The 57,671-nt window shown below is 66.5% G+C and carries 49 protein-coding genes, 1 tRNA gene and 1 pseudogene (1 of these 51 running past the window's edge); 19 read left to right on the top strand and 32 right to left on the bottom strand.

Annotation, left to right across the window (positions count from 1 at the left end):
* The 4 genes in view from ACWDPV_RS14355 to ACWDPV_RS14340 are tightly spaced (at most 52 nt apart) and all read right to left on the bottom strand, a layout consistent with a single transcriptional unit that may run on beyond the window.
* Positions 1–768: the 5' portion of an NADPH:quinone oxidoreductase family protein gene (locus ACWDPV_RS14355; protein WP_449743524.1), read on the bottom strand. It extends 216 nt beyond the left edge of the window; the window shows 768 of its 984 coding nt (coding positions 1–768); the start codon lies at positions 766–768; the stop codon falls past the left edge of the window.
* 52 nt (positions 769–820) lie between these two features.
* Entirely contained in the window at positions 821–1,930 is a 1,110-nt protein-coding gene (locus ACWDPV_RS14350; RefSeq protein WP_449743523.1) for an acyl-CoA dehydrogenase family protein, read from the bottom strand.
* A complete protein-coding gene (locus ACWDPV_RS14345) occupies positions 1,927–3,162 on the bottom strand; it encodes an acyl-CoA dehydrogenase family protein (protein ID WP_449743684.1) in 1,236 nt (411 codons plus the stop codon). The genes ACWDPV_RS14350 and ACWDPV_RS14345 overlap by 4 nt, the downstream gene beginning before the upstream one ends.
* Positions 3,149–3,931 carry an SDR family oxidoreductase gene (locus tag ACWDPV_RS14340; RefSeq protein ID WP_449743522.1) on the bottom strand — a complete coding sequence of 261 codons (783 nt, stop codon included), beginning with the start codon at positions 3,929–3,931 and terminating at the stop codon, positions 3,149–3,151. Before ACWDPV_RS14340 ends, ACWDPV_RS14345 begins: the two co-directional genes overlap by 14 nt.
* Before the next feature lie 104 nt (positions 3,932–4,035).
* Here ACWDPV_RS14340 and ACWDPV_RS14335 point away from each other — a divergent pair, with 104 nt between their 5' ends.
* Entirely contained in the window at positions 4,036–4,515 is a 480-nt protein-coding gene (locus ACWDPV_RS14335; RefSeq protein ID WP_449743521.1) for a MaoC family dehydratase, read from the top strand.
* 56 nt (positions 4,516–4,571) lie between these two features.
* On the top strand, positions 4,572–6,086 hold the full coding sequence (locus ACWDPV_RS14330; RefSeq protein WP_449743520.1) for an AMP-binding protein: 1,515 nt from the start codon (positions 4,572–4,574) through the stop codon (positions 6,084–6,086).
* Positions 6,087–6,414: 328 nt separating this feature from the next.
* Here the strand turns inward: ACWDPV_RS14330 and ACWDPV_RS14325 are convergent, their stop codons facing one another.
* The 3 genes from ACWDPV_RS14325 to ACWDPV_RS14315 form a co-directional block, all read right to left on the bottom strand.
* A complete protein-coding gene (locus tag ACWDPV_RS14325; RefSeq protein ID WP_449743519.1) occupies positions 6,415–6,558 on the bottom strand; it encodes a hypothetical protein in 144 nt (47 codons plus the stop codon).
* Positions 6,559–6,644: 86 nt separating this feature from the next.
* Positions 6,645–9,896, bottom strand: a complete 3,252-nt coding sequence (locus ACWDPV_RS14320; protein WP_449743518.1) for a carboxyl transferase domain-containing protein — start codon at positions 9,894–9,896, stop codon at positions 6,645–6,647.
* A 131-nt stretch (positions 9,897–10,027) separates the two neighbouring features.
* The gene (locus ACWDPV_RS14315) at positions 10,028–11,413 is read right to left on the bottom strand and encodes an MFS transporter (protein ID WP_449743517.1); all 1,386 of its coding nucleotides are present in this window, start codon (positions 11,411–11,413) and stop codon (positions 10,028–10,030) included.
* Positions 11,414–11,639: 226 nt separating this feature from the next.
* Between ACWDPV_RS14315 and ACWDPV_RS14310 the strand changes: the two genes are divergently transcribed.
* From ACWDPV_RS14310 to ACWDPV_RS14295, 4 genes are all read left to right on the top strand, one after another.
* Positions 11,640–12,728, top strand: a complete 1,089-nt coding sequence (locus ACWDPV_RS14310) for a ferredoxin reductase (protein ID WP_449743516.1) — start codon at positions 11,640–11,642, stop codon at positions 12,726–12,728.
* A 2-nt stretch (positions 12,729–12,730) separates the two neighbouring features.
* Positions 12,731–13,945 (top strand): fatty acid desaturase family protein, encoded by a 1,215-nt coding sequence (locus tag ACWDPV_RS14305; protein WP_449743515.1) that lies wholly within the window; start codon positions 12,731–12,733, stop codon positions 13,943–13,945.
* 256 nt (positions 13,946–14,201) lie between these two features.
* On the top strand, positions 14,202–14,645 hold the full coding sequence (locus ACWDPV_RS14300) for a hypothetical protein (protein WP_449743514.1): 444 nt from the start codon (positions 14,202–14,204) through the stop codon (positions 14,643–14,645).
* Positions 14,646–14,769: 124 nt separating this feature from the next.
* On the top strand, positions 14,770–15,273 hold the full coding sequence (locus ACWDPV_RS14295; protein WP_449743513.1) for a DUF4395 domain-containing protein: 504 nt from the start codon (positions 14,770–14,772) through the stop codon (positions 15,271–15,273).
* 145 nt (positions 15,274–15,418) lie between these two features.
* On the opposite strand, the gene ACWDPV_RS14290 is transcribed toward ACWDPV_RS14295, so the two are convergent.
* From ACWDPV_RS14290 to ACWDPV_RS14270, 5 genes are all read right to left on the bottom strand, one after another.
* Entirely contained in the window at positions 15,419–16,366 is a 948-nt protein-coding gene (locus ACWDPV_RS14290; RefSeq protein WP_449743512.1) for a Ppx/GppA phosphatase family protein, read from the bottom strand.
* Positions 16,363–16,887, bottom strand: a complete 525-nt coding sequence (locus tag ACWDPV_RS14285) for a DUF501 domain-containing protein (RefSeq protein ID WP_449743511.1) — start codon at positions 16,885–16,887, stop codon at positions 16,363–16,365. The genes ACWDPV_RS14290 and ACWDPV_RS14285 overlap by 4 nt, the downstream gene beginning before the upstream one ends.
* Positions 16,888–16,922: 35 nt before the next feature.
* Positions 16,923–17,564 (bottom strand): FtsB family cell division protein, encoded by a 642-nt coding sequence (locus tag ACWDPV_RS14280; RefSeq protein ID WP_449743510.1) that lies wholly within the window; start codon positions 17,562–17,564, stop codon positions 16,923–16,925.
* Between the two features lie 13 nt (positions 17,565–17,577).
* On the bottom strand, positions 17,578–18,861 hold the full coding sequence (gene eno / locus ACWDPV_RS14275) for a phosphopyruvate hydratase (protein WP_348802865.1): 1,284 nt from the start codon (positions 18,859–18,861) through the stop codon (positions 17,578–17,580).
* A 103-nt stretch (positions 18,862–18,964) separates the two neighbouring features.
* Positions 18,965–19,726 carry a lytic transglycosylase domain-containing protein gene (locus ACWDPV_RS14270; RefSeq protein ID WP_449743509.1) on the bottom strand — a complete coding sequence of 254 codons (762 nt, stop codon included), beginning with the start codon at positions 19,724–19,726 and terminating at the stop codon, positions 18,965–18,967.
* Positions 19,727–20,085: 359 nt separating this feature from the next.
* Between ACWDPV_RS14270 and efeU the strand changes: the two genes are divergently transcribed.
* The 3 genes from efeU to efeB are packed head-to-tail and all read left to right on the top strand — an operon-like array spanning position 20,086 to position 24,229.
* On the top strand, positions 20,086–21,729 hold the full coding sequence (gene efeU, locus ACWDPV_RS14265) for an iron uptake transporter permease EfeU (protein ID WP_449743508.1): 1,644 nt from the start codon (positions 20,086–20,088) through the stop codon (positions 21,727–21,729).
* Entirely contained in the window at positions 21,726–22,913 is a 1,188-nt protein-coding gene (gene efeO, locus ACWDPV_RS14260) for an iron uptake system protein EfeO (protein WP_449743507.1), read from the top strand. Before efeU ends, efeO begins: the two co-directional genes overlap by 4 nt.
* Entirely contained in the window at positions 22,913–24,229 is a 1,317-nt protein-coding gene (efeB, locus tag ACWDPV_RS14255; RefSeq protein ID WP_449743506.1) for an iron uptake transporter deferrochelatase/peroxidase subunit, read from the top strand. Before efeO ends, efeB begins: the two co-directional genes overlap by 1 nt.
* A 118-nt stretch (positions 24,230–24,347) precedes the next feature.
* Here the strand turns inward: efeB and ACWDPV_RS14250 are convergent, their stop codons facing one another.
* From ACWDPV_RS14250 to ACWDPV_RS14215, 8 genes are all read right to left on the bottom strand, one after another.
* The gene (locus ACWDPV_RS14250) at positions 24,348–25,205 is read right to left on the bottom strand and encodes a formylglycine-generating enzyme family protein (RefSeq protein ID WP_449743683.1); all 858 of its coding nucleotides are present in this window, start codon (positions 25,203–25,205) and stop codon (positions 24,348–24,350) included.
* 53 nt (positions 25,206–25,258) lie between these two features.
* The gene (gene cysC, locus ACWDPV_RS14245; protein ID WP_449743505.1) at positions 25,259–27,163 is read right to left on the bottom strand and encodes an adenylyl-sulfate kinase; all 1,905 of its coding nucleotides are present in this window, start codon (positions 27,161–27,163) and stop codon (positions 25,259–25,261) included.
* Positions 27,163–28,128 carry a sulfate adenylyltransferase subunit CysD gene (gene cysD, locus ACWDPV_RS14240; protein ID WP_449743504.1) on the bottom strand — a complete coding sequence of 322 codons (966 nt, stop codon included), beginning with the start codon at positions 28,126–28,128 and terminating at the stop codon, positions 27,163–27,165. Before cysD ends, cysC begins: the two co-directional genes overlap by 1 nt.
* Positions 28,125–28,922 (bottom strand): trehalose 2-sulfotransferase, encoded by a 798-nt coding sequence (gene stf0, locus ACWDPV_RS14235; protein WP_449743503.1) that lies wholly within the window; start codon positions 28,920–28,922, stop codon positions 28,125–28,127. Before stf0 ends, cysD begins: the two co-directional genes overlap by 4 nt.
* Before the next feature lie 120 nt (positions 28,923–29,042).
* A complete protein-coding gene (locus ACWDPV_RS14230) occupies positions 29,043–30,515 on the bottom strand; it encodes a sulfatase family protein (protein WP_449743502.1) in 1,473 nt (490 codons plus the stop codon).
* Between the two features lie 202 nt (positions 30,516–30,717).
* Positions 30,718–31,701, bottom strand: coding sequence for a MazG family protein (locus tag ACWDPV_RS14225; protein ID WP_449743501.1), 984 nt, complete (start codon positions 31,699–31,701; stop codon positions 30,718–30,720).
* 99 nt (positions 31,702–31,800) lie between these two features.
* Positions 31,801–35,376, bottom strand: a complete 3,576-nt coding sequence (mfd, locus tag ACWDPV_RS14220; protein ID WP_449743500.1) for a transcription-repair coupling factor — start codon at positions 35,374–35,376, stop codon at positions 31,801–31,803.
* Between the two features lie 44 nt (positions 35,377–35,420).
* Positions 35,421–35,975, bottom strand: a complete 555-nt coding sequence (locus ACWDPV_RS14215; protein ID WP_449743499.1) for a CGNR zinc finger domain-containing protein — start codon at positions 35,973–35,975, stop codon at positions 35,421–35,423.
* Positions 35,976–36,014: 39 nt separating this feature from the next.
* Between ACWDPV_RS14215 and ACWDPV_RS14210 the strand changes: the two genes are divergently transcribed.
* Complete coding sequence (locus ACWDPV_RS14210; RefSeq protein WP_449743498.1) at positions 36,015–37,055, top strand: EamA family transporter; 1,041 nt, start codon at positions 36,015–36,017, stop codon at positions 37,053–37,055.
* Here the strand turns inward: ACWDPV_RS14210 and ACWDPV_RS14205 are convergent.
* Positions 36,977–37,702 carry a TetR family transcriptional regulator gene (locus tag ACWDPV_RS14205; protein ID WP_449743497.1) on the bottom strand — a complete coding sequence of 242 codons (726 nt, stop codon included), beginning with the start codon at positions 37,700–37,702 and terminating at the stop codon, positions 36,977–36,979. The genes ACWDPV_RS14210 and ACWDPV_RS14205 overlap by 79 nt on opposite strands.
* A gap of 234 nt (positions 37,703–37,936) precedes the next feature.
* Here ACWDPV_RS14205 and ACWDPV_RS14200 point away from each other — a divergent pair, with 234 nt between their 5' ends.
* The 4 genes from ACWDPV_RS14200 to ACWDPV_RS14185 are packed head-to-tail and all read left to right on the top strand — an operon-like array spanning position 37,937 to position 41,590.
* A complete protein-coding gene (locus ACWDPV_RS14200) occupies positions 37,937–38,581 on the top strand; it encodes an ABC transporter permease (protein ID WP_449743496.1) in 645 nt (214 codons plus the stop codon).
* On the top strand, positions 38,578–39,861 hold the full coding sequence (locus tag ACWDPV_RS14195; RefSeq protein WP_449743495.1) for an ATP-binding cassette domain-containing protein: 1,284 nt from the start codon (positions 38,578–38,580) through the stop codon (positions 39,859–39,861). Before ACWDPV_RS14200 ends, ACWDPV_RS14195 begins: the two co-directional genes overlap by 4 nt.
* Before the next feature lie 8 nt (positions 39,862–39,869).
* Positions 39,870–40,604 (top strand): ABC transporter permease, encoded by a 735-nt coding sequence (locus tag ACWDPV_RS14190; RefSeq protein WP_449743682.1) that lies wholly within the window; start codon positions 39,870–39,872, stop codon positions 40,602–40,604.
* Entirely contained in the window at positions 40,604–41,590 is a 987-nt protein-coding gene (locus tag ACWDPV_RS14185) for a glycine betaine ABC transporter substrate-binding protein (protein WP_449743494.1), read from the top strand. Before ACWDPV_RS14190 ends, ACWDPV_RS14185 begins: the two co-directional genes overlap by 1 nt.
* A gap of 210 nt (positions 41,591–41,800) precedes the next feature.
* Here ACWDPV_RS14185 and ACWDPV_RS14180 read toward each other — a convergent pair whose 3' ends face one another.
* Positions 41,801–42,484: a TetR/AcrR family transcriptional regulator gene (locus ACWDPV_RS14180; RefSeq protein WP_449743493.1), complete on the bottom strand. Its 684-nt coding sequence runs from the start codon at positions 42,482–42,484 to the stop codon at positions 41,801–41,803.
* Positions 42,485–42,582: 98 nt separating this feature from the next.
* Between ACWDPV_RS14180 and ACWDPV_RS14175 the strand changes: the two genes are divergently transcribed.
* Positions 42,583–44,097, top strand: a complete 1,515-nt coding sequence (locus ACWDPV_RS14175; protein ID WP_449743492.1) for a DHA2 family efflux MFS transporter permease subunit — start codon at positions 42,583–42,585, stop codon at positions 44,095–44,097.
* Positions 44,098–44,438: 341 nt separating this feature from the next.
* Entirely contained in the window at positions 44,439–45,521 is a 1,083-nt protein-coding gene (locus ACWDPV_RS14170) for a serine/threonine-protein kinase (protein ID WP_449743491.1), read from the top strand.
* Between the two features lie 130 nt (positions 45,522–45,651).
* On the opposite strand, the gene ACWDPV_RS14165 is transcribed toward ACWDPV_RS14170, so the two are convergent.
* The 6 genes from ACWDPV_RS14165 to ACWDPV_RS14140 form a co-directional block, all read right to left on the bottom strand.
* Positions 45,652–48,279 (bottom strand): dipeptide ABC transporter ATP-binding protein, encoded by a 2,628-nt coding sequence (locus tag ACWDPV_RS14165; RefSeq protein ID WP_449743490.1) that lies wholly within the window; start codon positions 48,277–48,279, stop codon positions 45,652–45,654.
* On the bottom strand, positions 48,276–49,241 hold the full coding sequence (locus ACWDPV_RS14160) for an ABC transporter permease (protein ID WP_449743489.1): 966 nt from the start codon (positions 49,239–49,241) through the stop codon (positions 48,276–48,278). Before ACWDPV_RS14160 ends, ACWDPV_RS14165 begins: the two co-directional genes overlap by 4 nt.
* Entirely contained in the window at positions 49,238–50,794 is a 1,557-nt protein-coding gene (locus ACWDPV_RS14155; protein ID WP_449743488.1) for an ABC transporter substrate-binding protein, read from the bottom strand. The genes ACWDPV_RS14160 and ACWDPV_RS14155 overlap by 4 nt, the downstream gene beginning before the upstream one ends.
* Before the next feature lie 156 nt (positions 50,795–50,950).
* Entirely contained in the window at positions 50,951–51,328 is a 378-nt protein-coding gene (locus tag ACWDPV_RS14150; protein ID WP_449743487.1) for a LysR substrate-binding domain-containing protein, read from the bottom strand.
* Positions 51,274–51,510 carry a hypothetical protein gene (locus ACWDPV_RS14145; protein WP_449743695.1) on the bottom strand — a complete coding sequence of 79 codons (237 nt, stop codon included), beginning with the start codon at positions 51,508–51,510 and terminating at the stop codon, positions 51,274–51,276. The genes ACWDPV_RS14150 and ACWDPV_RS14145 overlap by 55 nt, the downstream gene beginning before the upstream one ends.
* Positions 51,507–51,587 (bottom strand): hypothetical protein, encoded by an 81-nt coding sequence (locus tag ACWDPV_RS14140; RefSeq protein ID WP_449743681.1) that lies wholly within the window; start codon positions 51,585–51,587, stop codon positions 51,507–51,509. Before ACWDPV_RS14140 ends, ACWDPV_RS14145 begins: the two co-directional genes overlap by 4 nt.
* Positions 51,588–51,651: 64 nt before the next feature.
* Here ACWDPV_RS14140 and ACWDPV_RS14135 point away from each other — a divergent pair.
* Positions 51,652–51,822 (top strand): annotated as a pseudogene (locus ACWDPV_RS14135) (malate:quinone oxidoreductase); the annotation flags it as partial.
* Between the two features lie 242 nt (positions 51,823–52,064).
* Here ACWDPV_RS14135 and msrA read toward each other — a convergent pair.
* From msrA to ACWDPV_RS14115, 4 genes are all read right to left on the bottom strand, one after another.
* Positions 52,065–52,625 (bottom strand): peptide-methionine (S)-S-oxide reductase MsrA, encoded by a 561-nt coding sequence (gene msrA / locus ACWDPV_RS14130; RefSeq protein ID WP_449743486.1) that lies wholly within the window; start codon positions 52,623–52,625, stop codon positions 52,065–52,067.
* On the bottom strand, positions 52,622–53,110 hold the full coding sequence (gene msrB / locus ACWDPV_RS14125) for a peptide-methionine (R)-S-oxide reductase MsrB (protein ID WP_449743485.1): 489 nt from the start codon (positions 53,108–53,110) through the stop codon (positions 52,622–52,624). Before msrB ends, msrA begins: the two co-directional genes overlap by 4 nt.
* Positions 53,111–53,876: 766 nt before the next feature.
* Positions 53,877–53,948, bottom strand: a tRNA-Gln gene (locus tag ACWDPV_RS14120).
* Between the two features lie 127 nt (positions 53,949–54,075).
* Positions 54,076–54,831 (bottom strand): SDR family oxidoreductase, encoded by a 756-nt coding sequence (locus ACWDPV_RS14115; RefSeq protein WP_348802903.1) that lies wholly within the window; start codon positions 54,829–54,831, stop codon positions 54,076–54,078.
* Positions 54,832–55,029: 198 nt separating this feature from the next.
* Here ACWDPV_RS14115 and glmU point away from each other — a divergent pair, with 198 nt between their 5' ends.
* Together glmU and ACWDPV_RS14105 are read left to right on the top strand one after the other, a co-directional pair.
* On the top strand, positions 55,030–56,499 hold the full coding sequence (glmU, locus tag ACWDPV_RS14110; RefSeq protein ID WP_449743484.1) for a bifunctional UDP-N-acetylglucosamine diphosphorylase/glucosamine-1-phosphate N-acetyltransferase GlmU: 1,470 nt from the start codon (positions 55,030–55,032) through the stop codon (positions 56,497–56,499).
* Positions 56,500–56,542: 43 nt separating this feature from the next.
* Complete coding sequence (locus tag ACWDPV_RS14105; RefSeq protein WP_449743483.1) at positions 56,543–57,520, top strand: ribose-phosphate diphosphokinase; 978 nt, start codon at positions 56,543–56,545, stop codon at positions 57,518–57,520.
* The last annotated feature ends 151 nt before the right edge of the window (positions 57,521–57,671 follow it).

Below are 57,671 nucleotides of genomic sequence, written 5' to 3'. Positions count from 1 at the left end.
CAGCGCGTGATTGAGCGCCGGTTGCGGAATGGTGCCGCCGGCGAATCCGATCACGACGATCCGGCCCTCGAATGCGATGCACTTCGTCGAGCCCGCGTATGCGTCGCCGCCGACGGGGTCGAAGACGATGTCGGCGCCGTGTCCATCGGTGAATTCCTTGACCGCGGCGACGAAGTCCTCGGTACGCCGGTTGACGACGAGGTCGGCACCCAGTTCACGGACGTACTGCTCCTTCCGGTCGTCGCCCACCACTCCGACGACGCGGGCTCCGGCCGCCTTGCCGAGTTGGACGGCGGCACTGCCCACGCCACCGGCCGCGGCATGTACCAGCAGGACATCGCCGGCCGAGATCTGGGTGCGGCGGTGCAGGGCAAACCAGGCGGTCTGGTAGCCGATGGTCAGAGCTGCGGCCTCCGCGTCGTCGAGCGCACCGGGCGCGGCGAAGACCGATCTCTGCTGCATCAGCGCGTATTCGGCGAAGGCGCCGCCAGGCAAGATCGGCGTGCCGACGACGCGGTCTCCGACGACCGCGCGGGTGACGTCGTCGCCGATCTCGACGACCTCACCGCACAATTCGACACCCGGTGTGATCGGCAACGGCGGCTTGATCTGGTACTCGCCTCGACACAGCAGCACGTCGGGGAAGTTGGCCGGTGCGGCAAGGATCTTCACCTTCACCTGGCCGGGTCCGGGCGTGGGTTCATCGATCTCATCGAGACGCAGGACGTCGGCGGGTTCGCCGAGGTGGTGTACTCGCCAGCTCTTCATCAGGGTGTCTCCTCGAAAGGTGGTGCGTGGATCTGTTATTCGTGGTGCCGGGTCAGTTCGGGGGCAGGCCGACGAGTTCGGCAAGGCGGGCCCGATGCCAGTAGCCGTCGCCGAGTGCGATCTGATCGGCCTTCGCGCGCTTGAGGTACAGGTGCGCGGGGTACTCCCACGTCATGCCGATCCCGCCATGCAGTTGCACACATTCCTCGGCGGCCCTGACCGCGGTATCGCCGCAGTATGACGCCGCGACATGCGCGGCGATTCCGGCGTCGTCGTCGGCGCGGGCAATGGTGTCGGCGGCGTAGCGGGCCGCGGCACCCGCCGAGCTGACCTCCAGCCACAGATCGGCCATTCGGTGCTTGATCGCCTGGTAGGAGCCTATCTGACGGCCGAACTGCCTGCGATCCTTCACATATGCCAGCGTGGTGTCGAAGCACCACTGGGCGACCCCCAACTGTTCGGAGGCCAGCAACGCCGAGGCCGTCCGCATTGCGGTGCGGAGCGCATGATCGGGATCGCGTGTGTCGACGCGCCGGGAGGGGGCGGCGGTGAACTCCACATCCGCCAGCGGACGGGTCATGTCGAGGGCGAGGACCGGACGTACCTGCACACCGGGCGAATTCGTCTCCACCACATGCAGTTCGGTGCCGGCATCGCCGGTTGCCGGGATCACCAGGATGTCGGCCTCCGCGGCACCGGTGACGGTGTCGACGCGCCCGGACACGGTGCCGTCGTGCGTGCTCACCACCGGGTCGACGTACGCCGCCGAGAACGGCACCACGAGGGCCGCGGTGATCGCACCCTCCGCGAGTCGCGCAACGGTGTCGGTGTCACCGGCAGTGAGCAGTGCCAGTGTCGCCAGTACCGCCGACGAGAGGTAGGGCACCGGAGCGACGGCTCGGCCGATCTCCTCGCAGACGACGGCCGCCTCGCGCGCGGATGCCCCTGCGCCGCCGAGGGTTTCCGGAACGAGGATGCCGGCGAGCCCGAGGTCGACGGCGAGGGTCTTCCACACTCCGCTGACGTCGGGCGCCGGGTTGTCATAGGAGCCCATCACGACGTCGGTCGGGAGACGGTCGGCGAACAGCCGACGCACCGAATCTCGCAGCGCGACTTCGGTGTCGGAGTAGTCGAGATCGGCTGCGGCAGGCTGGGCGATCATCGCGGCAGGTCCTTCCAGGCGACGTCTTTGTCGACGCGGTGTTCGGGGGGCAGACCCAGTACGCGCTCGGCGACGACGTTGCGCAGGATCTCCGAGGTTCCGCCCTCGATCGAATTACCCTTGGCGCGCAAGTAGCGGTAACCGGCGTCACGACCGGTGAAGTCCACGCTCTCGGGTCGGCGCAGTGACCAGTCGTCGTAGCGCAGGCCGGCGGCACCGGAGATCTCGAGATCGAAGCCCGAGATCTGTTGGGCCTGACGGGCAAAGGCCAGCTTCATCGCCGATCCCTCGGGTCCGGGTTGACCCGCTGCGAGTTGACCGCGGAGTCGTTCACCGGTGAGTCGGGTGACCTCGGCATCGACCCAGAGGCGCATCAGGGTGTCGAGTTTCGACGGATCGCGGACATCGGGGTCGACACGCCAGCGGTCAGTGAGCTTGCCGATCATGCCGCCTTCGCGTGGCGCACCCGAACCGATGGCGACGCGCTCGTTGTTGAGCGTCGTGGTGGCCACCCGCCAACCGTTACCGACGTCGCTGATGCGGTTGGCGTCCGGGATGCGAACGTCGGTGAGGAACACCTCGTTGAACTCGGCTTCGCCGGTGATCTGACGCAGCGGCCGGATCTCGATACCGGGGTCGGCCATGTCGACGATGAAGTAGGTCAGCCCGGCATGTTTGGGCGCCGACGGGTCGGTGCGTGCCACCAGTATGGCGCGCTGGGCGTTGTGCGCGCCGGAAGTCCAGACCTTCTGCCCGTTGACGATCCACTCGTCTCCGTCCCGGACGGCGCGCGTGGCGACCGCGGCGAGGTCGGACCCGGCACCGGGTTCGCTGAAGAGTTGACAGTAGATGTGTTCACCGGTGTAGAGCGGACGCAGGAACCTGGCGCGTTGTTCCTCGGTGCCGAGCGCGGCGATGGTCGGCGCGGCCATTCCCAGTCCGATCCCGTTGCGCGCCTTGGCAGGTCCCGGTGCACCGGCCGCATCCACGGCGGCGTCGACCTGCGCCTGGTGGCTCTGCGCAATACCCAGACCGCCGTGCCCTTTCGGAAAGTGCACCCAGGCCAGCCCGGCGTCGAATCGCGCACCCAGGAAGTCGGCTGCCGGCGTGGTGGCCGGGTCGTGCGTGTCGAGGAGTTCCATCACCCGGGTGCGCAGTTCGGTCTCGACCGCTTCGGCAGACTGGTCCACGAGGTCTCCTGATGTCGTGCAGCGGTTGTCAGTGTGCGGCAAGGGCGTCGGATCGATACGGCGCGGCATCCCCGAGATGCTGACCCCCGTCGACGATCATGATTTCGCCGGTCATCCAGGACGCCACATCGGAGGCGAGATAGGTGATGGCGGAGGCGATGTCGTCGGGTTCACCGATGCGGCCGAGAGCAGTCGCGTCGGCCACCTGGGCCTCATGCTCCTTCCAGAGCGCCTCGGCCAGGCGGGTGCGCACAACGCCCGGTGCGACGGCGTTGACCCGGACTCGAGGTGAGAGTTCCAGTGCCAGTTGTTTGGTCGCATAGATCAGAGCGGCTTTGGTCGTGTTGTAGAGCCCGATCATCGGCTCGTGACCGAGACCGCCGATGGAGGCGGTGTTGATCACCGAGCCGCCATGCTCCCCCATCCACTTCTCGACGGCGATGGCCGTCCACATCAGTGGGCCCCAGACATTGACGTCCATGATCTTGGCGAACCGCGCGTGGTCCTGTGCGATCAGCGGCCCGTACGCGGGGTTGCTTCCCGCGTTGTTGACCAGGATGTCAACGGAGCCAAAGCACTCGATTGTCTTCTCGATACACGCGCGGGCCTGGTCCTCCTCGGCCGCGTGCGCACCGATGCCGAGCACGTCCGGTCCGATCTCCCGCGCGGCGGCCTCAGCCGCGTCGGCCTTTCGGGACGTCACCACAACATTGGCACCCGCCGCGGCCAAAGCTGTGGCGGCGGCGAATCCGATCCCGCGCGACGCGCCGGTGACCACCGCGGTCCGGCCTGTCAGATCTGCGAGCGACATGCACTTTCACCTTTCAACAGTGACCTGGGTCTCTCCATCATCTATAGTTGAAGTCGGAATCAAGTTCAACTCATGGCATCCCCACACCCACACAGGAGGCGTCCATGCCCGCACTCACACTGCCCGTCCGGCCCGCCAACGCCGCCGACCTGCGATCACTGATCGGCGTCGAACTGGGACCCACACCGTGGTACGAGGTGAGTCAGAACCGGGTGAACGCGTTTGCCGACGCCACCGATGACCATCAGTGGATTCACATCGATCCGGCCCGCGCCGCGGGGAGTCCACTCGGAACGACCATCGCCCACGGCTTGCTGTCCCTGTCGCTCGGCCCGCATCTGTCAGGGCAACTGCTGCGGTTCGACGGCTTTGCGCATTCATTGAACTACGGCTACAACAAGGTTCGCTTTCCGGCACCCGTGCCGGTGGGTTCTCGCGTACGCATGCGGGTGTCGGTTATCTCGGCCGACGAGGTTACCGGCGGGATTCAAGTGGTCACCTCGCAGATCCTCGAGTGCGAGGGATCGGACAAGCCGGTGATGGTGGCCGAGTCTCTCGGCCGGGTCGTCGCCGCCGATTCCTGATGGCCGCCAGTACGATTCACCAATTCTGATCTCGCCAATTCATCGGAGTACCGGCTATGCCTTCAGTCCTCGACCCTGTCCGCCACCACGCCGTCACCACCCCGGAAGCGGTCGCGCTCCGCGCGGAAGGGACGCGCTGGTCCTATCGCGATCTGTACGAGACGACGCTGACGTATGCGGGCGGTCTCCTCACAGCGGGAGTGCGCCCGGGTGACCGGGTACTTCTCGCCGCACCGTCGGTGCCCGAGTTCGCCGTCGCCTATCTCGGCGTGCAGGCGCTCGGCGCGACCGTCATCACGGTGAACACCATGTCGACCGCGGCGGAGATCGAGTACTTCTTGGTCAATTCCTCTGCTGCACTCGCCATTCGATGGCACGAGCTCGGCCAGGCGGTCTCCGACGCCGCCCACGCCGTTGACGTGGACGTGATCGACCTCCTGCCCGGCGCACCGTCCGGCGACCGTCGCATCGACGCTCCCGCCGACCGCGAGCCCGAGGACACCGCGGCGATCCTGTACACCTCGGGCACCACCGGGAAGCCCAAGGGCGCGGAATTGACCGTGGGCAATCTCCTTGCGGCGGGACAGATCGCGGCGTCCTTGAGTCGCGGTACCGCCGATGACCGCATCGGCACCGGCCTGCCACTGTTCCACGTGTTCGGCCAGGCCTCGGTGATGATGGCCGGCTTCACCTCGGGCGCAGCGATCTCACTCCTGCCGCGGTTCACTCCCGACGGAATGCTCGAGATGCTGCGTCGCGACCGTCTCACCATCATGTGTGGTGTACCCACCATGTGGAATGCCATGCTGCACAACGTCCCCGACGACGCCGCCGCCGACTTCGCACAGTTGCGGGTGGCGGTGTCGGGCGGCGCATCCTTGCCCGGCGACATCGCGACGGCGTTTGAGAAGCGATTCGACTGCACCCTCCTCGAGGGATACGGCTTGACCGAGACGACGGCGATGGCGACGTTCAACGACATCGATCGCGGCGCAAAGATCGGATCCACCGGAGCGGTGGCGCCACGTACCGCGATTGAAATCCGCGACAGCGATGGAAATCGCTGCGCGAACGGCATTGTCGGCGAGGTGTTCATCCAGGGCGACACGGTGATGAAGGGCTATTGGCAGATGCCCGAAGCCACCGCGGCCGTTCTGTCACCGGACGGCTGGTTCCGGACCGGCGATCTCGGCGCGTTCGACGACGACGGCGATCTCCGGATCGTCGACCGCGTCAAAGATCTCATCATCCGGGGCGGGTACAACGTGTATCCCGGCGAGGTCGAAGAAGTGCTGTACGCGCACCCGGACGTTGTGGAGGCGGCCGTCATCGGGATCGCCGACGATCACTACGGCGAGGAAGTGGCAGCAGTCGTGGCCCTTCGACCCGACGCGGCCGTCACCGGCGAAGAGATCACCGCGTGGTGCCGGGAGCGACTCTCCGCGTACAAGATTCCGCGAATCGTCGCGTTCACCGACGCCCTACCCAAGGGCTCCACCGGCAAGATCCTCAAACGACAGATCGACCGAACCACACTTCGCCGGCCGGTCGCGCACTCATCCGCCGGCTGAGTCCCGATCACTCTCCCCGCCCGCGTTCAGGCACATCCGCGCCCGTCGCGTGTCCCACCCGTCGGCCGAGACACTAGACCGCCGGTCGAGCCGGGCAGAGCGCCAACCGCCGCGTTGAGCTCCGCCGAAACGACGCCCGTAGCCGACGCCGCCGACATCGACGACTCGGCAAGTTCGGACGCTGACAGCGAGTGCGACCACGAGGGCGGGTCACCGACCGAACCGACCAGGCGTCGACGAATACGATTCAGGCGCTGCCCAATCCGATCCCGTCAAGCCTCGACCGCTCGATCAGCGGGATGGTCCCGACGCCGTGGGCGGCGAGCGCTCAGAGGTATCTGGTGTCACCGATACCGGGGAGATCGAACTGGTCGTCTTCGACGGAGACGGTGTTGCGATCACCGACGATCCCGACGACCCCGACACCACTGCCGGGCTGGATCATGCGTCGCGTACGCGGATCACCATCCACGACACGACCAACGGGACGGGCGGCTCGACCAGCAGATGGGCTGGACCAGCGACAGGATGTGCGGCCGCACCCCCGTCAACCTCAGGTCAGTGGCGGTTCCGTGATCTCGCCAGTTGTCGAATCCACTCACGTGAGGTCGCCGGATCGATGACGTCGTCGAGTTCGAAGGTGGTGGCCGACTGCAGCGCCTTACCATGTGCGTACGCCCCGGCGAGGAGCTCGTCGAAGAGCGCAGCACGCTCGCCAGGATCGGTCACCGCTTCGAGTTCCTTCCGAAATCCCAGCCGCACCGAGCCTTCCAAACCCATGGCGCCGATCTCACCCGTCGGCCACGCCACCGTGAACTCGGGTGCGTGGAACGAGCCGCCGGCCATGGCCATCGCGCCGAGACCGTAGCCCTTGCGGAGAATGATCATGCCGAACGGGACCGTCAGTCGCGCCCCGGCAATGAACATGCGCCCGAACCGGCGCACCGTGGCGTCCTTCTCGGATTCGGGACCGACCATGAAACCCGGTGTGTCGCAGAGTGTCACAACAGGAAGTCGGTGCGCCTCGCAGAGCCCGAGGAACTCGGTGGCCTTATCCGCGGCCTCGGCATCGATCGCACCACCCAGGTGCGCATTGGAGTTTGCAAGGACACCGTAGGCCACACCCTCGACCCGGATCAGTGCGGTGACCATGCCGACGCCGTAGTCACGCCGCAACTCGAGTACCGATCCGACGTCGGCCACCGCATCGATGGCGGATCGGATAGCGTAGGCGCGTAACCGATTCTCCGGGACCACATGTCGGGCCAGGCGTACATCGGGTGCCTCCCATTCGTCACGATCCCCTTGGAAATACGAGAGGTATCGTCGTGCAATGGCGACGGCGTCGGCCTCGTCGCGCGCCGCGACGTGGACCACTCCGTTTCGCGATTGCACATCGACGGGTCCGATCTCCTCGGGCCGGAACACACCGAGTCCGCCACCCTCGACCATCGCCGGCCCGCCCATGCCGATGTTGGCGTCGCGGGTGGCGATGAGAACATCACACGCACCGGCCAGAGCGGCGTTCCCGGCGAAACATCGCCCCGACACGATGGCCACGGTGGGAACGACGCCGCGCAATCCGGCCATCGAGCGGAAGGTATCGAGTTCCAGTCCCGCGGCGCCGAGCGCATCGGTATCGCCGGGACGACCGCCACCACCTTCGGCGAAAAGCACCAACGGAATCCGCTTGCGCCTGGCGATCTCGAGTAGACGGTCGGTCTTGGCGTGATTGCGCATCCCCTGGGTACCGGCGAGGACGGTGTAGTCATACGAGATCACCACCGCCTCCGCGGTCGCCGCACCCACCTGATCGGCACCTATCGTGGCCACACCGCCCACGAGGCCGTCGGCCGGTGTGTTGGCGACCAGGTCCTCTTCACTGCGACGGGTGCGCTGGGCGGCCAACGCCAACGCACCGTACTCGGTGAAACTTCCCTCGTCGACCAGATCGGAAATGTTCTCACGCGCCGTGCGACGCCCCTGGGCATGTCGCTTAGCCACCGCCTCGGGGCGAGCGTCGTCCCGGGTGACATCGTGTCGTCGAAGGATCTCGGCGAGATCCTCGCGGACCTCGTCGGGATCGATCACATCGACATCGACCGCGACGGCCCCATCAACGCCGGCCAGGATCACCAATGACTCACCAACAGGTACCGCCCGGTGAGGGACGCCCAGCACCCGTCGAATTTCAACCGAATGGGGCAGCGACACAACGTGTTCCATCTTCATCGCTTCGAGGACCACGATCGGCGCTTGCGCGGGAATGACGGTGCCGACGGTCGGCAGATCGACCACCACTCCGGCCATCGGCGCGGTCAGTACCTGCTCGTCCGCCCCGACCTGCACCTGGTCCCGACACACCGATGGACCATCGGCGAGCGACTCCTCCGGTACCAAGTCTGCGATTCGACGCTCGAGGTAGTCGGTGCCGACAGCACCCACGCCGAACTCCTTGTCTGCCAACACCGCACGCAGCACCGCAATCGTGGTCGAGACACCGTCGATGGCAAAGTCCGCCAACGCGGCGTCGACTTTGCGGACGGCTGCGGCGAAATCGTCGTGACGTACGTGGCCGATCACCTTGGCCAGCAACGAGTCGTAGCGTGGGCTGATCACCAAACCGGGACGGCCATAGGTATCGACGCGGATCCCGGGGCCGGTCGGTGGCGAGAACACCGTCAACGCACCGGAATCGGGGGTGGTGGCCGCATCGGGTCCGATGGTCTCGGTATTGATGCGAGCCTGGATCGCGATTCCGTGGCTTGATGCCACCGTCCCCGACACCTGATCGCCCACCGCGGTCACACCGGCGGGCAACCCCAATTCGTCGAGAGCACACCCCTCGGCGACCCGCAGCCCCACCTCCACGAGGTCGATTCCGGTCACCTCTTCGGTGATGGTGTGCTCCACCTGAATTCGTGGGTTGACCTCCAGGAAGACGAACGTATCACCGGTGACCAGGAATTCGACGGTGGCCAATCCGCGATACCCATTCTGAGCGCACAGGGTCACCGCCGACCGATGCAACGCGGACCGCACGTCCGCGTCAAGACCCGGTGCCGGAGCGATCTCCACGAGCTTCTGCCGGCGCCGCTGCACGCTGCAGTCGCGGTCGCCGATCGCCAGAGCGTGTGCCACCCCGGCGTCGTCGCGCGCAGCGACCACCTGCACCTCGATGTGGCGTGCTCCGCGGAGTAGTTCCTCGGCGAACAACGATCCGTCGCCGAAGCCCATCTCCGCCTCGGAAGTGCACACCCGGAATGCCTCACCGAGATCGGCGGGGTCGGTCACCGGTCGCGTTCCGCGGCCACCGCCGCCGGCGATCGCCTTGAGCATGATTCCGGCCGGATGAGCGAGCAGAAACCGTTGCGCGGTGGCCTCGTCGATTCCGCCGCCGGTGGCCTCGAGAACCGGCACGCCTGCGGCGACTGCCGCCGAGCGGGCGGCCGCCTTGTCTCCGAACAACTCGAGTATCTCGGCGTCCGGGCCGACGAAGTTCAGTCCGGCCTCGACACAGGCACGCGCGAATTCGGCGGACTCACTGAGGAATCCGTAGCCCGGGTGGATGAGTGTCGCGCCGGCGTTCACGGCCGACGCCACCATCGCCGTGATGTTCAGGTAGGCCGATGCACCGACACCGGGCAGGGCCATCGCGATCGACGCCGCGGATACGTGTGGGGCGTCGGCGTCGTCTGCTGCGTAGACGGCGACGGTGACGTATCCCAGTTCCCTGGCCGTGCGAATGATCCGCAAGGCGATCTCGCCCCGATTGGCGACGAACACCGTCGCCGGCGTCGCAACCGTCATGTCACGCTCCCTCGCTCGTGCTGTCAGATCATCCTCGCGCAGCCCGCCCGGTCGTCGACGGCGGGTTCCGCATGTGGCACACACCGCGACGTCCACCGGTCACCCGGTGGACGTCGGAGCCCGTGCGTGTCTCAGACCGCGCGCGCCAGTCCCGGGAGTGCCCGCGGGTCGCTGAGGACCGACGCCGGATTGGTTTCACGCAGACGCCATGCCGAGGCGAAGGTGATCACACCCATCAGCGCCACGAACCCGGCGACCAGCGTCGTGGTGCCGGTCTCCTCGATCAGTGCGGTCATGATGAACGGCGTGCCACCGCTGATCGTGATGGCGGCGAGCTGGTAGGCCAGCGACGCTCCCGAGTACCGAACGTTCGGGGCGAACAACTCTCCCATGAACGCGGCGATCGGTCCGTAGGTCATCGACTGGAAGATCGATCCGACGGTGACCGCCACGAAGAACGCGGCGAGGTTGGCGGTGTTGACGAGCCAGAAGTACGGGAAGGCCCAGGCGACGATGCCGACCGCGCCCACCATGATCAAGGGCCGGCGGCCGATGCGGTCCGACATCCAGCCGGACCACGCCACGACCGGCACCGAGATCAGGCAGCTGAGCATCGACATGGTGAGCAGTTGGTTGCGGTTCATGTCCAGCGCGGCAGTGGCGTAGCTCAACACACCGGCGATCGAGATGTAGAACAGGGCGTTGGTGGCGGCGAGGAGACCGCAGCCGAGCAGGATGGTGCGCCAGCTCCCCCTGATCGCCTCCAGCAGTGGCGCCTGGGGTACGACCTCTTTGCCGGCAGCGACCTGCCGCTCGAGCTCCTTGAACTCCGGTGAGTCCTCGACGCGGGTCTGGATGAAATAGACCACCGGGAACAGCACCGCCGACAGCAGGAACGGTATCCGCCAACCCCAGGACAGGAACGCCTCGTTGGACACCGCCGAGCTGGTTCCGACGAAGATCAGATTGCCCAGCAGCACACCGAAACTGACGCCCATCTGGCCGAATGTCCCGGAGAATCCACGACGTTTGGGACTCGCCGACTCGGTGAGCAACAGCACGATGCCGCCCCACTGGCCGCCGCACGCCAGTCCCTGCGCGAATCGCAACAGCACCAGCAGGATCGGGGCGGCCACGCCGATCGCCCCGGCCGTGGGCAGACAGCCGATGAGGAAGGTGCACGCCCCCATCACGAACAGGGAGACGACCACCGCCGGTTTGCGACCGTACTTGTCGCCGTAGTGACCCGCGATCAGACCGCCGATGGGCCGTGCAACGAATCCGGCCCAGAACGTGCTGAAGGACAACAGTGTTGCCACGAACGGCGACGAACCGGGAAAGAAGATGTGCGGGAACACCAACGCGGCCGCGGTGCCGTAGAGGAAGAAGTCGTACCACTCGATCGAACTGCCGACGAGCCCGGCGGTCAGGAGTTTTCGGTGGGCGCGCGTGCCATGGGAATCGGAACTCGTCGGCGCCGCCACGCGTGCTCGTTCTGCGGATCTATCTGCTGCCATACCACTCTCCTGTGATTGTGCGGGACCAGGATGAAGTTGAGCTCAAATTCAACTCACGCCACTATCGCAAGCCGCGATAGTGATGTCAATCACTCACCGCGCCGCCTGTGACCAGACGGGAGGTCAGGGTTGTCGTTTTCCCTTGACGCGCGGGGCCCGGGTCATGCCAGACTGTTCGGAGTACAGCTGTTCACTCAAACGGAGTGTGACGAACGGAGCCAGCCCCATGAGCATCCGCTTTCCCGAACTCTTCTCCTCGATCGTCGAGGCCACCATGTCGCCGCATCCGGTCGACCGCTATCTCGAACTCGTCGACCCGATGCTCACCTGGCGCGACCTGCGTGCCCGGGTGACCCGCGTCGAGCATCCCACCCCTCGCACCGTGCGGCTGACCCTCACGCCAACGCGGCAGTGGAAGGGCCACGAGGCCGGACAGTTTGTCCAGCTCAACGTGGTAGTCGATGGTGTTCGACAGACCCGCTGCTTCTCCCCCGCCAACGCATCGGCCGGGCCGGACGGCACCGTGGAACTGACCATCACCGCTCATGACGACGGCTATGTCTCGCGACACCTGCGAGCACACGCCCGCGTCGGCGATGTCTACGGACTCTCCCAGGCATCCGGCGACTTCAGGCTACCGGCCGACGGTGTCGGGGCACCGGTCTTCATCAGCGGCGGCAGCGGCATTACACCTGCACTCTCAATGCTGCGTACGCTCGTGGCCAATGGCTATCGCGACACCATCACCTTCGTGCACTACGCGCGCACCCCGGCCGACCTCGCTTACCGGGCGGAGTTGTCCGCCCTGGCCGCGGTTCACCCGAATCTCGACCTGCGGATCTTCTACACCCGCGGTGGCGATGAGGGTGCCACCGGTCATTTCACGGCCACCCATCTCGACGACATCGCGGGACACGACGGTTCTGACGTCTTCGTCTGCGGCCCGGCTGCACTGATGGACGCCGTGTTCGAGTACTACGACACCCACAACCCGACGGCACGTGTGCACAGCGAGGCGTTCACTCTCGCAGCACCCATCGCCGTCGACCCCAACGAGCCCGTGCACGGCGAACTCACCTTCGCCCGTTCGGGCACGTCGGCGACCAACGACGGTCGCCCGATCCTCGACCAGGCCGAATCTGCCGGATTGACCCCGGAGTCGGGCTGCCGCATGGGGATCTGCTTTTCCTGCACCGCAATCAAGAAGTCGGGATGCACCCGCAATGTGCTGACCGGCGAGACCGATACCGAATCCGACACCCAGATCCAGTTGTGCATCAATGCACCCGTCGGCGACGTCGAAATCGAGGTTTAGACATGGCAACCAACATCGTTCCCACCAGCCCGGAGATCGTCGAGAGCACCCCGAATCTCCCCGCCTTGCAGGTTCTTCCGCCGACCCCGTCGGAGGACCGGAACACCGTGCACCTGAGTTACGAGCAGGTCGAGCAACTCGGCCGTGAGCTCGACGAGATCCGCGCCCGGGTCGTCGCCGACCTGGGCACCAAGGATCGTGAGTACCTCTACAAGATCATCCGCACCCAGCGCGGCCTCGAATTCACCGGGCGCGCACTGTTGTTCGCGGGCTTCTTCCCGCCGGCGTGGGTCGCCGGGGTGGCCGCGTTGTCGGTGTCGAAGATTCTCGACAACATGGAAATCGGCCACAACGTGATGCACGGCCAGTACGACTGGATGCGGGAGGACACCTACAATTCGCGTGAATTCGAGTGGGACAACGTGTGTCCCGGCGATCAGTGGAAGCACAGCCACAACTACCTGCATCACACCTTCACCAACATCCTCGGCGAGGATCGTGACATCGGCTACGGCATCCTGCGGATGGCGCGAGACCAGAAGTGGAATCCGTACTATCTGGGCAATCTCGGGTACGCTACGGCACTGATGCTGCTCTTCGAGTGGGGTGTCATGCTCCACGATCTCGAGGCCGAGAACCTCGTGGCCGGCAAGCGCAAGTGGAGCGACGTCAAGGGCCTGGTGAAGGGCATGTGGCGCAAGGCAAGTCGGCAGGTCCTCAAGGACTATGTGGTCTTCCCGGCACTGTCGGGCCCGATGTTCATCCCAACCCTGCTGGGCAACGCCACCGCGAACCTGGTGCGCAATGTGTGGGCGTACTCGATCATCTTCTGCGGCCACTTCCCCACCGGGGCGCAGACGTTCACCTCCGAGGAATGCCAGAACGAGACCCGTGGCCAGTGGTACCTGCGACAGATGCTCGGCTCGGCCAACATCGAGGGTGGTGAACTGTTCCACATCATGAGCGGCAACCTGTCGCACCAGATCGAGCATCACCTGTTCCCGGACATTCCGGCCAGCCGCTACCCCGAGATGGCCGCCGAGGTCCGCGAGGTGTGCGAACGCCACGGGCTGCCGTACAACACCGGTTCGCTGCGGCGTCAGCTCGGCTCGACGTGGATGAAGATCGCCAAGCTGTCGCTGCCGAACTTCATGACCCGCGACGACAATGACCTGAACGTCGTCGTCGAGCGGGAGAAGCCGGCCGGCGCAGCCTGAGAGCCACTCACCACGTCCGCCGGAGCCTGTGCCAACCAGCCAACGCCCGGCGGGCGCGGTGCGTCTGCACGACGAGGAGCGAGGAGCGAAGCGACGATGCGATGAGGACAATGCGATGAGGAGGAAGACGCGGTGCTGCCGGCCCGCCGGGCACGCGACGGCGGAGCCGGCGCCAACAAACACGAGTATCCTCAGCGGCGACTACCGCGTGGACGTTCGTCGTCGCGGTTTCCGGGGACAAGGAGACTGACAACTCATGGTCGATCGCATTGAACGCAATAAGGATCTGGTCCAGGAACTCGTCGAGTCGACTGCTACTCATGTGGGTCAGATCGCCACGATCATCACGTCCGCGGTGGCGGATGTCGCGCGGGAGATCGGCGAGATCATCACCGATGGGTTCGAGATGCGGGAGGCGGCGCAGAAGGCGAAGGCCGATGAGGCGCGCATCCTTGACGCCGATCTGGTGGACGACGTGGTCGATGACCTTCTGGATGCGGAACCCGCCGAGACCGACATTGGTGCGATCGAGGCCGATATCGAGGTGCCCAATCTCGAGGCGTCGATCGAGGCCCCGGTGGTGCCGCAGGATGTCGAGGATCTCGATTCCGACACCGACAGCCTGGGTTCCCCGGACGGTGGGGAGTCTGCGACTCTCGAGGGGATGATGGAGGCTCCGGTGGCCCCCACCGACGACTGAGGCACCTGTTCACCCCGTTTACCCTGCTCTTTCGGGGTTTCACGCACACTGAGTCAAAGATTTGGTGCCACTGGCGTACACACGTAGCTTGGTTCCGTTACGCAGTTTGAGCCAGGAGGTCAGTGTGTCGGCGCCGTCGGTGTTCACCTTCCCCAATCCGGTCAATGATTACGCAGCCCGTTCGACGGCGGGACTGGTGGTGGCGCTGGCCGTCGTGACGATCGTCGTCAACCACTGGGCGCTCTACGCGGTGCTGGCGGTCGGATTCCTGCTTCGGGTGCTGTCGGGACCCAAGCTGTCGCCGTTCGGCCAGCTGTCGGTACGGGTGATCGCGCCGAAGGTCTGGCGCAAGACGAAGTTGGTCCCGGGTCCACCGAAGCGGTTCGCGCAGGGCATCGGTTTGGCCGTCAGCACCACGGCGCTGGTACTCAGCCTGCTCGGGTTCGGTCTCGCCGCGCAGATCGTCGTCGGTGTCCTGATCGTCGCCGCGACACTCGAGTTCGCACTCGGATTCTGCCTGGGCTGCACCATCTTCGGTTTCCTCCAGCGTCGCGGGGTGATTCCCGAGGACGTTTGCGAGGCCTGCAACAACATCTCTTTGCGGACGCCGAGCGCTCCGGTGTCGTGAGTCGCGGCTGAGTGTCGGCGCTGCACTGGGTTGAGCGCTGCCGGTTCGACCGCGTCCGGTGAAGGATGTTGGCCCGGTAGGGTTTTCGGACCCACCAGCCGCCGCTCGACCAGCGGGCACCCGGAGCTCGACCAGCGACAGACCGTCAGTCGAGCAACCCCAAAGCGATCCCGTCGAGGATATCGTGTTCGCTGACGACGAGTTGGGTGATCCCGGCTCGCTCGGCGAGTTGCCGCGCCAACTCCATGGTCACCAGCGAACCGCCGCCGATCACGTCGACGCGACCGGGATGCATGGGCCCCAGTGCGGCGCGTTCGGCTCGTGTCATCGCCACCAGTCGACGGCAGACCGCGTCGAGGTCGTCGAGCGGCACGCTCGACAGGTGAATCACGTCGGAGTCGTATTCGGTCAAGCCGAGGTGCAGGGCCGCGAGGGTGGTCAGAGTGCCGGCGACGCCGACCCAGGTGTGGGCGCGCTCGACGGGCACCGCCGCGAATGCCGGTGCCAGCCGCTCCCGGATGAACTCCTCGGCGGCAGCGACCTCGCCGGCCGTCGGCGGGTCCGATGGCAACGCGCGTTCGGTGACGCGGACACATCCGATGTTCGCCGAGTACCCGGCGATCACCCCATGCCCGTCGCCGACGACCACCTCGGTGGAACCTCCGCCCAGATCGGTGACGACGAACGGCCCACGGGCCGAATCGAGTTCGCTCACCGCACCTCGAAACGAGAGGTGCGCCTCCTCGTCTCCGGAGATCACCTCGGCGACGGCGCCGGGCACCACGGCACCGAGCAACTGCGCCGTCATCGCGAAGAAGTCGTCGCGGTTCGACGCGTCCCGGGTGGCCGAGGTCGCCACCATCCGGACGCGTTCGACGCCGGCGGCCACCATCGCGTCGACGTAATCAGACAGAGCCGCCCGCGTCCGCTCGAGCGCCTCGTCGGCGAACATGCCGGTGGCGTCGACGCCCTGCCCGAGTCGGACGACCCGCATCTCGCGGCGGATGTCGACGAGTCGGCCGTCCTCGGTCGGACGCGCGATCAGCAGGCGGATGGAGTTGGTGCCGCAGTCGACAGCGCCGACGACGGTCATGACGGGTCACTCTCGGCCGGTGCGGTGTACGGCGGCCAGTCCGCCGGAATCACGCTACCGCGGAGACCGGAATCGGCTGCCAGCGCAACGGATTCGTCACCGAGCGGGTTGACCCCCGGCCCCTTCGCAAGGGAGTGGGCAATGAGCACGTGCAGGCACTTGACCCGGTCAGGCATCCCTCCGCCGGTGAAATCTGTTCCGAGACAGTCGATCTCGTCACGTTCGGCGAGGTAGGACTCGTGCGCTCGGCGATAGGCGGCGGCCAGCTGCGGATCCGTGGACAGCCGTGCGGTCATCTCCTTCATGACCCCGGCCGACTCCTGCCGGCTCGCTTCGGCGGTCAGCCGTGGATCGGTCAGGTAGTACAGGGTCGGAAACGGCGTGCCGTCGGGCAGACGCGGTCGCGTCTTGATGACCGCCGGCTGCCCATCGGGGGTGCGGTAGCTGACCTCGATCACTCCGCGCGGTTCACGTCCCAGCTGCGCGGTCACGATCGCCAGATCGTCGTCAGAGATGCTCACGAGTGGATAACCCTACCGGCCCGGCGAGGCGTCGCTCACCGGTCGTCGTCGGGCGGCGTCGACACCGACTCCCACAGATTGCCGTACCAGGGGTTGCGGGCGTGCTGCTCGGCGGCCTGCTGTTGCGCCTGCCGCTCCGCATCGCCGGGGTACATCATCACCAATGGGGTCTCGCCGGGGCGCACGAACTGCAGACGCGCCCTGGCCTGCGCCTCGACGTACGCCGGGTCGCCCTGCTCGTTCACCTTCTGCTGGTAGTAGGCCTCTTGTTCACGCAGTTGGGCGTTGGATTCGACGATCTGGTTGTACTCGGTGCGGCCCGCATAGTAGTTGCGCAGCGACGGAGCCAACGCCACGATCACGACACCGAGAACCAGCGCCAGAACCACCGCCCGCTTCGCATCCATCCGCCGGACCCGTCCGGCGATCGTCTGCGTGACGGGGGGCCGGCGTCGGGGAAGACGACTCGGCCGCGGCCGCTCCTCGGTGATCTCGTCGACGATCTCCACGTCATCGGAGTGGATCTCCTGCTCGCCGGTCTCGATCACCGAAACCGGACGACGCGACGTCGACGAGCGGCGGGCGCGGCGGGCTCGTTCCGTGGAACGCGAATCCCGAACGGATCCGTTCGCCCGCCGACGCCGATCGTCGCGGGAACGCCCATAGCCCTGTGCCATGGACCCTAGCTAATCACGAACCAAACGAGAACCGGGGGAAGGCGAGGTCCCCGGCGTAGCGTGCCGCGTCGCCGAGGCCTTCCTCGATGCGCAGCAGCTGGTTGTACTTGGCGACGCGCTCACTGCGGGCCGGGGCACCGGTCTTGATCTGACCGCTGGCACACGCCACGGCGAGATCGGCGATGGTGGTGTCCTCGGTCTCACCGGACCGGTGGCTCATCATCGTCTTGTAGCTGTTGTTGTGGGCCAGGGCGACCGCGTCCAGCGTCTCGGTGAGGGTGCCGATCTGGTTCACCTTCACCAGCAGCGCGTTGGCGATGCCCTTGGAGATGCCCTCCTCGAGGCGCTCCGGGTTGGTGACGAACAGGTCGTCACCGACCAGCTGCACCTTGTCGCCGATGGCCTCGGTGAGCTTGGCCCAGCCGTCCCAGTCATCCTCGGCCAGCCCGTCCTCGATCGACACGATCGGGAAGTCGGCGACCAGCTTCTCGTAGTACGGCACCATCTCGTCGGACGAGTAGTCCTTGCCCTCGAGCTTGTAGACGCCGTCGGAGAAGAACTCGGTGGCGGCCGCGTCGAGCGCGATCACGATGTCCTTACCGAAGTTGTAGCCGGCCTTGCCGACGGCCTCGCCGATCACCGAGATCGCGGCGTCGGTGTTGGCCAGGTCGGGAGCGAATCCACCCTCGTCGCCGAGCGCGGTGGCCAGTCCCTGCTTGTGCAGCACCGACTTGAGCGCGTGGTAAACCTCGGCGCCGGCCCGCAGGGCCTCCTTGAAGGTGGGTGCGCCGACCGGGCAGATCATGAATTCCTGGAAGTCGATGCCATTGTCGGCGTGCTCACCACCGTTGATGATGTTCATGCAGGGCACCGGGAGGATGTGCGCGTTGGGTCCGCCGACGTAGCGGAACAGCGGCAGGCCCGCCGATTCGGCGGCACCCTTGGCCACGGCCAGGGAGACACCGAGGATGGCGTTGGCGCCGATGCGGCTCTTGTCGGGGGTGCCGTCGCAGTCCAGGAGCGCCTGATCGACCAGACGCTGCTCCTCGGCGTCGATACCGATCACGGCCGGGGCCAGCTCACCGAGGACACCCTCGACGGCCTTGGTGACGCCCTTGCCGTTGTAGCGCTCGCCACCGTCACGCAACTCGACGGCCTCGTGTTCACCCGTCGAGGCACCCGACGGCACGGCGGCACGAGTGAAGGTTCCATCGTCGAGAACGACCTCGACCTCGACGGTCGGGTTGCCTCGCGAATCGAGAATCTCGCGTGCGCCAACCTGTTCGATGATTGCCACGGTGTAGCCCCTTCGATGAACGGGTCGGCGACATCTTGGGACGCCGACGGGTACGCGTCAAAGCCTAGAACATGTGCGCCGATTCTTCCGGCGAGGAGGGGACTCAGTATCGGACGTTCACCGAATACGCGTTGGCGTGGTCGCGGACATTGATGACGTAGGCCATCGAATTGTTGTAGACCATCACCGCTTTCTCCCATCCGGCCGCGGTGGTCATGTCACCGCCGGAGGACACGCAGAGATACCGTGCCGCCGACAACGCCGCGTCGTCGATGTTGTCGGGGTCGACCTTCCCGTCGCCGTTGGCGTCGACGCCGTAACGGGTCCAGGTCTCGGGGATGAACTGGAACGGACCCATCGCCCGGTCATGCGTCGAGTCGCCGTCGAGTCGCCCCTGATCGGTGTCGGGGATCTCCAGGTTGCCGCGCGTACCGTCCAGCGGCACCCCACGGATGGGTGGTGAGGTGTCGCCATTGGCCGCGATGCGCGCGCCCCGGTAGGTGCCGTGTTTGCTCTCCACCCCACCGATGCCGGCCAGCGTCGTCCACCCGATGCCGCACTCGGGATGTTGCTGCCGTTGGATCTCGGCCGCGTTGCCGTAGGCCTCCAGCGACACCAGTGGGATACCGGTCGCCTCGGAGATCGGCGTCGCCCACTGCACCATCTCCGCCGCGGTGCGTCCGGGGGCGTCGATATCGATGTAGGGCTGCGGGGTGCCCATCGCCGGCGGGATGCCGTCGGGGATGTCGGGTCGGTTCAGCGACGGCAGATCCAGGCAACTGGTCAACGTCAGCGAACCGATGACCGCGAGCACCGCCGATGCCGCCACCTCGGTACGTCTGCGCACTCCCCTACCCCCGTACATCACTGCAACCTCACCGCTACTCACACCTGTGGACTTCACAGCCTGGACAAACAAACGAATCAGGGTGACACATCGGGCACCGGATCGCCACATCGCGGCGTCGCCGTGGGGCCGATGGTCCCGACTTAACTCTCAACTCCGACCACACCGTTCCGGTTCCCCATCCGAGGCGCTACTGTCATCGGTTAGCCTCACCAAACGACGGACCTCCGTCGCGGCCGAGCGATAACCGAAAGTCAGAACATGGAGCCGACGTCGGGCGCCACGCCCACATTGGTCACGGCCGTCACCCGTGATCCGGTATCCCGGCCAGGCTCCGGAGAATCCGGCATTTCCGGCCCGACCCGGATGGGGTGGCCGTGCTCGCAACACTGATCATCGGACTCCGCGAGGGCCTGGAGGCCGCCCTCATCGTCGGCATCATCGCGGCGTTCCTGCGCCGGCAGAACCGCACCGACGCCCTGCGCTGGATGTGGGTGGGCGTCGGCGTGGCCGTCACCATCTGCGTCGCCGTGGCCATCGGCCTCGAAGTCCTCTCCCGCGATCTCCCCCAACGCCAGCAGGAGGCACTGGAGACCGTCATCGGGGTGATCGCCGTCGCGATGGTCACCTACATGATCGTGTGGATGCGTGAGCATTCACGAGACCTCAAGGGAGACTTGGAGTCTGCCGCCTCCGACGCGATGGCCGATGGTTCGGCGACGGCGTTCGTGCTGATGGCGTTTCTCGCGGTGTTGCGGGAAGGGCTGGAAACCGCCGTCTTTTTGGTCGCCGCTTTCAACGCCAGCGGGAACGCGGTGCCCTCGGCGGCGGGCGCCATCATCGGCATCGGGATCGCCATCGCGCTCGGCTACGGCATCTACCGCGGTGGCGTCCGGATCAACCTGGCACGCTTCTTCAAGGTCACCGGCCTACTGCTCGTCCTGGTCGCGGCCGGCCTGGTGATGACGGCCCTGCACACCGCGCACGAGGCCGGCTGGCTCGACGCCGGCCAGCAGCAGGTCCTCGATCTGAGTTGGCTGGTACGGCCGGGTTCGGTGCAGTCGTCGCTGCTGACCGGTGTGCTCGGGTTGCAACCCAAGCCGGTGCTGATCGAGGTCGTCGGCTGGGTGCTCTACGTGGCGATCGTCGGTGCGATCGTGTTGTGGCCGGCCGGAAAACCGTTCCCTCATCGTCGGGTCGGCCTGGTATCGGCCGCTTTCGCTGCGCTTGCCGCCGTCGCGGCGCTGGTCGTGTTCCTGACCGCGCCCGCCACGCCGTCGTTGCCGTCGGCCACATTGGCCATGTCCGTCACCCAGGCGCCCACCACCAGCGGAATCCTCGCCGGCACCACGATGCGGACACCCGATGGTGTCTCGGTCGGCGTCGACGACGTCACCGCCGAGTCGGCCACCGGTTCCCTGCAGTCCGATGATGTGACCACGCCGATGCCCCGACTCACTGCGATCGCCCCGACGACATTCGGCACCGTGACCGCACCGGGCTACACCCAGGTGATCAGCCCCGACATCCCGATCGACACCCTGGTGACCGGTGCGCCCACCACCGTGACCCTTGCCCAGGTCATCGCCGCCAACAACGGCCGCATCCCGGTCGGCCTCGACACGCAGAAATTCGGTACGTCCGCTCCGGTCGTGTACGCGGTGACCGCGAGCGTGACCGTCTCGGTGGACCCGTACTTCCATCGACCGGTGGCCGCCCAGGTGACCTATGCGATCACCGCCACGGCCACCCCGGAGCACGGCGCCGCAACGGTTTTGGGCAAGGTCGGGACCGTCACCGTGAGTCATGAGCCCACCGCCGTCGAACTCACCGCCCTCGGCAGCGCTCACGCGCAGCGCCTCGATCACCAATCGCAAGGCGTGCGAATCCCGTTGACACTCACCGTCATCGCCGCCGTCCTCGCGCTGGTGGCAGCCGCCCTACTGTTCGTCGGCAGACGAAGAACCCAAGACCCGGCCGCTACCGTGGCGCCGTTGGAGGAAAAGGAGCACACCCGATGAAGGCAATGCGACTCGTCGCCACAGGAGCGTCTGTGGTGGCCCTCGCCGGCGTCGCCGCCTGCAGCAGCAGCGACGACGATTCGTCGAGCGAGGCCAAGACCGTCACGGTCGAGATGACCAACGACGGCTGCACGGTGACTCCGGACAAGGTCGAGGCCGGCCCGATCACCTTCGAGATCAAGAACACCAACGCCGCCGCCGTCAGCGAGGTCGAACTCCTCCAGGACGGCAAGATCCTCGCCGAACGCGAGAACATCGCACCCGGAATGGCCGCAACGTCGTTCTCCCACAAGCTCGATGGCGGCACCTACGAGATCTACTGCCCCGGTGCGACCACGGAGAAGACCACCTTCACGGTGACCGGTCAGGCGGCGCAGGCATCCGGTACCGTCGCCGATCAGCTCAACGCTGCCGCCGCCGAATACAAGCAGTACGTCATCACCCAGGTGAACAGTCTGGTCACCGCCACCGAGGCACTCAACACCGCGGTGCAGGCCGGAGATGTCAACGCCGCCAAGGATGCCTACATCAAGGCGCGACCGTACTACGAACGCATCGAGCCGATCGCCGGCACCTTCTGCGCCAACGGTGCCGCCGACTGCTCCACCGACAACGCCGTCAACCTCGACGTGGCCATCGACGCACGTCCGGACGCCGTCGGTCCCGGAGACACGTGGGAGGGCTTCCACGTCATCGAGAAGCAGCTGTGGGAGGCCGGCAACCTCGACGGCATGGCGCCGGTGTCCCAGACGCTGCTGACCAACGTCAAGGATCTGCAGCGACTGGTCAACGAGCCGAGCTTCGAGGTCAAGCCCGCCGACATCATCAACGGTGCCGGCGATCTGCTCGACGAGGTGTCGACCACCAAGCTGACCGGCGAGGAAGAGGCGTACAGCCACATCGACTTCGTCGACATGCAGGCCAACATCGAGGGCAGTCAGCAGGCCTTCGCCATCGTCAAACCGGCTCTCAACCAGATCGATCCGCAGTTGACGACGACCATCCAGCAGGCCTTCGACAAGGTCGACGACCTCGTCGACTCCTTCCGTGACCCCAACGCGCCCGGCGGATTCAAGCCGTTCGACCAGGTGACCGAGGAGCAGAAGCGGGAAATGGCCGCGGCCATCATCGCCGTCAAGGATCCGCTGGCGCAGGCCGGTGGCAAGATCGCCGCTGCCAGCTGATGAGTACCGCCGACACGCCAGAGCCCACGCCCGCCGAACCACGCACCGGGGAGAGCCGTCGCGGTGTGAACCGTCGCGGCTTCCTCACCGGCGCGGGGATCGCGGGTGCGGGCCTGGCGGTCGGCGGGGCCGCCGGCGCCGGGATCACCTATGCGCTGACCGCCGACGATTCGGTGGACACCGCCGACCAGTCGGTACCGTTCTACGGTCCGCATCAGGCCGGAATCATCACCCGTCAACAGAATTCGTTGGTGTTCGCGGCTTTCGACCTGAAGGACACCGTCACCGTCGACACCCTCGAGGTGATGCTGGCGCGGTGGGCGGCGGCGGCCAGTCTGCTCGTCGAGGGCAAACCGGTCGGGCCGGTTGAATCCCGACCCCAGTCGCCGCCCGCCGACACCGGCGAGGCCTTCGACCTCGGACCGAACCTGCTGACGGTGACCGTCGGCTTCGGGCCGACCCTGTTCGATGACCGACTCGGCCTGCAATCGAAAATGCCGGCCGCCCTGAAACCGTTGGGGCAGTTGGCCGTCGACACCACCATCGACCCCACGATCAGCGGTGGTGACATCTGCATCCAGGCGTGCTCGGAGGATCCGCAGGTCGCCTTCCACGCCGTGCGCAATCTCGCGCGGATCGGCCGCAACGTGGTCACGCTGCGTTGGCTGCAGGAGGGTTTCGGCCGCGCGTCGGCCACCACCACATCCCAGGTCACACCCCGAAACCTGTTGGGATTCAAGGACGGTACCGCCAACATCAAGGCCGAGGAACCGGCCGTCGCCGACCAGTGGGTGTGGGTGGGCGACGAGACCGATCAGGCCTGGATGACCGGCGGCAGCTACCTCGTCACCCGCAAGATCCGGATGCACATCGAGGCGTGGGACTCCGATGACATCTCCGACCAGGAGCGGATCTTCGGTCGTATCAAGGATTCCGGTGCGCCACTGTCGGGCGGTGAGGAGTTCACCGACCTCAACTTCGCGGTCAAGGACAGTTCGGGCCAGACGAAGATCGACCGCTTCTCCCACGTTCGTCTCGCCCACCCGGACAGCAACGGCGGAGCCCAGATCCTGCGTCGCGGTTACAACTACACCGACGGCATCGACACGCGCACCGGAACACTCGCCGCGGGGTTGTTCTTCATGGCCTACCAGAAGAACGCACACGATCAGTTCGCGCGAATCCAGAACAACCTCGCCCAGGATGCGCTGAACGAGTACATCTCCCCGATCTCGAGTTCACTGTGGGCGGTGCCGCCTGGTCTGAAGGAGATCGGCGATTGGTATGGCAAGACGATGCTGGGGTACCGGGGCTGAGCGAATCGGATTCCCATTGCGGCACAGTCGAATACCGCGGCGCCCACTCGAGGGGAAAGTGCGCACACTCGACGTGGATGGGCGCACACTCGACGCGAAACGCCGCCCACTCGACGGGCTAGGTGAGGCCGACGGTACGGAAACCGATGTTGCCCGTGGATGTTTCGGGAGTGTTGTGTGAGCGTGCCGCCACCCGATAGCGGTAGCAGTAGGAGTCGTGGCAGAGGTGACTGCCGCCGCGCAGGACGCGGGACCGTCCGCGTTCGGAGCCGATCGGATCGTCGGCCGGCGCCGTTCGATAGGCCCGCGCACTGAACCGATCGGCGCACCATTCCCAGACGTTACCGGCCATCTGGTACAGGCCGAATCCGTTGGGCGCGAACGACGTGACGGGCATCGTCCCGACCGGGCCGACGGGATCGTCGGGGAACTCTCCCGGAAAGATGTTGCACTGCGGATCATCTGGCGTCGGGTGCTCGTCTCCCCACGGAAACCGGGCGCCATCGATCCCACCCCGCGCGGCGTACTCCCACTGCGACTCCGTGGGCAGTGCACGTCCGGCCCACGCGCAGTACGCGAGCGCATCCCGATGGGAGACATGCACCACCGGGTGATCGGCACGACCGGCGAGGTCGCTGCCGGGTCCGAACGGGTGATCCCAGGTGGCGCCGGGGACGTCGATCCACCAGGGGGTGCCGGCGATCCGGACACCGGCCTCCCCCGACACGTGCCCGGCGAACACCGCCGACGAGCCGAATCGTTGCGCGTCGGTGATGTGCCCGGTGTCGGCGACGAAGACGCCGAACGCCTCGTTGGTGACGGTGATGATGTCGATCTCGAACGCGCTCAGCGTCACTCGGTGAACCGGGGTCTCGCCGTCGGTGCGGTACCCCTCGTCGAACGCGTCACCCATGGCGAATTCGCCCGCCGCAATGGCCACGGACTCGATCGCATGTTTGCCGCCGGACGCGGGCACACCTACCGCGGAGTCCCCCTCGCGTCGGGCGTCACGTTCCGGCTGGCAACAATTCACTCCTCGATGATGCCCCGTTGCGCCAGCAGCGCCAGCACCCGACCGGCGAGTTCGTCGATGTCGGCTCCGGTGGTGTCGAATCGCAGGTCCGGATTCAGCGGCTTCTCGTACGGTGCGTCGATACCGGTGAGACCCTTGAGCTCACCACGCCGGGCTCGCGCGTACAACCCCTTCGGGTCGCGACGTTCACATTCGCCGACCGGTGTGGACACGTGCACCTCGATGAAGTCCAGGTCGGCGGCGTGGTGCAGTTCCCGCGCGATCTCCCGATCGGAATGCAAGGGCGAGACCATCGACGCGATCGCGATGACCCCGGCGTCGGCGAACAGGCGGGCGAGATGACCTACCCGGCGGATGTTCTCGGCCCGGTCCCCCGGCGAAAAGCCAAGGTCATCGGAAATACCGTGCCGGATGTTGTCACCGTCGACCAGATAGGCCACCCGCGCCCGGTTGACCAGTTCTCTTTCCAGCGCAACGGCCACCGTCGACTTCCCCGAGGCCGGCAGTCCGGTCAGCCACACCGTGGCGCCCCGCAGTCCGGTCTTGGCCCACCGTTCCGAGCGGTTGAGTGAACTGGGGTGCCACTTGATGTCGTTGCGGGTGGCCTTGCCGGGGATGACCTCTCGCGGTTCGAGAATGGTGCCGGCACCGACGGTGTCGTTGGAGGATTCATCGATCAGGATGAAGGCGCCGGTGTCCCGGTTCTCGATGTAGCGGTCGGCCACCACGATCGACGAGGTACGCAGCGTGACGGTGCCGATGTCGTTGAGGCCCAGCTCCGTTGGTCCGACGACCTCGAGGAGCGACTCCGGGTCGAGGCGGCGTTCGAGCGACCCTACGGTGGCGCGGATCGTGTGTGCGCCCTGCTTGAGCGCAACCCGATCGCCGGCATGCAGCGGCGCCTCCGACAGCCAGCACAGCGTGGCGGACAACTCGCGCGCCGGCACCGGCCGATGCGCATCCTCGGCGCCGCTGATGAGGACATCACCGCGGCCGATGTCGATCTCGTCGGCGATTTGCACCGACACCGACAGCCCCGCCACCGCGACGTCGCGCAGCGGATCGAGGGTGTCCAGTGCGGTGACGACGCTGTGCGAACCGGACGGCAACACCGTCACCGGATCGCCGACGGCGAGGGTGCCGGCGGCCACGCGCCCGGTGTAGTTACGTTTACCGTCGGGACCGGGTCGCGACACCCACTGCACCGGCAGGCGGAGTTCACGCGGTTGCGGCGACGGTGCCTGCAGCTCCACCGATTCCAGGTACTCCAGCAGGGTCGGACCGGCGTACCACGGGGTGTGGGACGAGCGGTGCACGACGTTGTCGCCGATCTTGGCGGCCACCGGGATCGCGAGAATCTCACCGATCCCGAGCTGGACGGCGAGTTCGGTGAGGTCTGCCTGCAACTCGTCGAATCGTTCCTGGGAGAAGTCGACCAGGTCGATCTTGTTGACAGCGGCGATCACGTGCGGGACGCCGACGAGGGTGGCGATCCGCGCGTGGCGACGGGTCTGACGCTGCAATCCTTTTCGGGCGTCGACGAGCAGGACCGCGACGTGCGCATTGGAGGCACCGGTGAAGGTGTTGCGGGTGTAGCGCTCGTGACCGGGTGTGTCGGCGAGGACGTAACTGCGTGTGTCGCTGGAGAAGAAGCGGTAGGCGACATCGATGGTGATGCCCTGCTCCCGCTCGGCGCGCAGTCCGTCTGACAGTGCCGCCAGGTCGACGTCACCGTCGTCGGAGGTCACGCCGGCGAGGTGATCGGTGGGCAGGCTTCCGGTGTCGTGGAGTAGTCGGCCGATCAGTGTCGACTTGCCGTCGTCGACGCTGCCGGCCGTTGCCAGGCGCAGGATCTGCCGGTTGGTGGTCGGCCGATGGGGCGGTGCAACTGCGGTGCTCATCAGAAGTAGCCCTCTCGTTTACGGTCTTCCATGGCGGCCGATGATGTTCGGTCGTCGGCGCGGGTCTCGCCGCGTTCGGAGACGGTCGCCTCGCTGATCTCGGCGATGATGTCGGGAATACTGGTGGCGCGTGACCGCACCGCCCCGGTGATCGTCAGATCACCGACGGTGCGGTAACGCACCCATTCGGTGCTCACCTCGTCGGTCGCGCCCGGCTGCGAGAACTCGGACACCGCAAGGAGAATGCCGTCCCGGTCGAATACCTCACGCTCGGCGGCGTAATAGATGGACGGCAGGTCGAGTTGCTCGAGTTCGATGTAACGCCAGATATCGGTCTCGGTCCAGTTCGACAGCGGGAAGACGCGGACCGACTCCCCTTTCCGGATGCGGCCGTTGTACAGCGACCACGGTTCCGGGCGTTGCGCCCGCGGATCCCACTGACCGAATTCGTCACGGAAGCTGAACACCCGTTCCTTGGCGCGGGCGCGGTCCTCGTCACGACGCGCACCGCCGAAGGCGGCGTCGAATCCTCCTTCCTCCAACGCATCGAGCAGCACCCGGGTCTGCAGCCGGTTGCGTGATCCGGACGGATCGGTCGATTCGGCGATCCGGCCGGCGGCGATCGCATCGGGAACCGATGCCACGATCAGTTTGATGCCGGCGGGATTCTCCTCGGTCGGCGCCACCCGTCGGTCCCGGAACTCGATCACCTCGTCGAAGTTGTGGCCGGTGTCCACATGCAGAATCGGGAACGGCAGCGGGCTCGGCCGAAATGCCTTCTCCGCCAATCGCAACAGGACGATGGAGTCCTTGCCGCCGGAGAACAGCAACACCGGACGCTCGAGTTCGGCGGCCACCTCACGGATGATGTGAACGGATTCCGACTCCAGGATGCGCAGTGCGGCAACATGATCGAATTCCGACGCGGCTAGCGGTGTCGGCTGGTCGGTGAGTTCGGCGGTCATAGTGGATATCCGTTCTGTTCCGCGTCGGCACGATAGCGCGTAACCCATTCCCTGGATCGCGCATTGGACTGGGGTTTGAGAGGTGGTGGTGGCGCGAGTCCGGGATCGAGGTGCAGGGCTTCGAGTACCGTGGCCGTGGTGCCCTGAGGATCCTTGACCAACTCCCCGAACTCGATGTCGATGGCCTCGATTTGTTCCTCGGCGAACCAGCGTCGCCACTGCCGCTCCTGATCGGACAGGATGGCCGCCAGGTGCGCTATGCCCTCGGCGTCGTATTGCGCCCTCTCGTCACGGCCGGCCTCGAAATGCGGGCCGTGGCCGTCACGCCACACCCGGGTCTGTACCGCACGCCACATCGAAACTGCCTGCGGCACAATATCGTCACGGTACACATGGACGAAAAGCGGATCGTCGCCGAGCAGTTCACGGATGGCTGTGCGCAGGGACCCGGATGCGACGCGGGTCCGCGCGATCAGAAGTGGCGTCTGATTCCACATCAGTTTGCCGCCCCAGACGCCGTTCGGAGTTCGGCCGGCCTCGAGCACATCGGTGCGCCACCGATCGAAGTCGCGGGTGTCGACCTCACCCGGGTCCACCTCGTCGAGCAGATCCAGGATCGTCGAATCCGTCACTCCGGCAAACCATTCGCGTGGCTGCGGGGACAGTGAGGACGACGAGAGGTACTGGAAGAACTCCTCGGGGGTCCCGGCCACACCGGTGGCGGCGAGAGACTCGACGAGCAGCGTGCTCCCACTGCGCTGACTGGCGCAGACGAGGTAGTTCTGGCTGGACACCGGCTCAGTGTAGCCACCACGAAACCGCCCGCAACCTGGGATTTTACGGCCAACGCGCGGCAAAGTATTGACAAGACGGGCCAGTCGTGCGGGCCCGACCGCACGCCGCCGGTCCGTCGGTCAGTGCGTGGCGCCCGCCGATCGTGATGTGCGAACCACGTCGCCCTCACCGGAGGTGAGATCGCCACTGAGCTCGCGGCGTTCGCCGAGCGGCCGCCGCGACGGAAGTGCCTCCTCGGCAGGGTCTCCGGCCTCGGTCTTCGCGTGGAAGACCGCCATGAACGCTTCGGCGACCGCGGTTCCCTCCGCCTCCGGGGGCAGTGCGTCGCCGGTGGTACTGCGCCACCGGGCAAGACGCGCCTCGAGGTCGGCGCGGATCTCGGCGTACTCGGGGTCGTCGGCGACGTTCTTTTGCTCATACGGATCGGAAACCAGATCGTAGAGTTCGATATGCGCGCGGTCCCGGACAGTGATAGCCGGCTCGAGGGATCGTGCGGAGAGACTGTCGGCGATGTCGAGTGGCAGCAACAACTCGGGACGGTGCGCGTAATTCTCTATGTAGCTGTGCGTCTTGGTCCGCACGGCCCGGATCGGGTCGTAGGCGTCGTGATAGGTCTTCTCGGTGAAGACCTCCTCACGCACCGCACCGTCGGAAGCGTCCGTCAACTCCGCGGCGTGGGAGTCACCGTCGACCGTGTCGGGCAGGTCCATCCCGAGCAGGTCGAGAATGGTCGGCGTGAGATCGACCCCGGAGAACAGGTCGTCATAGATCCGCGGGGCGATACCGCGGGCTCGCGGCGGCCGGACGATCAGGGCGACGCCGGTCCCTTCGGCGTAGAGCGTGGACTTGGCACGCGGAAACGCCAGACCGTGGTCGGTCACGAAGACGATCCAGGTATTCTCGGCCAGTCCGAGGTCATCGACGGTGGCGAGCAGCCGCCCCACCGCGGCGTCGGCCTTGGTGATGCTGCCGTGCAGACCGGCGAGGTCGTCGCGGACGTCGTCGGTGTCGGGAAGGAACCCGGGCACCTCGATGTCGGTGGTGTCGGCGGGTGCGTACTCGTCGTCGGGGTAGGGACGGTGCGTCTCAAAGAATCCGGCCGTCAACAGGAACGGCCGGTTTCCGCCGGCCTCGACGTGACGGCGCAGCCACCACTGCGATTCGCCGACGACGTAGTCACACCGTGAGTCGGAGACGTCCACCGAGTCGAAGCCGATGCTGGTGGGATCGGCGCTCTCGTGCTGCATGCCGAAGAGCACCGTGCGGTACCCGTGACCACCCAGCAGAGCCGGGAGTGTCTGCACGCCGTCGCGATAGGCGAACCCGTGATGGGCCAGACCGACGAGCCCGTTGTGGTGCGGATATTCGCCGGTGAACAGCGAACCGCGGGCCGGCGAGCACAGCGGGGCGGTGGCATGTGCGTCGGTGAACCGGATGCCCTCGGCGGCCAGCGCGTCGAGATGGGGGCTCTCGACGCCGTCGGCGCCGTAGCACCTCAGGTGGCGTCCCAGATCGTGCCAGTGCACCAAGATCACGTTCTCGCGGGTGCTCCGGGTGCCTCCATCGGGGTCGCCTGCGGTGTCGAAAGGCATTCCTCCATGATGCACGGCCGCATTTTCCCATGTCGTAGGGGTATCGCGGGGCGGGTGCCGGAGGCCGCCTCCGGCCACGGCCACCACGTTGAAATCACCGTGATCCGAACGTGCACCGTGCCGGCGGTGCGCGCGCAACTCCCACCTACACGTCATGCATTCCGCGCGGCTGGGAGTTGAGCATGCAGATGGCGTGCTGCCACTACTCGGCCGGAGGTTCGCCCTCCGACTCGCCGACCGGGGCCGGATCCTCGAATTGTGGTTCCGGTTCCGGTTCCGGTTCCGGTACGGCCGTACCGTCGAGGATCGACAGCCAGGCCTCGCGGGTGTCGAGGACGACCTCGTCGGCCCGAGCCTGTTCCTCGACCGCGCGCACCTGGGTCATCAGGTCCAGGGTGCGTGCCCGCGCGGCGGCCTCGACGCTGTCATCTCCGGCGGACACGGTCACCGTCAGCACTGCAGGATCGATGCGTTCGACGGGATAGCAAGCGGCGGTAAGCCTTTCGAGGACCTTCTGGGTCAGCGCCAGCGCCGGCGCGGTGGTGGCGATCCCGTCGAGTACCGATCCCCGATTCTTCTCGGCGGCCTTACGTTCTTCCCACTCGCGGATCTGTGTCTCGAGATCGCTATGCGCCCCGGACAGCACCCCGGGAGTACGACGGGTCACCTTATCAGTGAAACTTCTTGCGACAGAATCGATGTCGAACGGATCGGTCGGATGGTCGGCCGCGATACGCGCATGGAACAACACCTGGAGCAGCAGGTCGCCGAGCTCTTCGCGCAGGTGTGCCTGATCGCCGGAGTCGAAGGCGTCGAGGAGCTCGTAGACCTCCTCGAGCAGGTAGCGCCGCAGCGAGGCGTGGGTCTGCTGCGACTCCCACGGACCGTTGCGTCGCAGGGTGTCCATCAACGCGACAGCGGCCAGCAGGTCACCACCGGCCAGCGGGGTCGCCTCGATGACGGTGTCACCGAGTGCTCTCCGCGCGGCGACCAACCGATGATGCGGATCGGTCGACAGCAGCGTGGTACCCAGCGGAGTCTCGTCGAAGACCGGCTCGAAGTGATCGAGCTCCCACAGGATCGTGGTGGGGACATCCTCGGTCACATACACCGTTCCGGACAGCTCCGAACGCGCGCGGATCGGGATCATGTCCGGCCGCAGCGGATCGAGCAGGACCACCGTCATCGCGGGCACCTTTCACGGAAAGTATGTGACAACACGACAACCGTAAACGGTGCGCACCCGACAACGTGGGATCTCGATGCGGTTTCTCCCGAGGATCGGCTACGGCGCCGGCGTGGGTTTGAGTTGCGTCAGGAAGGTGACGAGGTAGTCGATCAGCTCGTCGTCGCGCAGTCGCGCCGATCCGACCCCACCGGTCCGTGGGATCGGCAGCGTGATGACGCCGGTCGTCGCACGATAGGACGCCGCGGAGTACAGCCGCTTGAGGCGTATCTGCTCACTGTCGAGCAGATGCAGCGGCGACACCTTGACGTTGGTTCCCACCACCCCGAGTTCGGCAACACCGCGTTCGCGGCAACGCAATCGCAGCTTGGCGATGGAGGCGAGGCGGCGGGTCTCCTCCGGCGGTTCACCGTAGCGGTCGAGCAGTTCGCTCATCACCGCGTCCACCTCGGAATCGGCCGATGCCGAGGCGAGTTTGCGGTACGCCTCGAGGCGCAGGCGGTCGGAGTCGACGTACTCGACCGGGATGTGGGCGTCGACGGGGAGATCGACACGCACCTCGGTGACCTCTTCGCTGGTCACCGGTTTACCGTCGGCGGCGGCACGATAGGCCTCAACCGCCTCGCCGACGAGCCGCACATACAGGTCGAATCCCACTCCGGCGACGTGACCGGATTGTTCGGCGCCGAGCACGTTTCCGGCTCCGCGCAGTTCGAGGTCCTTGAGCGCCACCGCCATTCCCGCGCCGAGTTCGTTGTTCTGGGCGATGGTGGCCAGGCGGTCGTAGGCGGTCTCGGTCAACGGCTTCTCGGAACTGTAGAGCAGGTAGGCATATCCGCGTTCCCGGCTGCGTCCCACCCGGCCGCGTAGCTGATGCAGTTGCGACAGACCGAGATTCTCGGCGCGGTCGACGATGAGTGTGTTCGCGTTGGAGATGTCGAGTCCGGTCTCGATGATGGTGGTGCACACCAGCACGTCGTACTCCCGGTTCCAGAATCCGGAGACGGTGCGTTCGAGCTGATCCTCGTTCATCTGGCCATGTGCCACAACGACTCTGGCCTCGGGGACCATGTCGGCTATCTCCTTGGCCGTCTTGTCGATGGTGGAGACACGGTTGTGGACGTAGAAGACCTGCCCGTCACGCAGGAGTTCGCGGCGAATGGCCGCGGCCACCTGCTTGGCCGCATACCCTCCCACGTAGGTGAGCACCGGATGCCGCTCCTCGGGCGGGGTGAGGATCGTCGACATCTCACGGATGCCGGCCATCGACATCTCCAGGGTGCGCGGGATCGGGGTCGCCGACATGGTCAGCACGTCGACGTGGGTGCGCAGCGACTTGATGTGCTCCTTGTGTTCCACACCGAAACGCTGTTCCTCGTCGACGATGACGAGGCCGAGATCCTTCCAGGTGACCCCGGTCTGCAGGAGCCGGTGGGTACCGATGACGATGTCGACCGAACCGTCGGCCATCGCCTCGATGATCTCCTTGGATTCCTTTGCGTCGGTGAACCTTGACAGTCCGCGCACACGCACCGGGAAACCCGACATCCGCTCGGTAAAGGTCTGCAGATGTTGTTGCGCCAGAATGGTTGTCGGCACGAGGACGGCCACCTGCTTGCCGTCCTGGACGGCCTTGAAGGCCGCGCGCACTGCGATCTCGGTCTTGCCGTAGCCCACGTCGCCGACGATCACCCGGTCCATCGGAACGGGCTTTTCCATGTCGTCCTTGACCTCACCGATCACGGTCATCTGATCGACGGTCTCGGTGAAGTCGAAGGCGTCCTCCATCTCCCGCTGCCACGGGGTGTCCGGACTGAAGGCGTACCCGGGGGCGGCGTGACGGGCGGCGTAGAGTTGCACGAGCTCACCGGCGATCTCCCGAACGGCCTTGCGCGCTTTGCGTTTGGTGTTCTGCCAATCGGAACCACCGAGCTTCGACAGCGACGGCTGCTCGCCGCCGACGTACCGGGACAGCTGGTCGAGGGCATCCATCGGGACGTAGAGCCGATCGCCGGGCTGACCGCGTTTGCCCGCGGCGTATTCCAGCACCAGGTATTCGCGCCGTGCCCCGGAGACCGTGCGTTCGATCATCTCCACGAACTTGCCGATGCCGTGCTGGTCGTGCACCACCAGGTCACCCGCGGTCAGGGCCAACGGATCGACCTGGTTGCGTCGTTTGGCGGGCAGTCGTCGTCCGTCGCGCACGGCCGCCACCCGCGAACCGGTCAGGTCGGTTTCGGTGACGATCACCAATCCCGCTGAGGCAGAGATGATTCCGTGGCGCAGGGTGCCGCCGTAGACGGTGACCTCGCCGTCGGCGGGCCGGTCCCCCGGCTCGGCGATCGAGTGCGGCACCTCGGCGTCGGCGAGGCGTTCGCCGATGCGGGTGGCGGTTCCCTTGCCGGCCACCACGATTGCGGCGGGTTTACCGGTGGCGACGTGTGCGCGGAGCATCGCGAAGGTCTCCGCGATCTCTTTCTCGCCGCCGTGTGGCGTCGGACCGGCCACCAGGTCCAGTTCGAACTCGTCACCGAAGCCAGCCGACAGCGGGCTCATCGTCCACCAGGAGCGACCTGCGGTGACGGTCACCTCCATCACCTCGTCGAGCGGACGGTAGGCACTGGCCTGCAGGTCGACTCCGGTTGCGCCGCCGACGTTGTCGACGGGCGCAGAGGCGCCTAAGGCGGCCGCGTTCCAGGACGCCTCGAGGAATTCGGCTCCGGTGGCCGCGAGGTCGCCCGCGCGGGTGCGGACCTTCTCCGGATCGAGGATGAGTACCCGTGAGCCGTCCGGGATCACCTCGGTGAGCAATTGCATCTGCCCCTCGACGAGCGCCGGGATGAGCGCTTCCATGCCCTCCACCGGAATGCCCTCGGCGAGTTTGGCCAGCATGTCGGCCAGTGCCTCGTCGCCGGTGTTCGCCGCGGCGAGGTCGGCGGCGCGGTGGCGGACCCGTTCGGTGAGCACCAGTTCGCGGCAGGGATGGATCTGCACCTCGGCGGTGTCGATCTCGGGCTGGCTGCGCTGATCGGCGACCGAGAAGGCGCGCATCTCGGTGATCTCGTCACCCCAGAACTCCACGCGCACCGGATAGTCGGTGGTCGTCGGAAAGACGTCGAGGATGCCGCCGCGGACCGCGAACTCGCCTCGCCGGCCCACCATGTCGACGCGCTCGTAGGCCATCTCCACCAGATCGGCCAGAAGGGTGTCGAAGTCGATCTCGATACCCTCGCGCAGGGTGATGGTGCGGACCGCACCCAGGCCCGGTGCCATCGGCTGCACCAGCGAACGCACCGTGGTCACCACCACACGCAGCGGATGCTCGCCCGGCTGCGCGAGACGGTGCAGCACCGCCAGTCGTGCGCCGACGGTGTCGGCGCTGGGCGAGAGCCGTTCGTGCGGAAGCGTCTCCCAGGACGGGAACTGCGCGACCGAGTCCGGGTCGTCGAGCATTTCGCGCAGCTCGGCGGTCAGATCGTCGGCCTCCCGCCCGTTGGCGGAGACGACGAGCAGCGGTGCCGACGACCCTGCGAGACAGGCGACGACGAAGGGGCGCGCGGCGTCCGGTCCGGTGATGTCGAGGCGGTCGGTGTCGCAACGTTCACGGAGCGCGGCGAGCGAGGCATCCGAACAGGTGAGAGCGGCAAGTCCGGAGAGGGCGGGTGAAGACGACACTCGTGCGATTGTAAGACCTGGCGTCAGCGGTCAGCGTCCGGTGGTCATGCCCGCCGCGCTCCGTCGGGATCGCCCTGCCGGGCGCGGTAGGCGGCGACCGCATTGCGGTTGGTACACGCCGTGGAGCAGTACCGCCGCGATCGGTTGCGGGACAGGTCGAGGACGACGGCGTCACAGCCCTCGTCGGCGCAGATCGCGAGGCGCGACAGGTCATCGGCACGGATCACGTCGATCAGCGCCATCGCGGTTTCGACCATGATCCTCTCGGCTAACGGCGCGTCGTCGTCGATGGCATGCAGATGCCAGTCGGTCTGCCCGTGCCGGACCAGCTGAGGCAGCGCCCGGTGCCGGCGTAGGACCGTGTTGACCAGGTCGACGGCGTCGTCGCGGTCGGCCAGCAGCAGCGCCCGCAGACGCGGTCGGATGGCCCTAACGCTGTCGAGTTCGGCGCGATCGCCGACGCGTCGGCCGGTGTAACCGAAGCGCTCCCAGTACGCGTCGAGGTCGGCGATCGTCTCGAAGGTGTCCGGCGGCGACGCCGAGTTGGCCAGGGTGACCGCCGCCTGCAGCGCCAGATCCACGTCATCACCGAAAATCATGTTGACACATTACCGAATCGGACCCTAGCGTCATTCGTCATGAGCTCATTGACCAATGACCCCACGTTCGACACCCGGGTCAGATCGGGGTTGGTGCTGGCGGTCATCTCCGCGGTCAGCTTCGGCATCTCCGGCGCACTGGCGACGCCGTTGCTGGCGGCCGGGTGGAGTCCCGGCGCCGTGGTCGGCATCCGTATCGGACTCGGCGGACTGGCGCTCATCCCCTTCGCGGTGCGCGATCTTGGCGGCTGGTCGCAGCTGCGTCCGGCCCGGCTCGTCTCCATCCTGGGCGCGCACGGCAAGACCATCGCACTGTATGGATTGCTCGGCATCGCCGCCGCCCAGTTCTGCTATTTCTCGGCGATCCAGACGATGGACGTCGGTCCCGCGTTGCTGATCGAGTACACCGCGCCGGTCGTCGTGGTCGGGTGGATGTGGGCCGTCCACCGGCAGCGGCCGACCCGGTGGGCGGTCGCCGGAATCGCAATCTGCGCGGTCGGTCTCGTCCTCGTCCTCGATCTCCTCGGCGCGGCATCGATCGATCCGGTCGGCGCACTCTGGGCCGTGGGAGCCATGATCGGCGCGGCCGGCTACTTCCTGATCTCGGCCCACCAGCACGACGACCTGCCGCCCGCCGTGCTGGCAACCGGCGGAATGATCTTCGCCGCACTGCTTTTGGGCATGCTCGGGGTGGTGGGAGTGCTACCGATGACCGCCGGTCAGGCCACCGCACATTTCGCCGGATTCGCCGCGCCGGCCTGGTCGGTGCTGGTCGGACTCGCCCTCATCTCCGCGGCCACCGCATATCTCACCGGCATCGGCGCGGCCCGGCGCCTGGGTGCGCGACTCGCCTCGCTGATCGCGTTGCTGGAGGTGCTCGCCGCCGTGGTGTGGGCGGCGGCACTGCTCGGCCAGATTCCCGCGCCGGCCCAGATCCTCGGTGGAGTGCTGATCATCTGCGGTGTGGTCGCGGCCAAGATGGGCGAACCGCGTGCGGTCGCTCAGTCGTCGGGGCCCTCGGCCGTGCTGGGCTCGGTGGGTTCGCCCCGGTCTGGTCCAGCCCGTTCGGGTTCAACGTAATCGGGTCCCACCAACTCCGGATCGGGGTCAAGGCGGGTCAGTCCGTTCCAGCACAGATTCACCAGGTGTGCGGCGACAACCTCTTTGGAGGGTTCCCGGACATCGAGCCACCACTGCGCGGTCACCGACACCATGCCGACGAGCGCCTGGGCATAGAGCGGCGCCAGTTTCGGATCGAATCCACGTCGCTCGAAGTCGCCGGCCAGGATGTGCTCGACCTGGCTGATCGCATCGTTGAGCAGGCTCGAATAGGTGCCGGCGCTGGTGCTCTCGCCACGGACGAGGATGCGGAAGCCGTCGGTGCGTTCCTCCATGTAAGTGAGTAGCGCGAGCGCCACCTGCTGGATGCGGTACAGCGAGCGGTTGCGCGACAGCGACGACGTCACCATCTCCAGCAACGTCTCCATCTCGCGGTCCACCACCACCGCGTAGAGACCCTCCTTGCCGCCGAAATGTTCGTAGACGATCGGCTTGGACACACCGGCCCGCTGCGCGATCTCCTCGATGGAGGTGGCCTCGAATCCGCGTTCGGCGAACAATCCCCGCGCGACCTCGATGAGCTGCAGGCGACGCTGCGCACCGGTCATCCGCGCGCGTGGTGCGCGCCGGACCTCGTCGGTCTTGTCGGTGGGGCGACTGACTGCCATGGCGTCCACGATAACGATGGCAAGTCGGACATATCGGTTCACGCCGAATCAAATTGCGCCGATCGTGATCAGTTCGATATCTGCGCAGGTCACCAAGGGTTCCACGACCGGCAAAGGTGATGGCAGCCGGCCGGGTTCGCGGTTTTCACCGGTGCCGACCGACCCCTATGGATAGGGTCGAAGTCCTGTCACTTATCGAAAACTCGCAAATCGTCTGATCCAGAAGGGATGTCCGTGAACCTCTGGGACTACATCAGCGGGCACGCGAGCACACTGACGTTTCTCACCTACCAGCACGCATCACTGGCGTTTCAGACCGTTCTGGTCGGAACCGTGATTGCGATCGTCATTGCGGTGATCGTGTACCGACTGCCGCTGGCGTCGGCGCTCACGCTGACCTCGAGCCGTGTCGCTCTCACCATTCCGTCCCTGGCGCTGTTGGCGCTGCTGATCGTGCCGTTCGGTCTCGGTGTCGTCCCGTCGTTCGTCATGTTGGCGTTCTTTGCGACGATGCCGGTGATCGGCAACGCCATCGTCGGCCTGCGGTCGGTGCCACCGTCGGTGATCGAGGCCGCCCGCGGGATCGGGCTGTCCCGCTGGCGAATCCTGCTCAGCGTCGAACTCCCGATCGCGTGGCCGGTCATCCTCACCGGGATTCGGGTGTCGACGCAGATGATCGTCGGCATCGCCGCGATCGTCGCCTACGTCCTCGGTCCCGGGTTGGGATCGCTGATCTTCAGCGGGCTTTCGCGCCTCGGCGGCGCCAACGCCCTGGAGATGGCGCTGACCGGCACCATCCTGATCGTCATCGTGGCCCTGGTATTCGACGCTCTGCTCGTACTACTCGGCCGGTTCACCATCTCGAGGGGACTGAAATGACCCAGCCAACCTCCGAACGCACCGTCACCGGGGCGTCCATCGCCCTCGACGGCGTCATGAAACAGTATCGGGGACAAAGCATTCCGGCGGTCGAACGTCTCGACCTGGACATCGAGGCCGGTCACATCGTGGCGTTTGTCGGCCCGTCGGGCTGCGGCAAGACGACGACCCTGAAGATGATCAACCGGCTGATCGAGCCCAGCGCCGGCCGCATCCTCATCGACGGCCGTGACGTCACCAAGGAGAACCCGGACAAGCTGCGCCAATCCATCGGCTATGTCATCCAGTCCGGTGGGCTGTTCCCGCACTGGGACGTCACCAAGAACATCGGGGCGATCCCCCGGGTCCTCGGCTGGGACAAGAAGCGCATCACCGAACGCACCGAGTATCTTCTCGACCTCGTCGGACTCGACGCCGCGGACTTCGCCCACCGCCTGCCCAAGGACATGTCCGGCGGTCAGCAGCAGCGCGTCGGGGTGGCCCGCGCGCTGGCCGCCGATCCGCCGGTGCTGCTGATGGACGAGCCGTTCGGTGCGGTGGACCCGATCACACGAGTCCGCTTGCAGGACAGTCTGATCGGCATCCAGAAAGAGTTGGGTAAGACCATCGTGGTGGTCACCCACGACTTCGAGGAGGCCACGAAGCTCGGCGACAAGGTGCTCATCTTCTCCCAGGGCGGTCACATCGAGCAGTACGCACCACCTGAGGAGATCCTCGCCAACCCCGCGACCCCGTTCGTCGAGGAGTTCATCGGATCCGGAGCCACGCTCGCGCAACTCACCCTGTCGCGGGTGCGTGACGTCCCGCACGACGAGGTCGTCACCGCGGTCGTCGGATCGCCGGCGCACGAGGCACTCTCCCGGGCGAGAGCGGCCGGACACAAGTGGCTGGTGGTCGTCGACCGGCATGGCCGACCACGTGCCTGGCCGTCGGTGGAGGAAGTGTCCGCGCGCAAGGAGATCTCCGACTACCTCGACCCGCGCCTACCGGTGGTCGCCTCGTCGTCGACCCTCAACGACGCCCTCGACTCGATGCTGGCCGCCAGTCAGGGCGGCACCCTGGTCACCGACTCCCGCGGCAGCGTGATCGGGGCATTGGGTATCACATCGGTGATGGAGATCATCCAGGGACAATTGGCGCACGCGCGTGAGGAAGAGGATCACCTCTCCTACGCCGACCACAAGCCGGGCACCGGCCCGATCGAGACACCGATCGTCGCCGCCATCGACGACGATGATGACCAGACCACCACCGAACCGAACACGGCCTCACCGTCATGAAGTCGACGATGACGCGGTTCCGGCAACTGCCGATGGATGTGTGGTTTGAACCATTGCTCATCGTGGTCATCGGCGTCGGTTATGTGACCTGGTATCAGACAACCACATTCACCGAAACCGAGAGCGCGGCGCTGTCCTGGTCGACCCTGCAGAACACCATTCTCGATCACATCCGGTTGACCGTGGTGGCGACGGTCATCGTGGTCGTCATCGCTATTCCGCTCGGAATCCTGTTGACCCGGCCGTCGATGCGCTGGCTCAACCCGATCGCGGTGAACATCGCCAACATCGGTCAGGCCGCACCGGCGGTGGGCCTGCTGGTGTTGTTCACCTTCTGGCTCGGTACCGGATTCCGCACAGCGGTGGTCGGTCTCGTCGTCTACGCAATCCTGCCGATCCTACAGAACACGATCGTCGGTCTGCGGCAGGTGGATCAACGCACCGTCGAGGCGTCGCGGGGCATCGGCATGTCGGCGGCCCGAACGTTGATCCTGGTGGAGCTGCCCCTCGCGGTCCCGGTGATACTCAACGGCGTTCGCACCGCGTTGGTGATCCTGGTCGGTACCGCCACGCTATCCACCTTCATCGGCGCCACCAGCCTGGGCACCCTGATCACCACCGGCGTCACCCTGTTCCTGCCCAAACTGTTGATCTCCGGCGCCATCCTGGTGGGCCTGCTCGCCCTGATCATCGACTGGCTCGGCCGGTTGGTGGAACTCGTCGCCACACCCCGGGGGATCTGATGACGACTCGACGCCGAGGGCGCCACCTCCTACTACTGGCGCTGGCGATCTGTGCGACGGTGCTGGCCGGTTGCGGGCTCGTCAGCTCGTCGGGCACGTTCAAGAAGGCATCGCTGCCCGATGGCGCGACCCCTCTCAAGGGCGCCGAGATCACGGTCACGTCAAAAAATTTCACCGAGAGCATCCTGCTCGGCAAGATCGCGGCCACCTACCTGGCCGCGGCCGGGGCCGACGTCACCGACCTCACCAACGCACCGGGATCGGCGTCGAGTCGGCAGGCGATGCTCAACGGTGCCGCCGATCTCGCCTGGGAATACACCGGAACCGCCTGGGTCACCTATCTTCACGAGACCGACGTCATCGCCGACCCGCAGCAACTGTGGCAACAGGTCCACGATGTCGAACTCGAACAGAACAATCTGGTGTGGCTGCCACCCGCCAATTTCAATGACACGTACGCCTTTGCGGTGTCGGGTCCGACCGCACAGCGACTCGGCGTCACGACGATGTCGGATATCGCCAAACTCCCGGTCAACGAGCGCACCTTCTGCGTGAATGACGAATTCTTCTCGCGCCCCGACGGTTTCCTGCCGATGCTGCAGACCTACGGCATGCCGTACAACACGCCCGACGGCGTCCCGTCCGGCAATGTGACCCAGATGGATTCCGGCGTCGTCTACACCTCGACGGCCAAGAGCCAACCCTGCAACTTCGGCATGGTCTACACCACCGACGGCCGCATCAAGAACCTCTCCCTCACCGTGCTGGTCGACGACAAGCATTACTTCCTCCCCTACAGCGGCACCGTCGTCGTCCGCAAGGAGACCTTGGATGCGAACCCGGACATCGCCCCGTTGATGGCCACCATCTCCGAACGGCTCACCGATCAACTGATGCAGGAACTCAACGGCCGGGTCGATATCGACGGTGAAGACCCGTCCGACGTGGCCTACGACTGGCTCAAGAGTGAGGGCTTGATAGTTTGACGTCCCTCGAGTCGCCGGCACCCGAGGACGTCAGTCCGCAAGTCATCAGTCCGCAAGTCGTCAGTCCGCACGTCGCGAGGCGCAGGGGAATCATCACTGTAACCGGCCCCACCGACCATTCCGGCGAGGTGCTGGGTGATTACTCCTCGAACGCCTGCTGGGTCGCGGCGGCATGGGCGAGGTCTGGGACCCGAGCCACCCGACGGCGCGTCAGCCGCCCTGTTCCGACGCCCGGCGCTTCGCGTCGTGTTTGGCCCGCTGCATGGCTATCACCTGCTCGAACGTCATCGGCGGGACGTCGAGGGTGTTGCGCTGCGGGTCGGCCTTGATGGCGTCGAGGATCAGCCCGAGGTAGCGGCGCCAGACACCCGGTGCGGTCTCCTGGGTGGCGTCGGCCACCGCCGAGAGCATGGTGAAGATGGCGTAGAAGTCGGTGGAGGCCAGATCCGGCCGGACCACTCCGGCGTCGCGGGCCCGGGTGAACATCTGCTCCACCCGCTCCGACATCTGCGACTTGACCGCGGTGATGTCGGGGTGCGAGTGATCGACCCGCATGATGATGGCGGCCAGCCCGCGGTCCTCGGCCATCGACTGGGCGAGCCAGGTGACCAGATCGACCACCGCCGCCCAGGGATCGTCGTTCTCCAGCGCCGCGGCGGTCTTGGCGTTCACGGTGTTCAGGTGCTCGATGAGGACGCCGGCGATGAGTTCGTCGCGATTGGCGAATCGGCGGTAGACGGTACCCACGCCCACGTCGGCGGCCTCGGCGACCTCGTCGAGGGAGACGTCGAGCCCGCGCTGGGCGAAGAGCTCTCGAGCCGCGGCGATGATGCGCAGCCGGTTGCGTTCCGCGTCGGCGCGTAGGGGTCGGGTGGCCTCCGCGTCAGTGGTCATGGTCACAGTTTAGCAAACGGAGGAATCTTCTCCGGTTGGGTGCCGTTGGCCCTTGGGTAACCGGAGGAAGCTCCTCCACCTAGCTTCAGGAGGCCGGAATGACAACCGTCTATTCGAAGAACGAGGAGACCTCGTCTCTTCCCGAAACCCCGGAGGCCCGGCATCACCGGCTCCGGTGGGTGGTGCTGGGTGTCCTCGCCCTGGCCCAGCTGATGGTCGTGCTCGACGCCACCATCGTCAACATCGCACTCCCCCACGCACAGTCGTCGCTCGGATTCGACAACGCCGACCGTCAGTGGATCGTGACCGCCTACGCCCTCGCCTTCGGCAGCCTCCTGCTCCTCGGCGGCCGCCTGTCGGACCTGTGGGGCCGCAAGAACACCTTCATCATCGGGCTCATCGGCTTCGCGGTGATGTCGGCGGTCGGTGGCGCCGCGGTGAACTTCACCATGCTGGTCGCCGCACGCGCCGGTCAGGGCGTCTTCGGCGCACTGCTCGCCCCGGCCGCACTGTCGCTGCTGACCACGACGTTCGTCGACCCCGATGAACGCGGCAAGGCCTTCGGCATCTTCGGCGCCATCGCCGGTGGTGGCGGCGCGCTGGGCCTGCTGCTCGGCGGCATGCTCACCGAGTGGGCCGATTGGCGCTGGTGCCTGTATGTGAACCTGGTGATCGCGGCCATCGCCCTGGTCGGCGCCATCCTGTTCCTGGCCCCGCACAAGGCCGAACACCGCCCCAAGCTCGACATCCCCGGCGTCCTGACCGTCTCGGTGGCACTGTTCTCCATCGTCTACGGCTTCTCCCACGCCGAGACCCACGGCTGGTCCGACTGGGCCACCCTCACCTGGCTGGTGGTCGGTGCGGTACTCCTCGGCGTCTTCGTCTGGCTGCAATCGCGCACCGAGCATGCCCTGCTGCCGATGCGGGTCATCACCGACCGGACGCGCGCCGGCTCCTACCTCGCGGTCTTCATCGTCGGTATCGGAATGTTCGGGATCTTCCTGTTCCTGACCTACTACCTGCAGCAGAACCTCGCGTTCAGCCCGATCCGGACCGGACTGGCGTTCCTGCCGATGATCGCCGCCCTCATCCTCACCGCCACCACCTCGACCGCGGTCCTGCTGCCGCGGTTCGGGCCGCGCTGGCTGATGACCGCGGGCATGCTCATCGCCGCAGGTGGCATGGTGTATCTGACCCGGCTGAGCGACTCGAGTTCGTACACCACCGACATCCTTCCGGCACTGATCGTCATGGGCCTGGGCCTCGGTGCGTCGATGGCTCCGGCGATGCAGGGCGCCATCTCCGGTGTGCAACCCCAGGACGCGGGCGTGGCATCGGCGACGGTCAACACGATGCAGCAGGTCGGCGGATCCGTCGGCACCGCATTGCTGTCCACCATCGCCTCCAGCGCGGCGGCGGGCTACGTCACCGATCACGCCGCACACACGGCGAACCTGCAGCAGCTGTCACTGATGGCCGCGGTGCACTCCTACACGGTGGCGTTCTGGGTCGCCGCAGCAGTCTTCGCGGCCGGCGGCGTCATGTCCGCCGTGGTGATCCGCAGCGGTAAGCTGCCCGCCACCCAGGGGGACGAGATGGTCGTCGCACACTGACATGAGACATCGGCAATCCTGAGCCACGTCGTGCCCGGCATGAGACGACGGCCCGGCCATCATCACGATGGCCGGGCCGTCTGTCTGATCGACACGCTTCGTCGTCGGAGCACCTCGCCGCACCATGCGCGAGCATGCGGTGCACAGTGGCGCAATGCCTGGCGCACAGAATGATTGGAGCGATGTGTCGGGTTCGGCTCGTCGCCGGGCCGGGCCGGTGGCCATCCATACCCGCGCGTCGATGTCCACGACCTCGACGTGGAGCGGGTAGCGTACCGCGGAAAGCGATCCGTTGCCGCGGACCCGCCCGAGGCCCGGTGGGCAGGAGGATGACGCACGCCATGGGAAGCCCCGCCGACCGCAGCGGTTCCGTTCTGGGTGACTACACCCTGCAACGGCTCCTGGGTCGCGGCGCGATGGGCGAGGTCTACCAGGCCCGGGACGAACGTCGTGGACGCACCGTCGCCCTGAAACTCCTGGCCCAGCAGTACGCGGGCGACGCGATGTTCCGCGAACGGTTCCTGCGTGAATCCCGGATGGCCGCCCAACTCAACGATCCGCACGTCATCCCCATCCACGATTGGGGCGAGATCGACGGGCTGCTGTTCCTGGACATGCGGATCGTCTCCGGTGGCACGGATCTGCGGCATCTGCTCGCCGGCGGGCCGCTGGCACCCGAGCGTGCGGTGTCCATCGTCGAACAGGTCGCTCAGGCACTCGACGCGGCGCACGCCGCCGGGCTGGTCCACCGGGACGTCAAACCGGACAACGTCCTCATCGACAGCGGTGACTTCGCCTACCTCGTCGACTTCGGCCTCGCCCAGACCACCACCGATCCGCGGTTGACCGAAACCGGTGCCGCGGTCGGATCGTTCGCCTACATGGCCCCCGAACGTTTCGGCGCCGGCAACATCGCCACCCCGGCCACCGACATCTACGCGTTGACCTGTGTGCTCGTCGAATGCCTCACGGCCGCCGCGCCGTTCGGGGCGGGAGATCTCCAGGTACTCGTCGCGGCCCACCTCAACCAGCCACCGCCCGTGCTGGGCAGCCCGTTCGACTACGTCATCGCCCGCGGGATGGCCAAGAATCCGGCCGATCGTTTCGTCACCGCCGGGCAGATGGCGCAGGCGGCCCGCGAGGCGCTCGAGGGCCGCGTGTCGGTGCCACCGCCGGTGGCCGTCCCACCCCCGCCCATGCCGCGGTCCGCCCCGGCGGGGGTACTGCCACCGATCACCCATATTCCGCCGGTGACACCGGGCGCGATGAACCCCGGCCCGGTCAACCCCACACCGGCCGGCTACCAGCCGCCGCGCCGACCCACCGATCCGGCGACGACCCGCGCCGCCATCATCGGCGGCGCGGTCATCTTCCTGGTGTTCATCGTGTTGATCGTCGGGGTGCTGGTGGCCACCTTGTCGTGACCGGCTCCCTCGATCAGAGTCGGCAGCTCAGTTCGACGGCGGACGGGTTCGGAGTGCGGTGCCGACGCCACGGCACCACGACAGGTTCGGTAACCGTGAGCCGGCTGTCAGCGCCCGGGACCCGGCCACCTCAGGCCCGCTGCGGCGTCTCGGGCGGGATCGCGGCGAGCAGCCTGCGGGTGTAGTCGGTCGCCGGGTCGTGCAGAATCCCTGTGGCCGGACCACTTTCGACGACCCTGCCGTTCTGCATGACCGCCACGGTGTCGCTGATCTGCTCGACGACGGCGAGGTCATGCGCGATGAACAGGTAGGTCAGACCTTTCTCGGCCTGAAGACGTGCAAGCAACTCGAGGACCTCGGACTGCACCGACACGTCCAGCGACGCGGTCGACTCGTCGAGGATGAGAACCTCCGGGTCGGAGGCGAGAGCCCTTGCCAGACAGACTCGTTGACGTTGCCCGCCGGACATCTCGTGCGGGTAGCGACGCAGATACGAGGCGTCGAGGCTGACGTCGCCGAGCAGTTCCTCCGCACGCTCGCGCAGTGCGCCCTTGCCGGAGACCTGGCCGTGGGTCCGCAGCGGTTCGGCGATCGAGGCCGCCACCGTCATCCGCGGATCGAGCGAGGCACCCGGGTCCTGGAAGACCATCGACACCCGTCGACGCAGCACCGCGGCATCGTGACCGCGCACGCCGACCGCGTCGATGGTTCGGCCGTCGACCCGCACATCGATGCTTCCGCGCACCGTCGTCCCGCCGCCGGAGGTGATCAGCCCGGTGAACACGCCGGCGATGGTCGACTTCCCCGATCCGGATTCGCCGACGATACCCAGGGTGGTGCCTTGTGCCACATCGAGATCCACGTCGCGCACCGCATGCAGGGTGTCGCGACCCGTGGTGCGCCGCACGGTGAAATCGACGCCGAGGCCGCGCACACTGACCAGTGCGGGCGACGCGTCTCCGGTCTCGGATTCGGGTTCGGCGCGATCGCCGACCTTGCTCAGCAACGGCCGGGATTCGAGCAGTGTTCGCGTGTACTCAGCACGCGGGTTCGCGAAAACCTCGTCGACCGAGCCTGTTTCGACGACGGAACCCGAGCGCATGACGAGGACGCGGTCGGCGATGCGTCCGATGACGCCGAGATCGTGGCTGATCCACACCACCGCCATCCCGCGTTCCCGCTGGAGTTCGGCGACCAGGTCGATGATCTGGGCCTGGGTGGTCACGTCGAGTGCGGTGGTCGCCTCGTCGGCGATGAGGATCTCCGGGTCACAGGCGAGTGCAATGGCGATCATCACCCGCTGGCGTTGCCCACCGGACAGCTGGTGCGGGTAGGCGTGCAGTTTGCTCTCCGGATCAGGCAGATTCACATCGCGCAGGAGTTGCAGCGCCCGTTCTCGCGCTTGCGATTTGGTGAGTTTCAGGTGCCGACGCAGCCCCTCGGTCAGCTGCGATTCGACGGTGAGCAGCGGATTGAGACTCGACGACGGGTCCTGGAAGACGAATCCGACGCGGGATCCGTGTACCGCGCGCAGCGTCGCGTCGGAGGCGCCGATGACCTCGGTGTCGCCGATGCGCGCCGACCCCGAGACATGCGCGCTCGGCGCGTCGAAGAGTCCAGTGGCCGCCAGCACCGACAGGGACTTACCCGATCCACTCTCGCCGACGATGCCGAGGGTCTCCCCCTTGGCGACACCGAAGCTGTTGCCGTGCACGATCTCCCGTGGCCCCACGCCGACGACGAGGTCGGTGACGGTCAGGACCGTCTCGGCCGAGTCGTCGGTGCCGTCCTCGGGGACCGGGGTAACCCTCGCGCGGGCCACCGTGGGGCGGCGCCGCTTTCCGCGGTTGCGGAGCAGGGTGCGTTGGCGCGGGTCGAGGACGTCGCGGACACCGTCGCCGATGAGGTTGAACGCGAAGACGGTGAGCAAGATGGCCAGGCCGGGGAACACTCCCATCCACCAGGCGCTGGTGATGAATCCCTGTGCGTCGTAGAGCATCCGGCCCCATGACGGCTCCGGTGGCTGCACTCCGAGGCCGAGGAACGACAACGCCGCCTCGCTGAGGATCGCGAACGCCAGCGAGATGGAGGTCTGCACGACCACCGGACCCGAGATGTTGGGCAGCACATGGCCGAACACGATGCGTGGCGTTCCGACACCCATCGTGGTGGCGGCCTGCACGAACTGCGTCTGACGCACCCGCAGGGTGTCGGCGCGGGCCACCCGGGCGAAGATCGGGATGTAGACGATGCCGATCGCGATCATCGCCGAGGTGACACCGGGACCCAGGATCGCCACGATCGCCAAGGCCAGCAACATGACCGGGAAGGAGAAGACGACGTCGACGATGCGCATCAACACCGTGTCGACCACACCACCGACGAAGCCGGAGAACATCCCGAGGATCACACCGACGATCAGCGAGATCGCCACCGCCACGACGGCCACCCGCAGACTCACCGAAGCGGCGAGCACGACGCGTGAGAACACGTCACGGCCGAGGTCGTCGGTACCGAACAGGTGCGACCAACTCGGTGCCGCGAGCGCGTCGGGCACGTCGATGTCGTTGGCGCCGTAGGGCGCGATCCACTGCCCGAAGAGCGCGCAGATGATCACGACGAGGATCACGATGAGCCCGGCGACCGACGCCCGGTTGCGCAGGAACAGTCGCCAGGCCGAGTCGGTGGGTTCCGTCGCTGCGGCGGTGGGCTCGTGGGGGGTGGGCTCGTCGGTGGCGGGCGGGTTGGTGGCGGTCATGACAGTCGAATCCTGGGATCGATGACGGCGTAGAGGATGTCGACGACGAGGTTGATGATCAGGAAGATCGCGGCGATCAGCAGGATGGCGCCCTGCAGGACCGGGTAGTCGCGGGCGGCGACCGAGTCGTAGACCAGGCGTCCGAGTCCGGGCCAGGCGAAGACCACCTCGACGACGATCACACCACCGAGCAGGGTGGCCAGTTGGATGCCGGAGATGGTGAGCACCGGGACCAGTGCGTTGCGTCCGATGTGGGAGACGAGGATTCGCCTGCGGCTGAGCCCCTTCGATTCGGCGGTCATGACGAACGGCGAGTTCGCGGCGTCGAGGATGGCGGTACGTACGTAGCGGGTCATGATGGCGCCGGTGACCATGCCGACGGTGATCGCCGGGAGCACCAGGTGTTCGATCCACGGTACGAACCCGGCCGAGATTGGCCGGTATCCCGCCGACGGTAGCCATCCCAGCGCGGTCGAGAAGACCGCGATGAGCAGGATGCCCATCCAGAAATCGGGCACCGAAATACCGAACTGGGACACCACGCGAATACTGTTGTCGGCCAACCGGCCTTCACGCAGCGCCGCCCAGGTGCCCAGTGGGATGGCGATCACCAGGGCGACGACGATGGCGGCCAGGGCGAGGGCGATGGTCGCCGGCAGTCGCGAGAGCAGCAGGTCGGTGACCGATTCGCCGTCGCGGAAGCTGACGCCGAGGTCGCCGGTGAAGACATTGCCGATGTAGTGGACGAGCTGGGTCAGGGGTGGCTGATCGAGTCCGGATGCCTGACGTAGCGAGTCGTAGGCCTCCGGCGTGTACCGGGTACCCAGGGCGATGCGGACCGGATCACCGGGCACCACCTGGATCAGCAGGAACACCACCACGATCACGCCCAGCAGGACGATGGCGGTGTAGAGCAATCGCAGCAGGATGAAACGCACCAGCGGCCAACCAAATCCGTTCATACGGCCTGACTCCGATCCAGGTGTGCGCCACGGAAGCGGATCGCCTTGTCGGATCGGACGGTGTAGTCGCGCAGGGCGCTGCTGTAGGCCTGATTCGCCGACGGGTTGTACAGGTAGAGGTAACTGACGTCGTCGGCGATGTGGGCGGCGGCGTCGGTATAGATCTGTTTGCGCCGGGCCATGTCGAGTTCGACGCGGCCGGCGTCGAGGAGGCGGTCGACGTCGGGGTTGGCGTACTTCTGTGAGTTCGACGTTCCCTGCGAATGATGTTGGGCGTAGTAGTAATCGTCCGGATCGAGATTGCCGAGCCAGCCGAGCAGGAGTGCGTCGAAGGCACCCTGCGATTGGCGGTCGAGCCACACACCGAAGTCGAGTTGCTCGATGGTGACGTCGATGCCGACGTCGGACAGGTTGGAGGCGATCACCTGCGCGGCGGTCACCGTTTCTGGGTATTCGGTGGTCACCATCAATCCCATCGGCAGGGAGCCCACCCCGGCCTGCTTCAGCAGGTCGCGCGCCTTGTCGGTGGCGCCGTCCCGATCCAATCCGTCGGTGTAGCGGCCATATTCGGCGAACCACGGACTGGTCTTCGGTATGGCCAGCTGGTTGGGGGTGGCTGTGCCGTAACCGACGACCTGCGCGATGGACTTGCGGTCGATGGCGTACGCGACGGCCTGACGAACCCGCGTGTCATCGAAGGGCTTCTTGGCGAAGTTCATTGCCACGTACCAGTAGTCGTTGGCGACCACACTGCCGACGACGACGCCGTCGGTACTCTCCAGAATCCGGAGTTGTTGAGCGGGAATGGAATCGGTCCAGTCGATCTCACCGGAACGCAGCGCCGAGACGGCCGTGGTCTGCTGGGAGATGAAACTGTAGGCGACGCCGTCGACCCTCGGCGCACCACCCCAGTAGCCGGGGTTGGCCTTGAGGACGATCGAGGTCCCCGGTGAGCCCGAGTCGTAGGAGAACGGGCCGGTGCCGATCGGGTGGGTGGCGATTTGTCCGGATTCGACGTTGCGGCGGTTGACGATTGCCACTCCCTTGAAGCTGCCGATGGTGGACAAGAGATTCGGGCTCGGTGCCGTGGTCGTGATGACCACGTGCTGGTCATCGGGTGCGGCGATGGTGGCGATGTTCTCCAATCGCCATGCGCTGGACAGATCTTGATCGATGATGCGGCGATAGGAATACACCACGTCCTGGGCGGTCAGCGAATCACCGTTGTGGAAACGGACATTCGGCCGAAGAGTGAATGTCCAGATGGTGGCGTCCGGGCTGACCTGCCAGGACTGCGCCAGCGCCGGTTGCATCTCGAGTTTCTCGTCGGGTTCGACGAGAGTGTCGAAGACGTTCTCCAGCACCTCGAATGAGAAGTACGAGCTGGTCTTGTGCGGATCGAGTTGATCCGGCTCCCCGGCGATCGCCGCCCGAATCGTGTTGTCCGAGCTCGCCACACCGGACCCGGACGGCGCACAGGCGCCGAGTACCGTCGCGCCGGCCACGCCGACACCCGCGCCCGCCGCCACGGAAAAGAAGCGGCGACGACTCATCCCGGCAGTGAGGAAGTGGGCGGAATCGACTGATGACCTGCACGTTCGGTGCTCCGAGGTCATTGCGACAGCGATCCCTTCCGCGCCGAAGCACTTGTGGACGTTGCCTTTCACTCTGCCCGCGGATGGATCGCTGTGCAACCTCGGCGTGTCACATCATGGGATCGGCGAGCAAGGCCGACCCCAGGAAAGCCGTGAACGAATCGACGAGCACTCCACCCTCGGCCGGCCCACGACAAGTGCGACATCCCGAGTCACCCGCTCGGTCAACGACTTCTCCGCGACTCCGTCGCCCGCCATGCCCCGCGGCAACAACGCCACCCCAAGACCGCGGCCGACGAGCCCGACGATGGAACCGAACTCGGTGATCTCAATGGCGATGGCCGGTTCGAAACCCGCCCGGCGACAAAGATCTTCGGTGAGGCGGCGCAGATGATAGCTGGGTGGGTTCGCAATGAAGGTCTCATCGTGCAACTGCGTCAACGACAGACGCGGCGCACTACACAGCCGGTGATCATCCGGCAGCACCGCCACAATCTCCTCTCACCCGAGGTGAGGTCGACGACGAGCTGTTGTCCGTGAGCTTGCTTGTGGTGCAACGTCACCCCGCGATGACGATGCCGGTAGGCGGCGAGGATCTCCGGGATCTCGCCGGCCCCCATGGTGAGCGGGAACCCGAAGCCCACGGTTGCGTGGTCGGGGTCGACGTCGGTCACGGCACCGCGGCCAACGCCCGAGCGCGCGGCGTCAGCGCGACCGATCGTCCTTGGGTGACCAGCAATGGGAACCCCAGAAGCCGTTCGAGCGCGTGTAAACGGCGACTCGTCGACGACTACGGAACTCCGAGTGCGCGCTGCGCCGGCGGGCTGGCAGTGAGTCTGCTGCAACGAGCCCGGGTGGACGAGGTTCGCGGTTATGGTGTGTTGCCGGTCGGCGCCACCTTCCTGCGAACGTCGAAACCCCCGATGGTCGGACGTCACGCGAGCAAGGTGTACGGCCAGGCCCCCATCGGCGCCCCACCGATGTCGGCCGATGAGGACCGGACGATCGCCGGTCTCCTGGGGCGCCTCCCCTGGAGCATCGACGGCCGTACCCATCATGTTCGACCCGTACGCCGGGCGTTCGGCGGCGAGTGGGAACTTCCGTGGCGCAACGTGATCGACGATGCGGCCCCCGCCTTTGAGTATCCCCTGACCACTGCGGCAGGGGTCGCCGAAGCGATCGCAGTGACAGCGATCGCTCCGGCTCACCTGACGGTTCGTCGCGGATATCAGACGTTCGCGGCGTCTGCGTCCCGACGAGGCAGCACCCATCCCGGCCGTGGGAAGTGGCAGGTATACCCGTTGGGGTAGCGCACCAGGTAGTCCTGATGCTCGGGCTCGGCCTCCCAGAACGGGGCCGCCGGCTCGATCGTCGTGACCGCCTTGCCCGGCCACAGTCCGGACGCGTCGACGTCGGCGATCGTCTCCCGTGCGATGCGCTCCTGCTCGGGTGTCACCGGAAAGATTGCCGACCGGTAGCTGCTGCCGATGTCATTGCCTTGGCGGTTCGTCGTGGACGGGTCGTGGATCTGGAAGAAGAACGCCAAGATGTCGCGGTAGGTCGTGCGTGCCGGATCGAAGACGATCTCGACGGCTTCCGCATGTCCGGGGTGATTGCGGTAGGTCGGATGATCATTGCTGCCACCGGTATAGCCGACGCGGGTCGCCAGAACCCCGGGTTGCCGACGGATGAGGTCCTCGACGCCCCAGAAGCATCCGCCGGCAAGGACGGCGGTCTCGGTTCCGGGAGTGGCGGTGATGTGTCCGGTGTCGTTGGGGCCACTGGTCATGATGGATCCTCCTCGGTGGTGGTTGCTGTTTCGGTCATCATCGGGTCGTCGAGCAGACGCCGGAACTGCCCGTACCCCTGCTCCTCGAGTTCGGCGACCGGGATGAAGCGCAGCGCCGCCGAGTTCATGCAGTAGCGCAGGCCGCCGTCGGTGCGCGGGCCGTCGGTGAAGACGTGACCGAGGTGGCTGTCGGCGTGGGCCGAACGCACCTCGGTGCGGGACATGAACAACGTGCGGTCGGTGCGGGTGGTCACCGCGTCGTCGCTGATGGGGCGGGTGAAACTCGGCCAGCCGGTGCCACTGTCGTACTTGTCGGTCGAGGCGAACAACGGCTCGCCGGAGACGACGTCGACGTAGATGCCGGGCTCGTGGTTGTCCCAGTAGGCGTTGCGGAACGCCGGCTCGGTGCCGTCGCGCTGGGTGACGCGGTATTGGTCGGCGGTGAGACGGCTCACGGCCTCGGGGGTACTGCGGTAGTCGGACACTTCTCTCCTCTCCGGTGCGCCGCTGGCTGCGGCGTCATAGAGAAGAACAGCGGGGCGTCCCGATTTGGTCCCGGGGTCTGTTGATCGAAGGAGACACCGTCCCACGCGGAGTTTTCGCAACCAAGCCCGGTCAGGTCGTGAAGGTCGGCGGGTGACCCATTTGCCTTACCCCGTCCACCGCCTCGTTGTCTTGTGAACCGCGGCGCGTCACGCGACGCTCGTCGCCGCGGTGGGAACGAGTGAGGCTGCGGACCTCCTCGGCATCTCGACTCAAGCTGTGCTCGATCGTCTTCGCGTGGCCCGATCTGATCGGGCTGAAAGATGGTCGGCAGTGACGGTTGCCGGTGTGGCGGTTCCGGGCAGACACGGCGCGCGGACATCTCGACGGCAGCACTCCGAACACCACGGACGCCATGTCGAACCCTGTTGAACCGAGTACCGCCGCGGCGGGCACGCACTGAGGCGACCACGTGCCGGTCCGATTCCGGGCCACCAGTGTCGGCAGACCCGCAGCGCGGCGAGTAACGCCAGAACCACGATGACTGTGAATACGGTTGTCTGCTGGGCGATTTGAGTGGTCACCTCGAAAACCCTGTTCGCCCGCGCTGTACCCCCACGCCCACGCGGTCATTGCAAAGCGAGCGTGACCACGCAGCAACCGCGTCAACGAGAACCGGACGCGTGAACCGCATCGGGGTGCACGGAGGGCGCACGGACCACATCGAGAGTTCGTCTGCACCCGCATCTACCTGCGGATACGTTGTTGCTCCCCCACCAGGACTCGAACCTGGAATGCCTGAACCAAAATCAGAAGTGTTGCCGATTACACCATGGGGGAATACTGCGGACACGATTGTGCCACAGGCACCGCGCGTGCTCTGCATCGATTCCCGCTCGCTCGTTTGCTACCCACGCACCTCGTATCGGTGCGCGGGAAGCAAACGGTTGCGCGGGAGCCGCCGAGCTCAGTCCTTCGGGCCGCCGGCGACGTAGATCACCTGGCCGGACACGAAGCCCGCACCCTCGCTGATGAAGAACGACGCGGTGTGCGCGATGTCCTCTGGGACGCCGGTGCGGTTGACCGGAATCTGGCTGGCGGCAGCCTTTTTGAAGTCCTCGAAGGGCACGCCGACGCGGGCGGCGGTGGCCGCGGTCATCTCGGTTTCGATGAAGCCGGGGGCGATCGCGTTGGCGGTCACACCGAACTTGCCCAGTTCGATGGCGAGGGTCTTGGTGAAGCCCTGCATGCCGGCCTTGGCGGCGGAGTAGTTGGCCTGACCGCGGTTTCCGAGCGCCGAGGTGCTCGACAGGTTGACGATGCGGCCCCAGCCGGCGTCGACCATGTGCTTCTGCGCGGCCTTGGTCACGTTGAACGCACCGCGCAGGTGGACGGCCATGACGGCGTCCCAGTCGTCGACGGTCATCTTGAACAGCAGATTGTCGCGCAGAATGCCAGCGTTGTTGACGACGACGGTCGGCGGGCCGAGCTTCTCCACGATGGTGTCGACGGCCGCCTTCACCGACTCCTCGTCGGCGACGTTGGCGCCCACACCGATCGCGGTGCCACCGGCGTCGGTGATGGCCTTGACGGTGTCGGCGGTGGCCGCCTCGTCGAGGTCGAGCACGGCCACGGCGAGGCCGTCGGCGGCGAGTCGCTTGGCGACGGCCGCTCCGATGCCGCGGGCCGATCCGGTGACTATTGCTGTCTTCTGTGCGCTCATCGACTTCCCTTCATTGGTGTTCGTCGAGTGTGATGTGAGTCCCTTTGGTTCTATCAGGCACGATGCGCGGCGGGGTACGGGGTCCGACCCGACCACAGATGTCGCTACTATCGGGCCGTTGCCGCGCTGCAAGGCAGCACCTGGCCGCCGCACACACCGTGCGCCGGGCCGGGCCGCCGAGAGGACCGGAGGCCTCCTTTGACATCGACGTCACCCACGACCGCCGTCATCGTTCTCGCGGCCGGTGCGGGCACCCGCATGCGGTCCAAGACACCCAAAATCCTGCACACCCTGGCCGGACGGACCCTGCTCGGGCACAGTCTCGATGCCGCCGCCGGAATCTCCCCGGCGTATCTCGTCACCGTGGTCGGACATGAACGTGAACTCGTCACCGACGAGGTCACCCGTGTCGGTGAACGCCTCGGGCAGACGATCCTCACCGCCGTCCAGGACGAACCGCACGGCACCGGACACGCCGCGCAGGTCGGACTGAGTGCGGTGCCCGACGACTTCGACGGCACCGTCGTCATCACCGCCGCCGACGTCCCACTGCTCGATCCCGACACCCTCGCGACGCTGGTGGACGCGCACACCGCCGACGGTGGCGCAGCGGTCACGCTGACGACGTTCGTCGCCGACGATCCCACCGGCTACGGACGCATCGTCCGCGACCGGGACGAATCGGTCCAGGCCATCGTCGAACACAAGGACGCAACCCCCGAACAGCTGGCGATCACCGAGGTCAACGCGGGTGTCTACGCCGCCGACGCCGCCACCCTGCGGGCCGCACTCGGCGAACTGTCCAATCACAACTCCCAGGGCGAGTACTACCTCACCGACGTCGCGGAGATCGCCCGCACGAGGGGCGAGGTGGTCCGCGCGTTCACCGTCGACGACCCGATGCTGGTCGCCGGCTGCAATGACCGCGCCCAGTTGTCCGAACTCGCCACCGAACTCAACCGTCGCATCGTGCGGCGCCACCAGCTCGCCGGTGTGACCGTCATCGACCCGGCCACCACCTGGATCGACGTCGACGTCACCATCTCCGCCGATGTGACCATCGACCCGGGAACCCAGCTACACGGGCGCACCACGATCGCCGAAGATGCCGTCGTCGGCCCGGACACCACTCTCACCGACGTGGTGATCGGTGCCGGCGCCCACGTCATCCGCACCCACGGCAGCGACGCGGTCATCCACGACGGCGCCTCCGTCGGCCCCTTCGCCTACCTGCGGCCGGGCACCGAACTCGGTCCGCACGGCAAGATCGGCACCTTCGTGGAGACCAAAAACGCCGTCATCGGCGCGGGCTCGAAGGTGCCGCACCTGACCTACGTCGGCGACGCCCGCATCGGTGACGAGTCGAACATCGGCGCATCGAGCGTGTTCGTCAATTACGACGGGGTGAACAAACACCAAACGGTGATCGGTTCGAATTGCCGCACCGGGTCTGACAACATGTTCGTCGCACCCGTGCAGGTCGGTGACGGCGCGTACACCGGTGCGGGTACCGTCGTGCGGGAAAACATCCCGGCCGGCGCACTCGCGGTGTCGGCGGGCGCACAACGCACGATCGAGGACTGGGTGATCCGGAAGCGGCCCGGAACCGCGGCGGCCACGGCCGCCGAAGCGGCCGGCGAGCAACCTTCACCCCCGACCACCGACTGACCGAGCACGACCCACCAGCCCCACCTCGAGTAGAAGAGTTTTCATGACCTGGACCACCGACAACCAGAAGAACCTGATGCTGTTTGCGGGGCGTGCGCACCCGGATCTCGCGCAAGCCGTCGCCGACGAGCTGGGCATCAAGGTGACGCCGCAGACGGCGCGCAACTTCGCCAACGGCGAGCTGTTCGTGCGTTTCGAGGAGTCGGTGCGCGGTTCGGATGCCTTCGTGCTGCAGAGCTGCCCGGCACCGCTCAACGAGTGGGTGATGGAGTCGCTGATCATGATCGACGCCCTCAAGCGCGGCTCGGCCAAACGCATCAGCGTGATCCTGCCCTTCTACCCCTACGCCCGCCAGGACAAGAAGCACCGCGGTCGTGAGCCCATCTCCGCTCGCCTCATCGCGGACCTGATGAAGACCGCCGGCGCCGACCGCATCATCACCGTCGACCTGCATACCGACCAGATCCAGGGTTTCTTCGACGGCCCGGTCGATCACATGCACGCCCTCGGGCAGCTCTCGGATTACGTGCGCGGCAAGTACGGCACCGACAACATCGCCATCGTCTCCCCCGACTCCGGCCGCGTGCGAGTCGCCGAGAAGTGGGCCGACGCCCTCGGCGGCGCCCCGGTGGCGTTCATCCACAAGACCCGTGACCCGATGGTCGCCAATCAGGTTGTCGCACACCGCGTCGTCGGCGAGGTCGAGGGCCGCACCTGTGTGCTCATCGACGACATGATCGACACCGGCGGCACCATTGCCGGTGCGGTGAGCAAGCTCAAGGACGCCGGCGCCGGTGACGTCATCATCGCCACCACTCACGCGGTGTTCTCCGACCCGGCCGCCGAGCGGCTGGCCAACTGCGGTGCAACCGAGGTCATCGCCACCGACACCCTGCCGATCCCGGAGGAGAAGCGGTTCGAGCAGCTCACCGTGCTCTCCATTGCCCCGCTGCTCGCCCAGACCATCCGTGAGGTGTTCGAGAACGGATCGGTGACAAGTCTTTTCGACGGCATCGCCTGACGCCGGGCGCATCTGAGCTCATCGGGACCGACGGGCCCGGGGGGGGCGGAAAGAGTAGGGGCCGCGCCGCGGCGGGGGGGGCCCCCCCCCGCCCGCCCAGCGACGGTAGTAACAGAAAACCCGCCCCCGCCCGAACCCAACCCCCGGCCCG

It is taken from the genome of Gordonia sp. NPDC003504 (genome assembly GCF_053587995.1).
This window is presented reverse-complemented; position numbering and strand designations above follow the sequence as displayed.

Bases quoted from the DNA above. Each gene is read 5' to 3' on its own strand.
- cysD (WP_449743504.1), bottom strand. From the start codon at position 28,128: ATGACCGCCGAACTCACCGACCAGCCGACACCGCTAGCCGCGTCGGAA.
- ACWDPV_RS14230 (WP_449743502.1), bottom strand. From the start codon at position 30,515: ATGCCTTTCGACACCGCAGGCGACCCCGATGGAGGCACCCGGAGCACC.
- ACWDPV_RS14225 (WP_449743501.1), bottom strand. From the start codon at position 31,701: ATGACGGTGGTCCTGCTCGATCCGCTGCGGCCGGACATGATCCCGATC.
- efeB (WP_449743506.1), top strand. From the start codon at position 22,913: ATGAGTACCGCCGACACGCCAGAGCCCACGCCCGCCGAACCACGCACC.
- ACWDPV_RS14105 (WP_449743483.1), top strand. From the start codon at position 56,543: ATGACCTGGACCACCGACAACCAGAAGAACCTGATGCTGTTTGCGGGG.
- ACWDPV_RS14165 (WP_449743490.1), bottom strand. From the start codon at position 48,279: ATGACCGCCACCAACCCGCCCGCCACCGACGAGCCCACCCCCCACGAG.
- ACWDPV_RS14115 (WP_348802903.1), bottom strand. From the start codon at position 54,831: ATGAGCGCACAGAAGACAGCAATAGTCACCGGATCGGCCCGCGGCATC.
- msrA (WP_449743486.1), bottom strand. From the start codon at position 52,625: ATGACCAGTGGCCCCAACGACACCGGACACATCACCGCCACTCCCGGA.
- efeO (WP_449743507.1), top strand. From the start codon at position 21,726: ATGAAGGCAATGCGACTCGTCGCCACAGGAGCGTCTGTGGTGGCCCTC.
- ACWDPV_RS14195 (WP_449743495.1), top strand. From the start codon at position 38,578: ATGACCCAGCCAACCTCCGAACGCACCGTCACCGGGGCGTCCATCGCC.
- ACWDPV_RS14305 (WP_449743515.1), top strand. From the start codon at position 12,731: ATGGCAACCAACATCGTTCCCACCAGCCCGGAGATCGTCGAGAGCACC.
- ACWDPV_RS14330 (WP_449743520.1), top strand. From the start codon at position 4,572: ATGCCTTCAGTCCTCGACCCTGTCCGCCACCACGCCGTCACCACCCCG.
- ACWDPV_RS14335 (WP_449743521.1), top strand. From the start codon at position 4,036: ATGCCCGCACTCACACTGCCCGTCCGGCCCGCCAACGCCGCCGACCTG.
- ACWDPV_RS14340 (WP_449743522.1), bottom strand. From the start codon at position 3,931: ATGTCGCTCGCAGATCTGACAGGCCGGACCGCGGTGGTCACCGGCGCG.
- ACWDPV_RS14170 (WP_449743491.1), top strand. From the start codon at position 44,439: ATGGGAAGCCCCGCCGACCGCAGCGGTTCCGTTCTGGGTGACTACACC.
- ACWDPV_RS14180 (WP_449743493.1), bottom strand. From the start codon at position 42,484: ATGACCACTGACGCGGAGGCCACCCGACCCCTACGCGCCGACGCGGAA.
- ACWDPV_RS14190 (WP_449743682.1), top strand. From the start codon at position 39,870: ATGACGCGGTTCCGGCAACTGCCGATGGATGTGTGGTTTGAACCATTG.
- ACWDPV_RS14350 (WP_449743523.1), bottom strand. From the start codon at position 1,930: ATGATCGCCCAGCCTGCCGCAGCCGATCTCGACTACTCCGACACCGAA.
- cysC (WP_449743505.1), bottom strand. From the start codon at position 27,163: ATGAGCACCGCAGTTGCACCGCCCCATCGGCCGACCACCAACCGGCAG.
- ACWDPV_RS14280 (WP_449743510.1), bottom strand. From the start codon at position 17,564: ATGGCACAGGGCTATGGGCGTTCCCGCGACGATCGGCGTCGGCGGGCG.
- ACWDPV_RS14205 (WP_449743497.1), bottom strand. From the start codon at position 37,702: ATGGCAGTCAGTCGCCCCACCGACAAGACCGACGAGGTCCGGCGCGCA.
- ACWDPV_RS14290 (WP_449743512.1), bottom strand. From the start codon at position 16,366: ATGACCGTCGTCGGCGCTGTCGACTGCGGCACCAACTCCATCCGCCTG.
- ACWDPV_RS14155 (WP_449743488.1), bottom strand. From the start codon at position 50,794: ATGAGTCGTCGCCGCTTCTTTTCCGTGGCGGCGGGCGCGGGTGTCGGC.
- ACWDPV_RS14210 (WP_449743498.1), top strand. From the start codon at position 36,015: ATGAGCTCATTGACCAATGACCCCACGTTCGACACCCGGGTCAGATCG.
- ACWDPV_RS14320 (WP_449743518.1), bottom strand. From the start codon at position 9,896: ATGACGGTTGCGACGCCGGCGACGGTGTTCGTCGCCAATCGGGGCGAG.
- ACWDPV_RS14270 (WP_449743509.1), bottom strand. From the start codon at position 19,726: ATGTACGGGGGTAGGGGAGTGCGCAGACGTACCGAGGTGGCGGCATCG.
- ACWDPV_RS14310 (WP_449743516.1), top strand. From the start codon at position 11,640: ATGAGCATCCGCTTTCCCGAACTCTTCTCCTCGATCGTCGAGGCCACC.
- ACWDPV_RS14315 (WP_449743517.1), bottom strand. From the start codon at position 11,413: ATGGCAGCAGATAGATCCGCAGAACGAGCACGCGTGGCGGCGCCGACG.
- ACWDPV_RS14215 (WP_449743499.1), bottom strand. From the start codon at position 35,975: ATGATTTTCGGTGATGACGTGGATCTGGCGCTGCAGGCGGCGGTCACC.
- ACWDPV_RS14175 (WP_449743492.1), top strand. From the start codon at position 42,583: ATGACAACCGTCTATTCGAAGAACGAGGAGACCTCGTCTCTTCCCGAA.
- ACWDPV_RS14300 (WP_449743514.1), top strand. From the start codon at position 14,202: ATGGTCGATCGCATTGAACGCAATAAGGATCTGGTCCAGGAACTCGTC.
- ACWDPV_RS14185 (WP_449743494.1), top strand. From the start codon at position 40,604: ATGACGACTCGACGCCGAGGGCGCCACCTCCTACTACTGGCGCTGGCG.
- ACWDPV_RS14160 (WP_449743489.1), bottom strand. From the start codon at position 49,241: ATGAACGGATTTGGTTGGCCGCTGGTGCGTTTCATCCTGCTGCGATTG.